At 72.4% G+C, this 56,549-nt stretch carries 49 protein-coding genes, 2 tRNA genes and 1 riboswitch (2 of these 52 running past the window's edge); of the genes, 18 read left to right on the top strand and 33 right to left on the bottom strand.

Features of this window, described 5'->3' with window-relative positions; translation table 11 throughout:
* From mctP to E0F75_RS11640, 4 genes are all read left to right on the top strand, one after another.
* On the top strand, window positions 1-1,478 hold the 3' portion of the coding sequence (mctP, locus tag E0F75_RS11655; protein ID WP_187622437.1) for a monocarboxylate uptake permease MctP. The gene continues 145 nt to the left of window position 1, outside the view; 1,478 of the gene's 1,623 nt are visible here — the last part of the coding sequence; its start codon lies off the left edge, out of view; its stop codon occupies window positions 1,476-1,478.
* Window positions 1,479-1,594: 116 nt separating this feature from the next.
* Window positions 1,595-2,095 (top strand): GNAT family N-acetyltransferase, encoded by a 501-nt coding sequence (locus tag E0F75_RS11650; RefSeq protein ID WP_187622436.1) that lies wholly within the window; start codon window positions 1,595-1,597, stop codon window positions 2,093-2,095.
* 41 nt (window positions 2,096-2,136) lie between these two features.
* A riboswitch (cobalamin riboswitch) is annotated at window positions 2,137-2,283 on the top strand.
* Between the two features lie 132 nt (window positions 2,284-2,415).
* Window positions 2,416-4,800, top strand: coding sequence for a ribonucleoside-diphosphate reductase subunit alpha (locus E0F75_RS11645; RefSeq protein ID WP_187622435.1), 2,385 nt, complete (start codon window positions 2,416-2,418; stop codon window positions 4,798-4,800).
* Window positions 4,800-5,816 (top strand): ribonucleotide-diphosphate reductase subunit beta, encoded by a 1,017-nt coding sequence (locus tag E0F75_RS11640; RefSeq protein WP_187622434.1) that lies wholly within the window; start codon window positions 4,800-4,802, stop codon window positions 5,814-5,816. The genes E0F75_RS11645 and E0F75_RS11640 overlap by 1 nt, the downstream gene beginning before the upstream one ends.
* A 69-nt stretch (window positions 5,817-5,885) precedes the next feature.
* Here E0F75_RS11640 and def read toward each other — a convergent pair whose 3' ends face one another.
* The 8 genes from def to E0F75_RS11600 all read right to left on the bottom strand — a co-directional run bounded on the left by def (window position 5,886) and on the right by E0F75_RS11600 (window position 13,270).
* Window positions 5,886-6,521, bottom strand: coding sequence for a peptide deformylase (gene def / locus E0F75_RS11635; RefSeq protein ID WP_187622433.1), 636 nt, complete (start codon window positions 6,519-6,521; stop codon window positions 5,886-5,888).
* A gap of 127 nt (window positions 6,522-6,648) precedes the next feature.
* The gene (locus E0F75_RS11630) at window positions 6,649-7,629 is read right to left on the bottom strand and encodes a hypothetical protein (RefSeq protein WP_187622432.1); all 981 of its coding nucleotides are present in this window, start codon (window positions 7,627-7,629) and stop codon (window positions 6,649-6,651) included.
* 79 nt (window positions 7,630-7,708) lie between these two features.
* Window positions 7,709-9,001: an HD-GYP domain-containing protein gene (locus tag E0F75_RS11625; RefSeq protein ID WP_187622431.1), complete on the bottom strand. Its 1,293-nt coding sequence runs from the start codon at window positions 8,999-9,001 to the stop codon at window positions 7,709-7,711.
* Window positions 8,998-10,404: an HD-GYP domain-containing protein gene (locus E0F75_RS11620; protein ID WP_229312643.1), complete on the bottom strand. Its 1,407-nt coding sequence runs from the start codon at window positions 10,402-10,404 to the stop codon at window positions 8,998-9,000. Before E0F75_RS11620 ends, E0F75_RS11625 begins: the two co-directional genes overlap by 4 nt.
* Window positions 10,405-10,553: 149 nt before the next feature.
* The gene (gene rsrA / locus E0F75_RS11615; protein ID WP_030320825.1) at window positions 10,554-10,871 is read right to left on the bottom strand and encodes a mycothiol system anti-sigma-R factor; all 318 of its coding nucleotides are present in this window, start codon (window positions 10,869-10,871) and stop codon (window positions 10,554-10,556) included.
* A complete protein-coding gene (locus tag E0F75_RS11610) occupies window positions 10,868-11,524 on the bottom strand; it encodes a sigma-70 family RNA polymerase sigma factor (protein WP_030207302.1) in 657 nt (218 codons plus the stop codon). The genes rsrA and E0F75_RS11610 overlap by 4 nt, the downstream gene beginning before the upstream one ends.
* A gap of 242 nt (window positions 11,525-11,766) precedes the next feature.
* Window positions 11,767-12,408 (bottom strand): alpha/beta family hydrolase, encoded by a 642-nt coding sequence (locus tag E0F75_RS11605; RefSeq protein WP_374115396.1) that lies wholly within the window; start codon window positions 12,406-12,408, stop codon window positions 11,767-11,769.
* Between the two features lie 46 nt (window positions 12,409-12,454).
* A complete protein-coding gene (locus E0F75_RS11600) occupies window positions 12,455-13,270 on the bottom strand; it encodes an SOS response-associated peptidase (RefSeq protein WP_187622429.1) in 816 nt (271 codons plus the stop codon).
* 49 nt (window positions 13,271-13,319) lie between these two features.
* Between E0F75_RS11600 and E0F75_RS11595 the strand changes: the two genes are divergently transcribed.
* The 4 genes from E0F75_RS11595 to E0F75_RS11580 all read left to right on the top strand — a co-directional run bounded on the left by E0F75_RS11595 (window position 13,320) and on the right by E0F75_RS11580 (window position 16,896).
* Entirely contained in the window at window positions 13,320-14,009 is a 690-nt protein-coding gene (locus E0F75_RS11595; protein WP_187622428.1) for a M50 family metallopeptidase, read from the top strand.
* Window positions 14,010-14,029: 20 nt separating this feature from the next.
* Window positions 14,030-15,361 carry a 3-phosphoshikimate 1-carboxyvinyltransferase gene (gene aroA / locus E0F75_RS11590; RefSeq protein ID WP_187622427.1) on the top strand — a complete coding sequence of 444 codons (1,332 nt, stop codon included), beginning with the start codon at window positions 14,030-14,032 and terminating at the stop codon, window positions 15,359-15,361.
* 3 nt (window positions 15,362-15,364) lie between these two features.
* Window positions 15,365-16,378 carry a ribosome small subunit-dependent GTPase A gene (gene rsgA, locus E0F75_RS11585; RefSeq protein WP_187622426.1) on the top strand — a complete coding sequence of 338 codons (1,014 nt, stop codon included), beginning with the start codon at window positions 15,365-15,367 and terminating at the stop codon, window positions 16,376-16,378.
* A 194-nt stretch (window positions 16,379-16,572) separates the two neighbouring features.
* Complete coding sequence (locus tag E0F75_RS11580) at window positions 16,573-16,896, top strand: multidrug efflux SMR transporter (RefSeq protein WP_187622425.1); 324 nt, start codon at window positions 16,573-16,575, stop codon at window positions 16,894-16,896.
* Here the strand turns inward: E0F75_RS11580 and E0F75_RS11575 are convergent.
* Window positions 16,788-17,441, bottom strand: a complete 654-nt coding sequence (locus E0F75_RS11575) for a TetR/AcrR family transcriptional regulator (RefSeq protein ID WP_187622424.1) — start codon at window positions 17,439-17,441, stop codon at window positions 16,788-16,790. The genes E0F75_RS11580 and E0F75_RS11575 overlap by 109 nt on opposite strands.
* Window positions 17,442-17,562: 121 nt before the next feature.
* Between E0F75_RS11575 and hisN the strand changes: the two genes are divergently transcribed.
* Complete coding sequence (gene hisN, locus E0F75_RS11570; RefSeq protein ID WP_187622423.1) at window positions 17,563-18,372, top strand: histidinol-phosphatase; 810 nt, start codon at window positions 17,563-17,565, stop codon at window positions 18,370-18,372.
* Between the two features lie 183 nt (window positions 18,373-18,555).
* The gene (locus E0F75_RS11565; RefSeq protein ID WP_187622422.1) at window positions 18,556-18,942 is read left to right on the top strand and encodes a cyclic nucleotide-binding/CBS domain-containing protein; all 387 of its coding nucleotides are present in this window, start codon (window positions 18,556-18,558) and stop codon (window positions 18,940-18,942) included.
* A gap of 61 nt (window positions 18,943-19,003) precedes the next feature.
* Here E0F75_RS11565 and E0F75_RS11560 read toward each other — a convergent pair whose 3' ends face one another.
* On the bottom strand, window positions 19,004-20,455 hold the full coding sequence (locus E0F75_RS11560) for a catalase (RefSeq protein WP_187622421.1): 1,452 nt from the start codon (window positions 20,453-20,455) through the stop codon (window positions 19,004-19,006).
* A gap of 131 nt (window positions 20,456-20,586) precedes the next feature.
* Between E0F75_RS11560 and E0F75_RS11555 the strand changes: the two genes are divergently transcribed.
* Window positions 20,587-21,006 carry a Fur family transcriptional regulator gene (locus E0F75_RS11555; RefSeq protein WP_187622420.1) on the top strand — a complete coding sequence of 140 codons (420 nt, stop codon included), beginning with the start codon at window positions 20,587-20,589 and terminating at the stop codon, window positions 21,004-21,006.
* A 136-nt stretch (window positions 21,007-21,142) separates the two neighbouring features.
* Here the strand turns inward: E0F75_RS11555 and E0F75_RS11550 are convergent.
* The 4 genes from E0F75_RS11550 to E0F75_RS11535 all read right to left on the bottom strand — a co-directional run bounded on the left by E0F75_RS11550 (window position 21,143) and on the right by E0F75_RS11535 (window position 26,501).
* Window positions 21,143-21,216 (bottom strand) — tRNA-Met (locus E0F75_RS11550).
* 72 nt (window positions 21,217-21,288) lie between these two features.
* A complete protein-coding gene (locus tag E0F75_RS11545) occupies window positions 21,289-23,274 on the bottom strand; it encodes a tetratricopeptide repeat protein (RefSeq protein ID WP_187622419.1) in 1,986 nt (661 codons plus the stop codon).
* Between the two features lie 204 nt (window positions 23,275-23,478).
* Window positions 23,479-23,552: transfer RNA gene (locus E0F75_RS11540), tRNA-Met, on the bottom strand.
* A 45-nt stretch (window positions 23,553-23,597) separates the two neighbouring features.
* Window positions 23,598-26,501: a UPF0182 family protein gene (locus tag E0F75_RS11535; protein WP_187622418.1), complete on the bottom strand. Its 2,904-nt coding sequence runs from the start codon at window positions 26,499-26,501 to the stop codon at window positions 23,598-23,600.
* A gap of 135 nt (window positions 26,502-26,636) precedes the next feature.
* Here E0F75_RS11535 and E0F75_RS11530 point away from each other — a divergent pair, with 135 nt between their 5' ends.
* On the top strand, window positions 26,637-27,188 hold the full coding sequence (locus E0F75_RS11530; protein ID WP_187622417.1) for a PPA1309 family protein: 552 nt from the start codon (window positions 26,637-26,639) through the stop codon (window positions 27,186-27,188).
* A gap of 69 nt (window positions 27,189-27,257) precedes the next feature.
* Here the strand turns inward: E0F75_RS11530 and E0F75_RS11525 are convergent, their stop codons facing one another.
* The 4 genes from E0F75_RS11525 to E0F75_RS11510 form a co-directional block, all read right to left on the bottom strand.
* The gene (locus E0F75_RS11525; protein ID WP_187622416.1) at window positions 27,258-28,346 is read right to left on the bottom strand and encodes a PDZ domain-containing protein; all 1,089 of its coding nucleotides are present in this window, start codon (window positions 28,344-28,346) and stop codon (window positions 27,258-27,260) included.
* Window positions 28,347-28,412: 66 nt separating this feature from the next.
* On the bottom strand, window positions 28,413-28,547 hold the full coding sequence (locus E0F75_RS40710) for a hypothetical protein (RefSeq protein ID WP_374115399.1): 135 nt from the start codon (window positions 28,545-28,547) through the stop codon (window positions 28,413-28,415).
* Between the two features lie 315 nt (window positions 28,548-28,862).
* Window positions 28,863-29,327 carry a molybdenum cofactor biosynthesis protein MoaE gene (locus E0F75_RS11515; RefSeq protein ID WP_187622415.1) on the bottom strand — a complete coding sequence of 155 codons (465 nt, stop codon included), beginning with the start codon at window positions 29,325-29,327 and terminating at the stop codon, window positions 28,863-28,865.
* A gap of 104 nt (window positions 29,328-29,431) precedes the next feature.
* The gene (locus tag E0F75_RS11510) at window positions 29,432-30,541 is read right to left on the bottom strand and encodes an SDR family oxidoreductase (RefSeq protein ID WP_187622414.1); all 1,110 of its coding nucleotides are present in this window, start codon (window positions 30,539-30,541) and stop codon (window positions 29,432-29,434) included.
* A 214-nt stretch (window positions 30,542-30,755) separates the two neighbouring features.
* On the opposite strand from E0F75_RS11510, the gene E0F75_RS11505 reads away from it, so the two are divergent.
* Entirely contained in the window at window positions 30,756-32,198 is a 1,443-nt protein-coding gene (locus E0F75_RS11505; protein WP_187622413.1) for a zinc-dependent metalloprotease, read from the top strand.
* Window positions 32,195-32,719 carry an NUDIX hydrolase gene (locus E0F75_RS11500; RefSeq protein ID WP_187622412.1) on the top strand — a complete coding sequence of 175 codons (525 nt, stop codon included), beginning with the start codon at window positions 32,195-32,197 and terminating at the stop codon, window positions 32,717-32,719. The genes E0F75_RS11505 and E0F75_RS11500 overlap by 4 nt, the downstream gene beginning before the upstream one ends.
* 58 nt (window positions 32,720-32,777) lie before the next feature.
* Here E0F75_RS11500 and E0F75_RS11495 read toward each other — a convergent pair whose 3' ends face one another.
* From E0F75_RS11495 to E0F75_RS11480, 4 genes are all read right to left on the bottom strand, one after another.
* Complete coding sequence (locus E0F75_RS11495; protein ID WP_187622411.1) at window positions 32,778-33,533, bottom strand: AIM24 family protein; 756 nt, start codon at window positions 33,531-33,533, stop codon at window positions 32,778-32,780.
* Between the two features lie 19 nt (window positions 33,534-33,552).
* Complete coding sequence (locus tag E0F75_RS11490; RefSeq protein ID WP_187622410.1) at window positions 33,553-34,233, bottom strand: AIM24 family protein; 681 nt, start codon at window positions 34,231-34,233, stop codon at window positions 33,553-33,555.
* A gap of 14 nt (window positions 34,234-34,247) precedes the next feature.
* Window positions 34,248-35,912 carry a TerD family protein gene (locus E0F75_RS11485; RefSeq protein ID WP_187622409.1) on the bottom strand — a complete coding sequence of 555 codons (1,665 nt, stop codon included), beginning with the start codon at window positions 35,910-35,912 and terminating at the stop codon, window positions 34,248-34,250.
* A 176-nt stretch (window positions 35,913-36,088) separates the two neighbouring features.
* Window positions 36,089-36,664 (bottom strand): M48 family metallopeptidase, encoded by a 576-nt coding sequence (locus E0F75_RS11480; protein ID WP_187622408.1) that lies wholly within the window; start codon window positions 36,662-36,664, stop codon window positions 36,089-36,091.
* A gap of 212 nt (window positions 36,665-36,876) precedes the next feature.
* On the opposite strand from E0F75_RS11480, the gene E0F75_RS11475 reads away from it, so the two are divergent.
* Together E0F75_RS11475 and E0F75_RS11470 are read left to right on the top strand one after the other, a co-directional pair.
* Window positions 36,877-38,016 carry a TOMM precursor leader peptide-binding protein gene (locus tag E0F75_RS11475; RefSeq protein WP_187622407.1) on the top strand — a complete coding sequence of 380 codons (1,140 nt, stop codon included), beginning with the start codon at window positions 36,877-36,879 and terminating at the stop codon, window positions 38,014-38,016.
* A 68-nt stretch (window positions 38,017-38,084) separates the two neighbouring features.
* Entirely contained in the window at window positions 38,085-39,434 is a 1,350-nt protein-coding gene (locus E0F75_RS11470) for an AarF/ABC1/UbiB kinase family protein (protein WP_187622406.1), read from the top strand.
* Window positions 39,435-39,439: 5 nt separating this feature from the next.
* Here E0F75_RS11470 and E0F75_RS11465 read toward each other — a convergent pair whose 3' ends face one another.
* The 5 genes from E0F75_RS11465 to E0F75_RS11445 all read right to left on the bottom strand — a co-directional run bounded on the left by E0F75_RS11465 (window position 39,440) and on the right by E0F75_RS11445 (window position 43,315).
* On the bottom strand, window positions 39,440-39,622 hold the full coding sequence (locus tag E0F75_RS11465) for a hypothetical protein (RefSeq protein WP_055600984.1): 183 nt from the start codon (window positions 39,620-39,622) through the stop codon (window positions 39,440-39,442).
* A gap of 123 nt (window positions 39,623-39,745) precedes the next feature.
* Entirely contained in the window at window positions 39,746-40,069 is a 324-nt protein-coding gene (locus E0F75_RS11460) for a hypothetical protein (RefSeq protein ID WP_187622405.1), read from the bottom strand.
* The gene (locus E0F75_RS11455; protein WP_030320770.1) at window positions 40,066-40,437 is read right to left on the bottom strand and encodes a WhiB family transcriptional regulator; all 372 of its coding nucleotides are present in this window, start codon (window positions 40,435-40,437) and stop codon (window positions 40,066-40,068) included. Before E0F75_RS11455 ends, E0F75_RS11460 begins: the two co-directional genes overlap by 4 nt.
* 173 nt (window positions 40,438-40,610) lie before the next feature.
* Complete coding sequence (locus E0F75_RS11450) at window positions 40,611-40,964, bottom strand: hypothetical protein (protein ID WP_374115390.1); 354 nt, start codon at window positions 40,962-40,964, stop codon at window positions 40,611-40,613.
* A gap of 173 nt (window positions 40,965-41,137) precedes the next feature.
* On the bottom strand, window positions 41,138-43,315 hold the full coding sequence (locus E0F75_RS11445; RefSeq protein WP_187622404.1) for an ATP-dependent DNA helicase UvrD2: 2,178 nt from the start codon (window positions 43,313-43,315) through the stop codon (window positions 41,138-41,140).
* Between the two features lie 147 nt (window positions 43,316-43,462).
* On the opposite strand from E0F75_RS11445, the gene E0F75_RS11440 reads away from it, so the two are divergent.
* Entirely contained in the window at window positions 43,463-43,705 is a 243-nt protein-coding gene (locus E0F75_RS11440) for a mycoredoxin (RefSeq protein ID WP_187622403.1), read from the top strand.
* Between the two features lie 88 nt (window positions 43,706-43,793).
* On the opposite strand, the gene nudC is transcribed toward E0F75_RS11440, so the two are convergent.
* The 6 genes from nudC to E0F75_RS11410 form a co-directional block, all read right to left on the bottom strand.
* Window positions 43,794-44,741: an NAD(+) diphosphatase gene (gene nudC / locus E0F75_RS11435; protein ID WP_187622402.1), complete on the bottom strand. Its 948-nt coding sequence runs from the start codon at window positions 44,739-44,741 to the stop codon at window positions 43,794-43,796.
* A 35-nt stretch (window positions 44,742-44,776) separates the two neighbouring features.
* A complete protein-coding gene (locus tag E0F75_RS11430) occupies window positions 44,777-46,195 on the bottom strand; it encodes a dipeptidase (protein ID WP_187622401.1) in 1,419 nt (472 codons plus the stop codon).
* Between the two features lie 10 nt (window positions 46,196-46,205).
* Complete coding sequence (locus tag E0F75_RS11425; RefSeq protein ID WP_187622400.1) at window positions 46,206-49,673, bottom strand: UvrD-helicase domain-containing protein; 3,468 nt, start codon at window positions 49,671-49,673, stop codon at window positions 46,206-46,208.
* Window positions 49,674-49,742: 69 nt separating this feature from the next.
* Window positions 49,743-50,552 carry a hypothetical protein gene (locus E0F75_RS11420; protein ID WP_187622399.1) on the bottom strand — a complete coding sequence of 270 codons (810 nt, stop codon included), beginning with the start codon at window positions 50,550-50,552 and terminating at the stop codon, window positions 49,743-49,745.
* 88 nt (window positions 50,553-50,640) lie between these two features.
* Complete coding sequence (locus E0F75_RS11415) at window positions 50,641-54,264, bottom strand: ATP-dependent DNA helicase (RefSeq protein WP_187622398.1); 3,624 nt, start codon at window positions 54,262-54,264, stop codon at window positions 50,641-50,643.
* Between the two features lie 224 nt (window positions 54,265-54,488).
* Complete coding sequence (locus E0F75_RS11410) at window positions 54,489-54,845, bottom strand: MGMT family protein (RefSeq protein WP_374115389.1); 357 nt, start codon at window positions 54,843-54,845, stop codon at window positions 54,489-54,491.
* A 201-nt stretch (window positions 54,846-55,046) separates the two neighbouring features.
* On the opposite strand from E0F75_RS11410, the gene E0F75_RS11405 reads away from it, so the two are divergent.
* Window positions 55,047-56,549: the 5' portion of a lysylphosphatidylglycerol synthase transmembrane domain-containing protein gene (locus E0F75_RS11405; protein ID WP_187622396.1), read on the top strand. Its footprint extends 1,149 nt past the window's final position; the window shows 1,503 of its 2,652 coding nt (coding positions 1-1,503); it begins with the start codon at window positions 55,047-55,049; its stop codon lies beyond the right edge, outside the window.

Here is a 56,549-nt window from a genome sequence, read left to right as displayed (position 1 = left end):
TCGGCACCTGGGTGACCTGGTTCCTGCTCGGCGGCGACCTCTACACCGCGTACACCTTCGTCGCCGTACCGGCGGCCATCTACGCGGCGGGCGCGGCGGGCTTCTTCGCCGTCCCGTACACGATCCTGGTCTACCCGCTGATCTTCACCTTCCTGCCGCGGCTGTGGTCGGTCTCGCACAAGCACGGGTACGTCACCACCTCGGACTTCGTGCGCGGCCGCTGGGACTCCAAGGGGCTCTCCCTCGCGGTGGCGGTCACCGGCATCCTCGCCACCATGCCGTACATCGCGCTCCAGCTCGTCGGCATCCAGGCCGTCCTGGACGTGATGGGCGTCGGCGGCGGCGAGACCACCCACTGGTTCATCAAGGACCTGCCGCTGCTCATCGCCTTCGGTGTCCTCGCGGCGTACACCTACTCCTCGGGTCTGCGCGCCCCCGCGCTCATCGCCTTCGTCAAGGACACCCTGATCTACATCGTCATCGCGGTGGCGATCATCTACATCCCGATCAAGCTGGGCGGCTTCGACGAGATCTTCGCCAAGGCGGGCGAGGCGTACGCGCAGACCAACCCGGCGACCGGCAAGCCGCGCGGCTCGCTCGTCCCCGGTGAGGCCGGCCAGTGGACGTACGCCACGCTGGCACTCGGCTCGGCGCTCGCGCTCTTCATGTACCCGCACTCCATCACGGCGACGCTGTCGTCCCGGAGCCGTGAGGTCATCCGCCGCAACACCACGATCCTGCCGCTGTACTCGCTGATGCTGGGCCTGCTCGCGCTGCTCGGCTTCATGGCGATCGCCGCCGGGATCCAGGTGAAGAACGGCCAGCTCGCCATCCCGCAGCTGTTCGAGACGATGTTCCCGGACTGGTTCGCGGGCGTCGCGTTCGCCGCGATCGGCATCGGCGCGCTCGTGCCGGCCGCGATCATGTCGATCGCCGCGGCCAACCTCTTCACCCGCAACATCTACAAGGACTTCATCAAGCCGGACGCCACCCCGGCCCAGGAGACCAAGGTCTCCAAGCTGGTCTCGCTGCTCGTGAAGGTCGGTGCGCTCGCCTTCGTCCTCACCATGGACAAGACGGTCGCGATCAACTTCCAGCTGCTCGGTGGCATCTGGATCCTGCAGACCTTCCCGGCCCTCGTCGGCGGTCTCTTCACCCGCTGGTTCCACCGCTGGGCGCTGCTCGCCGGCTGGGCCGTCGGCATGATCTACGGCACGGTCGCCGCGTACGGGGTGGCCAGCCCGACCCAGAAGCACTTCGGCGGCTCCTCCGCGGAGATCCCGGGCATCGGCGAGATCGGCTACATCGGTCTCACCGCCTTCCTCCTCAACGTCCTCGTCACGGTCGTCCTGACCTTCGTCCTCAAGGCCGTCAAGGCCCCCGAGGGCGTCGACGAGACCTCCCCGGAGGACTACACGGCCGACGCCGGCGACGCCGGGGTCAAGAAGCTCCCGAAGGTCGGCGCCGAGACCCACTGATCCAGCGCAGGACCTGACGAAGGCCGCCCTGCCTCCCACCGGAGGCACGGCGGCCTTCGCCGTCCCCGGCCGAAACCCGGTGGGGGCGTCCGGGCGGCCGGAGGCACACTGCCCTCATGGACTTCACGATCAGGGCGGTACGGCCCGAGGACTACGAGGCGCTCGGTGAGCTCACCGCGGGGACCTATCTGAACGACGGGCTGCTGAAGTACGGGGCGGAGGACTCGTATCTGGATGTGCTCCGGGACACGGCCCGGCGGGCGCGCGAGAGCGAGGTGCTCGTCGCCGAGGACGGCGACGGACGGCTGCTCGGCGGGGTGACCTTCGCCACCGGTGCCACCCCGTGGGCGGACATCGCGATCGAGGGCGAGGCCGAGTTCCGGATGCTCGTGGTCTCCCGGGAGGCCCGCGGCCGGGGCGTCGGAGAGGCCCTCGTACGGGCCTGTATCGAGCGCGCACAGGCCCTCCCCGGGTGCCGCCGCATCGTGCTCTCCACGGACGCCACGATGGTCTCCGCGCACCGGATCTACGAGCGTCTGGGCTTCGTCCGCACCCCGGACCGGGACTGGGAGCCGATCCCCGACCACCGCCTGCGTACCTACTCCTTGGAGTTCTGAGCCGGGGGGCGACACAACATGTGGGGGGTGCAGCACGGGGCGCCCCCCACATGTATGCTCGTCCTCGCTGTCGACGCAGGGGAATCCGGCGCGAATCCGGAACTGTCCCGCAACGGTGTGCTTCGTATGGATACGGCCGTATTCGGGCGAGGTGAGTCCGAGGACCTGCCGGCAGCGCATCCGGTCCGTCCGTTCCGGGTGCCAATGACGTCCGGGCCTCGCGGAGTGGGCCGGTGGAAGCGTCGCGTCCGACGTTACGGATGCCCGTCTGCCCGCCTTCCCCCGCCGCGGCCCCGCGCCGAGCGAGGGAGAGCCCCCACGTGACCATCGCGCCCGCCGATCCGGCTTCCGCCGAGGCTTCCGCGGTCGAGAGCGACGGCCCCGGGACCGTGCTGCTGCGGACCCTGACCGACCTCACCGCCGATCTCCCCGACACCGACCCCGGCAAGATCGCCGCCGCCGCGCTCCGCGGCCGCAGCGCCGTGGCGGACGAGGCGGAACTGCGCGAGCTGGCCACCGAGTCGGCCGCCGGTCTGATCGCCGAGGACCCGGCGTACTCCCGGCTCGCCGCCCGGCTCCTGACGATCACGATCGCCGACGAGGCGGCCGGCCAGGGCTCGTTCTCCTTCTCGGCCTCCGTCGCCGTCGGTCACCGCGAGGGTCTGATCGCCGACCGCACCGCCGAGTTCGTGGCGCTGCACGCGGACCGGCTCGACGCGACGATCGACGCGGCCGCGGACGACCGCTTCGGCTACTTCGGTCTGCGCACCCTCTACTCGCGCTACCTGCTGCGCCACCCGATCACCCGCAAGGTGATCGAGACCCCGCAGCACTTCATGCTCCGCGTGGCCTGCGGCCTCGCCGAGGACGACAGCGTCCGCGCGCTCGACGAGGTCGCCGCCCTCTACCGCCTGATGAGCCGGCTCGACTACCTGCCGTCCTCCCCCACGCTCTTCAACTCCGGCACCCGCCACCCGCAGATGTCCTCCTGCTACCTCCTGGACTCCCCGCAGGACGAGCTGGACTCCATCTACGACCGCTACCACCAGGTCGCGCGCCTCTCGAAGCACGCGGGCGGCATCGGCCTCTCCTACTCCCGCATCCGCGCCCGCGGTTCGCTGATCCGCGGCACCAACGGACACTCCAACGGCATCGTGCCGTTCCTGAAGACCCTCGACGCCTCCGTCGCCGCCGTGAACCAGGGCGGCCGCCGCAAGGGCGCCGCCGCCGTCTACCTGGAGACCTGGCACGCGGACATCGAGGAGTTCCTGGAGCTCCGCGACAACACGGGCGAGGACCAGCGCCGTACCCACAACCTGAACCTGGCGCACTGGATCCCGGACGAGTTCATGCGCCGCGTCAACGCCGACGCCGACTGGTCGCTGTTCTCCCCGGCGGACGTGCCCGAGCTGGTCGACCTGTGGGGCGAGGAGTTCGACGCCGCCTACCGCAAGGCCGAGGCGGCGGGCCTGGCCCGCAAGACGATGCCGGCCCGCGACCTGTACGGCCGCATGATGCGGACCCTGGCCCAGACCGGCAACGGCTGGATGACGTTCAAGGACGCCTCGAACCGGACGGCCAACCAGACCGCCGAGCCCGGCCACACCGTCCACTCCTCCAACCTCTGCACGGAGATCCTGGAGGTCACCGACGACGGCGAGACCGCGGTCTGCAACCTGGGCTCGGTCAACCTCGGCGCCTTCGTCGTCGACGGCGGCATCGACTGGGAGCGCCTCGACTCCACCGTCCGTACGGCCGTCACCTTCCTCGACCGGGTCGTCGACATCAACTTCTACCCGACCGAGCAGGCGGGCCGCTCCAACGCCCGCTGGCGGCCGGTCGGCCTGGGCGCGATGGGCCTCCAGGACGTCTTCTTCCAGCTGAAGCTGCCGTTCGACTCCGCCGAGGCGCGCGCGCTGTCCACCCGTATCGCCGAGCGCATCATGCTGGCCGCGTACGAGGCCTCCGCCGACCTCGCCGAGCGCAGCGGTCCGGTCCCCGCCTGGGACAAGACCCGTACCGCCCGCGGTGTTCTGCACCCGGATCACTACAGCGACACCGTCGAGCTGAACTGGCCGGAGCGCTGGGCCGCGCTGCGCGAGCGGATCGCCGCCGTCGGCATGCGCAACAGCCTCCTCCTCGCCATCGCGCCGACCGCGACGATCGCCTCGATCGCCGGTGTGTACGAGTGCATCGAGCCGCAGGTCTCCAACCTGTTCAAGCGCGAGACGCTCTCCGGCGAGTTCCTCCAGGTCAACTCGTACCTGGTCGACGAGCTGAAGAAGCTCGGCGTGTGGGACGCGCAGACCCGTGAGGCGCTGCGCGACGCCAACGGCTCGGTGGCGGGCTTCACCTGGGTCCCGGCCGAGGTGCGCGAGCTGTACCGCACGGCGTGGGAGATCCCGCAGCGCGGTCTGATCGACATGGCCGCCGCCCGGACCCCGTTCCTGGACCAGTCGCAGTCGCTGAACCTGTTCCTGGAGACGCCGACGATCGGCAAGCTGTCGTCGATGTACGCGTACGCCTGGAAGCAGGGTCTGAAGACGACCTACTACCTGCGCTCCCGTCCGGCGACCCGGATCGCCCGCGCCGCCCAGGCCGCGACGCCCACCGCCGCCACCATCCCCGTCCAGCAGGCGGCTCCCGACGCGGACGCCCTCGCCTGCTCCCTGGAAAACCCCGAGTCCTGCGAGGCCTGCCAGTAATGAGCTCCACCGAACAGAAGAACCTCCTCGACCCGGGCTTCGAGCTGACCCTCCGTCCGATGCGCTACCCGGACTTCTACGAGCGCTACCGGGACGCGATCAAGAACACCTGGACCGTCGAGGAGGTCGACCTCCACTCGGACGTCGCCGACCTCGCCAAGCTCACCCCCGGTGAGCAGCACATGATCGGCCGGCTGGTCGCGTTCTTCGCGACCGGCGACTCGATCGTGTCGAACAACCTGGTGCTGACGCTCTACAAGCACATCAACTCCCCCGAGGCGCGCCTCTACCTGTCGCGCCAGCTGTTCGAGGAGGCCGTGCACGTCCAGTTCTATCTGACGCTGCTCGACACCTACCTGCCCGACCCGGACGACCGCGCCGCCGCGTTCGACGCGGTCGAGGAGATCCCCTCCATCCGCGAGAAGGCGCAGTTCTGCTTCCGCTGGATGGACTCGGTCGAGAAGATCGACCGCCTGGAGACCCAGGCCGACCGGCGCCGCTTCCTGCTGAACCTGATCTGCTTCGCCGCGTGCATCGAGGGCCTGTTCTTCTACGGCGCCTTCGCGTACGTGTACTGGTTCCGGTCCCGCGGTCTGCTGCACGGCCTCGCCACCGGCACCAACTGGGTGTTCCGTGACGAGACGATGCACATGAACTTCGCCTTCGAGGTCGTGGACACCGTCCGCAAGGAGGAGCCGGAGCTCTTCGACGACGCGCTCCAGCAGCAGGTCACGGACATGCTGAGGGAGGCCGTCGAGGCGGAGCTGCAGTTCGGCCGCGACCTGTGCGGCGACGGCCTGCCGGGCATGAACACCGAGTCGATGCGCGAGTACCTCCAGTGCGTCGCCGACCAGCGCCTCCAGCGCCTCGGCTTCGCCCCGGTGTACGGCTCCGAGAACCCGTTCTCGTTCATGGAGCTCCAGGGCGTCCAGGAGCTCACGAACTTCTTCGAGCGCCGTCCGTCCGCCTACCAGGTGGCGGTCGAGGGCTCGGTGGACCTGGACGAGGACTTCTAGGACTCCGCCGTACGAGAAGGGCCCCGCACTCGGTCGAGTGCGGGGCCCTTCTCGTACGCGTACCGGCGATCAGGCGTTCGGCACCGTCTCGTAGCGCGGGGTGCCCTCTTCCATCTGGCGCAGGGCGTCCTTGCGGTCCCGCTTGGAGAGGCGGTCGATGTACAGGTAGCCGTACAGGTGGTCCGTCTCGTGCTGGAGGCAGCGGGCGAAGTAGCCGGTGCCGCGCACCTTGATCGGGTTGCCCTGGGCGTCCCGGCCGTGGACCTCCGCGTAGTCGGGGCGGGCCAGCTCGGCGTAGGCGGTCGGCACCGAGAGGCAGCCCTCGTTGGACTCGTCGAGGACGCGCAGCTCGGCGGGGAGCTCCTGGAGGACCGGGTTGATCACGACACCGGTGTGCCGGACGCCCTCGTCGTCGGGGCAGTCGTAGACGAAGACCTTGAGGTCCACACCGATCTGGTTCGCGGCGAGGCCCACGCCCTCGGCGGCCTTCTGGCTCGCGAACATGTCGTCGATGAGCGCCGCGAGCGAGTCGTCGAACTCGGTGACGTCCTTGCACTCCGTGTGGAGCACCGGGTTGCCGACCACCGTGATCGGGCGGGCCGTGCCGCGCTCACGGTGGGCGAGCTCGCGTGCCTCGCAGTCCTCCGTGTCCACGACGAACCCGTCGTTGATCTGCGTCTGCTCGTCCGTCTCCTGCTGCGCCATGTCCGGCCGCGCCTTCCTGAAAACCCGATTCCGTCGAGAGACAGCCTACGGGCCCGGCAGGAGGGGTGGCTCCTGGATCAGGCCGGATCAGCCGCGAGCCCGGCCTGATCCAGGAGTCGCCCCCGGCTCAGCAGACCTCTTCGAGATCGCGCCACTCACGGCTGTCGGGGCTGTCCGCCACCCAGCCGTCGAGGAGCCCGCGCACCAGGCCCGCCGGGGCCGCGAGGCCGCACTCCCGCTCCGGGACCCACAGCTCGCCCGGCGAGCGGTGCCCGAGCGGCCCCGGGTGGCCCGGCTCGCTGTGGTCGTGCGGGTCCGAGTGCTCGCCCTCGCCCTCGGCGCTCGGCATGGTCGACTCGGAGCAGGCCCGGCAGAGCAGCCGCACGGAGGACGACCAGTCCTCGGCGGCGAAACCCGCTTCCGCGGCGAGCTGCTCCAGGGCGTCCCGGTCGGCCTCGGTGGCCGCCTCAAGGAGGACCACCCAGGTGGGGACGGGCGAAGGGGCCCACAGCTCGATCTCGTCGAAGACCGGGTAGGAGGGGCCGGCCGTGGTGGTGCGCTCGCCGTTCGGCACGCCGTCGTGGAGGACGACCTCGCCCCAGCGGCGCCCGGAGGACGGCAGCGGGATGGAGAGGACCTCGATCCGGGCGGGGTCGAGCCGGCGGCCCCACACGACCTCGGCCTCGCCCTCGGGCGACAGCCGGACGGCGGCGCTGCCCAGCTCCATCCCGGCGGGCTCACCGGTGCCCGCGGCGGCGCCGGGGACCTTCAGTCCGTAGGCCTGCCAGGCGCGGCGGGCCAGCGGCCAGTCCTGGAGCGCGGTCGCGGCGATGCCCACGTTCCACCAGTCGGGGGCGCCGCTCTCCCTGTCGAGCAGGGCGACGGCGCGGAGCCCGGCGGCGCGCGCCTGCTCCCAGTCGTGCCGGAACTTGTGCAGCAGCGCCAGGTTGAACCAGGACTCCGAGAGCCAGGGCTCCAGATCCGCCGCGCGCGTCAGGAGTGCGCCCGCGTCCTCGTACCGGCCGTCGCCGATCAGCGTGAACGCGCGGTCGGTGGCCTGCCGCCATGAGGCGGAGGGCCGATGCCGTACCTTCCCGAAGATCTTCACGATTCCCGCCTGCCGGTCGCTTCACCCTCTTGTTCGCATCCAACCATGCCCGGTCGGACGCGCGCTCATTACCCATGGGTTACCCAGTCGCGACGGAGGTCACCCCAGCCGCTCCGCCCCGCGCCAGGACCCTGGCCAGGCATTCGACGACATCCGGGTGATGGTCGCGGGCGGTGCCGAGCCTGAGCCGCTCCAGGGCGTCGAGGGCGGCGCCCGCGCCCTCGCCGCCCGCGAGGTCGTCGTAGGCGTTCACGGTCCGGACGATCCGGGCGGGCAGCGGCTGCTCGCGGTACGGGTCGGCCTGGCGCTCCACGACGACGGCGACGGCCTCGGGGACACCGGTCATGCGGACGACCTCGCCGCCGAGGAGGGCGATCCGGCGCTGCTCCTCGGTGGGGAGCAGGGCGGTGGCGCCGCCGGCGACGGGGTCGACGAGGGAGAGCTGCCCGATGTCGTGCATGAGCGCCGCGTGCTCCAGGACGGCCAGCTCGGCGCCGGAGAGGCCCAGCTCCCGTCCGACGGCGGCGCTGAGGACGGCGACCCGGCGGGCGTGGCCGGGCGGGGTGCAGCCGGCGATCTCGGTGGCGCGGGCGAGGGAGGCGATGGTCTGCCGGTTGACCGTGCGCACGGCGGCGTACCGCCGGAAGGAGACCTGGGTGAGCAGCAGCGGCACGGCGAGCACGGGCAGCGCCCAGAGCCCGGCGGCGGCCACGCCGAGCGCCATGACGGTGCCGGTGGCGCCGACGGCGGAGCCGATGCCGAGGAGGGCGCGCAGTTCGTCACGCAGGAGGGGGCCGTACGGGAATCCCGTGCGGGCGCGGAGCACGAGGGCGGCGAGGACCGCGTCGCAGAGGGCGGTCAGGACGAGCAGCAGGACGAGGAAGAGGGCGTACGCCGGGCCCTGGCCGAGGTGCTCGACGACGGCTCCGGAGTTGTAGAGGGGCTGGAAGCAGAGCGCGGCGAAGCCGACGGTGAGGACGCGGCGGGCGAGGTGGTCGAGGCCGGGCCCGCGGCCCCGGGCGATGTGGGGGACGATCCCGGCGAGTTCGGCGGCGACGACGACGGCGACGATCTGGAGGACGCCGTGGGTGGTGGCGGTCCCGGCGCTCGCCCCGAGCAGGGCGTAGGCGAGGGCTCCGGCGGCGGCCAGCGGCGCGGGTTCCCTCCCCCCCGGCGCTTCGCGCACGGGAGGTGCCCCCACGCCGGGTGCGGCGCCCCAGCGGGCGAGCTCGCCGAGGACGATGAGGGTGCCGAAGGCGAGGGCGTTGCCGGGTTCGTCGACGCCGTACCAGAGGGTGGAGGCGAATCCGCCGAGGCTCAGCAGGAGCGCGGCCCCGTACACGGCGCCGACGGTGGCGGTGCCGGGCCTCATGCGCGCTCCTTGGGCCTGGTTCCGGGTGCTTCCGGTCGGGGTGCGGCCTCGGCCTCGCGCGGCGGCGGCACGTTCCCGGCGGCCGGGCCCGCCGGTGCGGTCTCGTCGGCGGTGACGGCGGGCTGCCAGCCGTGCCGGTCCAGGGCGCGGACGAGGGCGGCGACCATCCGGGCGTCGAACTGGCTGCCGGCGCACCGCTCCAGTTCGGCGACGGCGGTCGGCACCGGGCGGGCCCGGCTGTAGGAGCGGGTGGAGGTCATGGCGTCGAAGGCGTCGGCGACGGCCACCACCCGGGCGAACTCGGGGATCTCGTCGCCGTGCAGCCCGTACGGGTAGCCGCTGCCGTCCATGCGTTCGTGGTGGTGGAGGATCGCGGCCCGCGCCTCGCCGAGGAAGCCGATGCCGCGGACCATCTCGTGTCCGTACTCCGGGTGCAGTTCGATGACCCGGCGCTCCTCGGGGGTGAGGGGGCCGTCCTTGCGGAGGACCCGGGTGGGCACGCCCAGTTTGCCGACGTCGTGGAGGATGCCGGCGAACCGTACGACGTCGAGCCGCTCCTCGGCCATGCCCAGCTCGCGGGCGATCAGGACGGAGGCGTGGCCGACGCGTTCGCTGTGGCCCCGGGTGTAGCGGTCCTTGATGTCGACGGCCTGGACGAGGGCGCGGATGGTGGCCTGGTGGGCGGCGCGCTCGCGGTGGTACTGGGCGAAGACCCAGCAGGAGATGTACATCGGGAGGAGCACGAAGAGGGCCGACACGGGCCCGTACGTGCTGCGCCAGAGGACGGCCATCATCAGTCCGGCGAGTCCGTGCACGGCGTGCGGGGCGACGGCCCGGCCGAGGAGGCCTCGCCAGGCGGCCCGCGGGGGCAGTCCGTCGGCCGTCGCCCGGATGCCGCCGTCGAGGGCGGTCAGGACCAGGCAGAAGGTGAGCGCGGCGGCGCCCGCGGGCAGCAGCGCGTACGGGAAGTCGGGGGCGTCGTGACCGTGTCCGAGGGCGTTGACGCAGCTGAGGACCTCGGCCACCTGGGCGGCGGCCCAGGTGGCGAGGGCGGTGGCGGCGGCCCGCCAGGCGCGGCGGGGGGCGGCCGGTGGTTCGTCGACGCGGGCGAGGAGGCTGCCGGGCAGGGCGGTGAGCGCGGCGGCGGCGGGCGGCAGGAGGAGGGCGGCGGCGAGGAGGACGGGGAAGAAGGAGCCGGTTCCCATGGGGACGGATCCGCCGATCGCGCGGCCGAGGAGGCGGCAGCGGGCGGGCAGTTCGCAGAGCGCGTACAGGGCGGCGAGGAGCGCGACCGTGGCCCAGGGGGTGGCCGCGCCGGGGCGCAGGGCGGGCAGGACGGAGGCCCCGGCGCCCAGCAGGGCGCAGCCGATGTACACGCGGGCCGCGCACGGAATGACCTTCACGCCCATCATCCCCGTCACGCTAGCGAGTTGGGCGGCCCGTGACGGCACGGTGGAGCGGATTCGCACCATCGGGTGATACAAGCTGATATACGAAGGAGGCCGCCGCGATCGCGTCGCGACGGCCTCCTTCTCCCGCTACGGAAGGGGAGTCACTCCTGGGGCGCCGGCGTCGTCGGCACGATCGGCGCGATCTCCTGCTCGGGCACCAGGTGCCCGGAACGGATCAGGTCGATCCGGCCCATGACCTTGGACCGCAGGTCGGTGGGGACGTCGTCACTGCCGCAGCAGCGCTTGACGAGCTTCTTCACCGCCTGCTCCAGGCCGTACTTCTCCAGGCACGGGGAGCACTCCTCGAAGTGCACCTCGAACTTGGTGCAGTCACTGTCGGGCATCTCGTTGTCGAGGAACTCGTACAGGTGATCCAGGACTTCCGAGCAATCCGTCTCGTGCGGCTCTCCGCAGCTCATGAGCCCGAGCCTTTCAGATCGTTCGACGACTCTCCGGCGCCCGCGGGTACCAGCCCGCGGTCGCGAGCGTAGTCCTCGAGCATGCCGCGCAGCTGGCGGCGACCCCGGTGCAGCCGGGACATCACCGTACCGATGGGTGTCCCCATGATGTCCGCGATCTCCTTGTACGCAAAGCCCTCGACATCCGCGAGATAGACGGCGATGCGGAACTCCTCGGGAATCGCCTGGAGCGCTTCCTTCACGTCGGAGTCCGGGAGGTGGTCGAGCGCCTGCGACTCGGCGGAGCGCAGACCGGTCGACATGTGCGACTCGGCGCGCGCGAGCTGCCAGTCCTCGATCTCCTCGGCAGCGCTGCGCTGGGGCTCACGCTGCTTCTTGCGGTACGAGTTGATGAAGGTGTTCGTGAGGATGCGGTACAGCCAGGCCTTGAGGTTCGTACCCTCGCGGAACTGGTGGAAGGATCCGTACGCCTTGGCGTAGGTCTCCTGCACCAGGTCCTCCGCGTCCGCCGGGTTGCGCGTCATGCGCAGCGCGGCCGAGTACATCTGGTCGAGGTAGCCGAGGGCGTCCCGCTCGAAGCGCGCGTTGCGCTCCTCGGTCGTCTCCTCGGGGCCGTCGTCGGTCCCTGTGTCGGTCCCAGTGACCGGACCCACCTCCTCCAGCGCGACGGCGAGCCCGAGGGCGGACCCGCTCGTTTCGGAGGATAGACGAGGAACCGCTCCGCCCGCCGCCCGAATCTGGGCTCCCTTGGGGGCGGGCAGCACTGTCCAGTCGAGGTCAGCGGCCTGCGCGCGCTCCGGGCAGATGGTCGAACCCATGCGACGGACTCCCTCTTCCTTGCTCTCACACCGACGCACGGAACAACAGTGGTCCCCCACTCAACATTCCCGGTCCGTCAGCGGAGGGCGAGCGTCCATTCGGCGACCCCGTCCACCAGGAGCGCCATCGCCTCGTCCGGCCCGAGCGGCGCCCGTTTGGGCAGGGCGAAGCCGTGGTCCCCGTACGGGATCTCGACGAGGCGGTACGCGCCTTCGGGGAACTCCGCGGGCCGTCCGAAGGGGTCGTTGCCGCCCTGGACGACGAGCGTCGGCAGGCCGCTGCCGAGGAGCTCGTCGGCGCGGGACTTCTCCGGCCTGCCCGGCGGGTGCAGCGGGAAGCTCAGCGCGAGGACGGCGAGCGCGCCCAGCTCCCGCCCGGTGCGGCAGGCGACCCGGGCGCCGGCGCTGCGGCCGCCCGCGATCACCGGGAGCCCGGGCCGGGCGAGGGCCGGCCAGAGGCCGCGCCAGCCGGTGTCCAGGGTCTTGGGGGCGGGCGCGACCTTCTTGCCCGCCACCCGCCAGGGCTGCTCGACGAGGGCGACGGTCACGCCCCGGGCGGGCAGCGCGGCGGCCAGGGCCTGGAGGTCACGGGCCTCGATGCCGCCGCCGGCGCCGTGGCCGAGGGCGAGGACGGCCCACGGCCTCGTCCCCGCGGGCCCCTCGTACCAGGCGACGCGGGCATCCCCGGCGTCGGTGGAAACGGTCTCGTACTGTGTCACGTCGGTCACGCTCCCATCCTGCCGTCCGGAAGCGCGCGAGACGGTCTCAGAAGAGCGTGCCGACCTCCGGGCCCTCCAGCTCCGTCAGGAGCTCGGGCCCGTTGTTGCGGACGTTGCTGACCGCGGTCGCCACCGGATAGGCCCGCATCAGGCCCTCGGGCGGCGGGGCGAGCAGCCCGCGCAGCTCCTCCGGCCGGGTGGTCGCCGGGTCGAGCCAGGCGTCCCAGCGGTCCTCGGTGAGCATCAGCGGCATCCGGGGGTGGATGTCGGCGAGCGAGTGCGGGCCCTCGGCCGGGGCCACGCCCAGCGGCCCGGCCTCCGCCTCGGTGGTGATCACCGAGCAGGTCACCCACCACGCCAGGGGGTCGCCGTCGGGCAGGGTCCGGTCGCGCCAGAACTCGTAGAGCCCCGCCATCGCGAAGACCGAGCCGTCCGCCGGGGTCACGAAGTACGGCTGCTTCCGGGGCCGCTTCTTCTTCCCCTCGACCTCCAGGTCCCGCTCCCCCGCGCCGGTCACCCACTCGTAGTAGCCGTCGGCGGGCAGGATGCACCGGCGGGCCGAGAAGGCCCGCTTGAAGGAGGGCTTCTCGTCCAGGGTCTCCGCGCGCGCGTTGATCATCCGGGCGGCGCCCTCCGGGGACTTCGACCAGGACGGCACCAGGCCCCATCTCAGCGCGCGCAGCTGGCGAACCGGACGCGGGGATTCTGCGTCTTTCAGAGGACGTTCCAGAACGGCCCAGACCTCCTTGGTGGGGGCCACGTTCCAGTCCGGGGCCAGAGTCTCCTCCGGCTCCCTCTTCTCGATCCCGAAAAGGCCGACGAGGTCCTCGGGCCGCCGGCTCGCTGCATACCTTCCGCACATACGTGCCACACTGCCACGATCCCCGACCACCCGAGGAGCGGCCCGAAAGATGGACCTCGACCTCTTCAGCGCGCAGGCCGCTCCCGCCGAGTGGCTGGTGATCGCCACCGGCGTCGCCGCCCTCGCCGCCACCGTGCCCCGCCGCATATGGCTGCTCGCCCGCAACGCGATCACCATCGCCCACGAGGGCGGCCACGGACTGATCGCCCTCGCCACCGGCCGGCGCCTCGAAGCGATCCGGCTGCACTCGGACACCAGCGGACTGACCGTGAGCCGAGGCCGCCCGACCGGCCTCGGCGTGGTCCTCACCCTGGCCGCCGGCTACCCCGCGGCCCCGCTGCTCGGCCTGGGCGGCGCCGCACTGCTCGGCACCCATCGGGTGACCCTGCTGCTGTGGGTGGCGACGGCCCTGTTGCTCGCGATGCTCGTGATGGTCCGCAACGCGTACGGGATCCTCACCGTCCTCCTCACCGGCGCCGCCTTCCTCCTCGTCTCCTGGCTGACCTCCCCCGAGGTCCAGTCGGTCTTCGCGTACGCCGTGGTCTGGTTCCTGCTCCTCGGCGGCGTCCGCCCGGCCTTCGAGCTGCAGGCGAAACGGCGCCACGGCGGCGCCCCCGACTCGGACGCGGACCAGCTCGCGCGGCTCACCCATGTGCCCGCCGGAGTGTGGCTGTTCTTCTTCCACGCCGTCGCGATCTCCGCCCTGATCGGCGGCGGGCGCTGGCTCCTGGGCTTCTGACTCCCCCGTACAGTGATTCCATGACCGCAGCCACCTCCGCGCACATCGGCCCGCCCACCGACCTCTGGCCCGCCCCGTATGCCCGCGGCGCCGTCGACGCGACCGTCACCGTGCCCGGATCGAAGTCGGTCACCAACCGCGCCCTGGTCCTCGCAGCCCTCGCGTCCGAGCCGGGCTGGCTGCGCCGCCCGCTGCGCTCCCGCGACACCCTCCTGATGGCCGAGGCGCTCCGTGTTCTCGGAGTGAAGATCGAGGAGGGCGTGGGCCCCGACGGCTCCGGCGAGGCCTGGCGGATCATCCCCTCCCCGCTGCGCGGCCCCGCGACCGTCGACGTCGGCAACGCCGGCACGGTCATGCGCTTCCTGCCTCCGGTCGCGGCGCTCGCCGACGGCCCGGTGCGCTTCGACGGCGACCCCCGCTCCCACGAGCGCCCGCTGCACGGAGTGATCGACGCGCTGCGCGCGCTCGGCGCCCGCATCGACGACGAGGGCCGCGGCGCCCTCCCCATGACGGTGCACGGCGCCGGTGGCCTGGACGGCGGCACCGTCGAGATCGACGCCTCCTCGTCCTCCCAGTTCGTGAGCGCCCTGCTGCTCTCCGCGCCCCGCTTCAACCAGGGCGTCGAGGTGCGGCACGTGGGGTCGCGGCTGCCCTCGCTGCCGCACATCCGGATGACGGTCGACATGCTGCGCGCGGTCGGCGCCCAGGTGGACGAGCCGGAGCACGGCGGCGCCCCGAACGTGTGGCGGGTGGCCCCCTCCGCGCTGCGCGGCCGGGACCTGGTCGTCGAGCCCGACCTGTCGAACGCGCAGCCGTTCCTGGCGGCGGCCCTGATCACCGGCGGCCGTGTGACGGTCCCGGACTGGCCGGCGCGAACCACCCAGCCCGGTGACGCGCTGCGGGAGATCTTCACCGAGATGGGTGGCTCCTGCGAGCTGACCGAGGCGGGCCTGACCTTCACGGGTACGGGCCGGATCCACGGCATCGACGTGGACCTCGGCGAGGTCGGCGAGCTGACGCCCGGCATCGCGGCGGTCGCGGCCCTCGCGGACTCCCCGTCGACCCTGCGCGGGGTCGCCCATCTCCGGCTGCACGAGACGGACCGGCTGGCGGCGCTCACCAAGGAGATCAACGAGCTGGGCGGCGACGTGACCGAGACCGAGGACGGTCTCCACATCCGCCCGCGCCCGCTGCACGGCGGCGTCTTCCACACGTACCACGACCACCGCATGGCGACGGCGGGCGCGATCATCGGCCTCGCGGTCGAGGGCGTGGAGATCGAGGACGTGGCCACGACGGCGAAGACCTTGCCCGACTTCCCGAGGATGTGGACCGAAATGCTCGGGGCCTGAACCATGCGGCGTTACGGCAAGCACACCGACGAGGACGACATCCGCCAGCGGCCCAACCGCAAGGGCACCCGTCCCCGCACCACGATCCGCCCGAAGCACGAGGACGCCGTCGAGGGCATGGTCCTCACCGTCGACCGCGGCCGGCTGACCGTCCTGGTCGACGACCGGGCCGTGACCGCGATGAAGGCGCGCGAGCTGGGCCGCAAGGCCGCCGTGGTCGGCGACCGCGTCTCGCTCGTCGGCGACCTGACCGGCGAGAAGGACACCCTCGCCCGGATCGTGCGGATCGGAGAGCGCAGCTCGGTGCTGCGCCGCACGGCCGACGACGACGACCCGTACGAGCGGGTGGTCGTCGCCAACGCCGACCAGCTGGCGATCGTCACCGCCCTCGCCGACCCCGAGCCGCGGCCGCGTCTGATCGACCGATGTCTGGTCGCCGCGTACGACGGCGGCCTCACCCCGCTGCTCGTCCTCACCAAGTCGGACCTGGCTCCGCCGGACGACCTCCTCGGCATGTACGGCGCGCTCGGTGTGCCGTACGTGGTGACCACGCGCGACGAGTTCGTGGACGGGGTCGCCGCCGAGCGGGTCCACGAGCACCTCAAGGGCCGGACCACCGCGTTCGTCGGGCACTCCGGCGTCGGCAAGACGACCCTGGTCAACGCCCTGGTCCCGCCGGAGCGACGCCGCACCACCGGTGTCGTCAACGCGGTCACGGGCCGCGGCCGGCACACCACCACCTCCGCGCTCGCCCTGCCGCTCAACGACAAGGAGGGCGGCTGGGTCATCGACACCCCGGGCGTCCGTTCCTTCGGCCTGCACCACGTCGACCCGTCCCGGGTCATCCTCGCCTTCCCCGACCTCGTACCGGGTACGGAGAACTGCCCGCGCGCGTGCAGCCACGACGAGCCCGACTGCGCGCTCGAAGCGTGGGTGGCGGAGGGGCACGCCGATCCGGCGCGGCTCGTCTCGCTGCGCCGGCTGCTCGCGACCCGGGAGCGGCGCGAGGGCGACTGAGCCCCCGACCCGCCCTCCCGAGTCACGCGTCCCGCAGTCACGCGTCCCGCAGTCACCCGTCCTGAGCACCCCGCCGAGCCGCCCGCGTTTGCGGGCTGCCGCGCCGTACACGTTTACGGACGACCACGGCCGGTAAGTGCATAATCGCACCAAGTGCGACGAAGCAGTCACCGACGGCGTGGGAGGCACTGACGATGGCGTGGCTGCTGGTGGTGGTGGCGGGCTTTCTGGAGACGGGGTTCGCGGTCTGCCTGAAGCTCTCGCACGGGTTCACCCGGCTGTGGCCGACGGTCGCGTTCGCGGCCTTCGCCCTCGGCAGCTTCGGCCTCCTGACGCTCGCCCTGCGGAAGCTCGACGTGGGCCCCGCGTACGCGGTGTGGACCGGCATCGGGGCGGCCGGGACGGCGATCTACGGAATGATCTTCCTCGGTGACGTGGTCTCCACGCTCAAGCTCATCTCGATCAGCCTGGTCGTCGTCGGCGTGATCGGGCTCCAGCTGTCCGGCTCGGCGCACTGACCGTCCGCCCGCCACCCCTCCAGGGAGGGGATCGTGGGCGCCACGACATGGCTGAGGGCCAGCCGGACGGCGAGTTCGCAGCCCACCGCCCACCGCTCCCCCGCGCAGGCCACGGTCGCCGCCACCAGTTCGCCGGGCGCGGGCGGCCCCTCGTCGGCGCGGCGCTGTGCGGGGACGGCCGCGGGGCGCGCACCGGGCCTGGCCGGCCGGGGTGCGGGCAGCCGCTCGTCCCAGGCACCGGTGAGCAGGGCCCGCAGCACGGGTCGGGAGGCGGCCCGGGTGACGATCCACTCGGCGACGAGGACCAGGTTCCGCTCGGGCGGGGCCGGGGCGTCGAGCAGCCGCCGGACGCCCTGGAGATAGGCGTCGGCCTCCCGGCGCACGAGGGCACGGGCGAGGCCCTCCTTGCTGCCGAACTCGTTGTAGAGGGTCTGCCGGGACACCCGGGCGGCCACGGCGAGGTCGGCCATGCGGACGGCGGACCACGACCGGTACGCGAGCGCGGCGAGCGCGGCGTCGAGCAGGGCCTCGCGGGCAGTCGGCATCGGCGTCTCCGGGACCGGGGAATCGTTTCCGTGCTCAGCGTCGGCAGGCGTCCCAGCACTGTCAAGGGGCGCCGGTGGACGGTTCTCCGCGCGGGGATCACACGGAGATAGAGTGCCGACCATGGCCGATTACCACGATGATCTGCGTCTCGCCCATGTCCTCGCGGATGCCGCCGACGCGGCCACCATGGACCGGTTCCAGGCGCTCGACCTCAAGGTCGAGACGAAGCCGGACATGACTCCGGTGAGCGAGGCCGACAAGGCCGCGGAGGAACTGATCCGGGGGCAGCTCAAGCGCGCCAGGCCGCGCGACGCGATCCTGGGCGAGGAGTACGGCGTGGAGGGCTCGGGCCCGCGCCGCTGGGTGATCGACCCGATCGACGGCACGAAGAACTACGTGCGCGGGGTGCCCGTCTGGGCGACCCTGATCGCGCTGATGGAGGCCGGGGAGACCGGCTTCCAGCCGGTGGTGGGCGTGGTGTCGGCCCCGGCGCTCGGCCGGCGCTGGTGGGCGGCGAAGGGCCTCGGGGCGTACACCGGGCGCAGCCTCGCCTCGGCGAGCCGGATCGGGGTCTCCAAGGTCGCCTCCCTGGAGGACGCCTCGTTCGCGTACTCCTCGCTGAGCGGCTGGGAGGAGCAGGGCCGCCTCGACGGTTTCCTCGACCTCACGCGCGCGTGCTGGCGGACCCGGGCGTACGGCGACTTCTGGCCGTACATGATGGTCGCCGAGGGCTCGGTGGACATCTGCGCGGAGCCGGAGCTGTCGCTGTGGGACATGGCCGCGGTGGCGGTCGTGGTCCAGGAGGCCGGCGGTACGTACACGGGACTGGACGGCCGGCACGGTCCGCACAGCGGAAACGCGGCGGCGTCGAACGGTCTGCTCCACGGCGAGCTGCTGAGCTACCTCAACCAGGAGAACGCGGAGGGCTGACCGCCCCGCCGCACCAGGTCGAACATCCGCGTTCGAGCGCCCTCGGCACTCCCCGGGGGCGCCTCGCGCGCCCCCTTGTCGGGCCCCTCCCCCGGTGCCACTCTGAGAGTCCCCCCACTTGTGAACTTGTGAATCGGTTCTCGTTGAAAGCGGGAACGTTTCACCAAGGAGGTGGCTCCGCCCATGCTCGTCCGTGACGCCATGAGCACCGTGGTCCTCACCATCGGCCCCGCACACACCCTCCGACAGGCCGCCCGGCTGATGGCGGCGCGCCACGTCGGCGCGGCCGTCGTCCTGGACGGGGACGCCGGGCTCGGCATCCTCACCGAGCGGGACATCCTCAAATCGCTGGCCCGCGACCAGAACCCCGACACCGAGACCGCCGACGCCCACACCACCCACGACGTCGTCTTCGCCGCCCCCACCTGGACCCTGGAGGAGGCGGCCGGGGCCATGACACACGGCGGGTTCCGCCACCTCGTGGTCCTCGACGACCACGGTCCCGTCGGCATCGTCTCGGTCCGGGACATCATCCGCTGCTGGATCCCGCTGCACAGCGTCGCGGGATGACGCGGGAACGGGCCGGAATCCGTACGGAAATCCGGCCCGCTCCCTCTTTCGGCAGGCGCCCTCAGCCGCGCAGGGCCTGGATCGCGGCCTCCAGCCGCTTGCCGAAGTCTTCGTCCGCCCGGCGGAAGTTGCCGATCGCCCGCTCGGCGATGTCGTCGCGCGAGACCTTGGCGATGAAGCCGGCCAGGTTGTCGACCAGGCGGCCCTTCTCGCCCTCCGACATCAGTCGGTAGAGGTCGCCCGCCTGCCTGAAGTCGTCGTCCTCGGCGTGGACCGCGGCGGCGTGGTTGCCGGTGCCGCCGGTGACCGGGGCGGACTGCCACAGCGGCCGGTCCGTCTGGGACGGGCCGCCGAAGGAGTTCGGCTCGTAGTTCTTCGCGCCCTTGTGGCGGCCGTCGTAGAGGAAGCCGTCACGGGAGTGGGTGCGCGCCTCGGTGGCGTGCGGGCGGTTCACCGGCAGGTGGCCGGCGTTGATGCCGACGCGGTAGCGGTGGGCGTCGCCGTAGGCGAAGAGGCGGCCCTGGAGCATCTTGTCCGGGGACGGACCGATGCCGGGCACGAAGTGCGCCGGGCTGAAGATGGACTGCTCGACCTCGGCGAAGATGTTCTCCGGGTTGCGGTTGAGCTCCAGCCTGCCGATCTCGATCGGCGGGTAGTCCTCGTGCGGCCACACCTTCGTGAGGTCGAAGGGGTTGAAGCGGTAGTGGGCGGCGTCGGCCGCGGGCATGATCTGGACCTGCACGGTCCAGGTCGGGAAGTCGCCGCGCTCGATGGCCTCGCGCAGGTCGCGCTGGTGCGAGTCCGGGTCCTCGCCGGCGAGCCGGTTGGCCTCGTCCTGGGTGAGGTTCTTGATGCCCTGGTCGGTCTTGAAGTGGTACTTGACCCAGAAGACCTCGCCCGCCTCGTTGTTCCACTGGAACGTGTGCGAGCCGTAGCCGTTCATGTGGCGGTACGAGGCGGGGATGCCGCGGTCGCCGAAGAGCCAGGTGACCTGGTGGGTCGACTCCGGGGAGAGGCCCCAGAAGTCCCAGACGTTGTCCGCCTCCTGCGAGCCCGAGTACGGGTCGCGCTTCTGGGTGTGGATGAAGTCGGGGAACTTGATGGCGTCCTTGATGAAGAACACCGGGGTGTTGTTGCCGACGAGGTCGTAGTTGCCCTCCTCGGTGTAGAACTTCAGCGCCCAGCCGCGCGGGTCGCGCACCGCGTCGGCCGCACCGAGGTTGCCCGCGACCGTGGAGAAGCGCAGGAACGTCTCGGTCTGCTTGCCGACCTCGGAGAGGAACGCGGCGCGCGTCCACCGCGAGACGTCACGGGTGAGCGTGAAGGTGCCGTAGGCACCCGCACCGCGCGCGTGGACCACGCGCTCCGGGATGCGCTCGCGGTTGAAGTGGGCGAGCTTCTCGAGCAGGAGCTGGTCCTGGACGAGGACCGGACCGCCGACGCCCGCCGTCTCGCTGTTCTGGTTGTCGGCGACCGGCGCGCCGGCCTCCGTGGTGAGCGGTCCCTGCGTCACGTGCGCCTCCTGCGTCCTGTCCTGCCCTGTCTGCCGTACTGGATCCTACAATGGACATTGTCTAAGTCAAGTGAACATCCAAAGTCACACCTGTTCGGGAACCCGAAGCCGCGACTGTTACCCTGGCCCCCATGAGTGACCTGTTGGAACGACTGCGCGGACGCGGCTGGCGGATGACCGCGCAGCGACGCGTCGTGGCCGAGGTCCTCGACGGGGATCATGTGCACCTGACCGCCGACGAGGTTCACGCGCGCGCCGTGGCGCGACTTCCCGAGATCTCGCGCGCGACCGTCTACAACACGCTGGGCGAGATGGTCACCCTCGGCGAGATCCTCGAGGTCGCGACCGACGGACGCGCCAAGCGCTACGACCCCAACGCCCACCGGCCGCACCAGCACCTGGTCTGCGGCCGCTGCGGCGCGATCCGGGACGTCCACCCGGCCGGCGACCCGCTGGCGGACCTGCCGGACACCGAGCGCTTCGGCTTCACGATCTCGAACGTCGAGGTCACGTACCGCGGCATCTGCCCGAGCTGCGCCACCACCGCCTGACACGGCTCCACGAAGAAGGCCCCCGCTTCGGCGGGGGCCTTCTTCATACCCATGACTGCACGACGAAAGACCCATGGATGCACGACGAAGGCCCGGATCCGATCGAAATCGAATCCGGGCCTTCGTTGCTACTGAGTAGCGGGGACAGGATTTGAACCTGCGACCTCTGGGTTATGAGCCCAGCGAGCTACCGAGCTGCTCCACCCCGCGTCGGTAAACCCGACTCTACGGGACGGCGCGCGACCAGCGCAAATCCATTGAAGGGCAGCCCTCACGCCACCGTCACGCGGTCAGCTCCTGATGCAGCGCCTCGCTCAGCCGCGCCGCCCGCTCCGCGACCTCCGCAGGACCCAGCTCCACCGCGCGGGCGCACCAGCGGCGCCCCTCGGTCAGCTCCCCGCGGCGCGCCGCGAGCAGCGCGAGCCGGAGCGCGGCGCGCCCGTGGCCGGCCCGGGCGGCCCGGGTCCACCAGAGGGCGGCCTCGCGCTCGCTGCCCTCACGGGCGAGCAGCAGCCCGAGGTTGAAGGCGCCGTTGCGGCTGCCGGCCTCGGCCGCCTCGCGGTACCAGCGGTCGGCCTCAGCCAGGTCGCCGCGCCCGGCGGCGAGCATGCCGACCCGCACCTGGGCACGCCGGTGGCCCTGCTGGGCCGCCCGCTCGTACCACTCCTCGCACTCGGTCTTCTCCTCCCGGGGCGCGCCGAGGACGGCCGGGCCCGGGTCGGGGCGACGCGCGTCGAGCACCGAGGCGAGCCGGAAGGCGGCCTCGGCGCTGCCGCCGCCGGCCGCGCAGCGCAGGTGCCGCTCGGCGGTGCGCTCGTCGCCGTCCCGGAGGGCGGCGATGCCGACCTGGAGGGCGGCCTCGGTGTGCCCGGCGGCCGCGGCCCGCTCGTACCAGACGAGGGCCGTACGGTCGTCGTCGCGGCCCGCGTGGAGGATGCCGAGGTTGAACGCGGCGTCGACGCTGCCGGCCTCGGCCGCCTTGGAGAACCAGGGCTCGGCGCCGTTGGCGTCGCCGGCCTGGAGGAGCAGCACGGCGAGCGCGTTGGCGGCCTCGCGGTGGCCCGCGTAGGCGGCCCGGCGGTACCACTGCTCGGCCTGCGGGATGCGGTCCTGGGCGGCGCAGAGCAGCCCGAGGTTGTAGGCGCCGTTCACATCGCCGGCGTCCATGGCGGCCCGGTACCAGCGCTCGGCGGTCTGCTGCTCGCCCCTGGCCGCGTGCAGCGCCCCGAGGGCGTTGGCGGCGTTGCCGTCGCCGTCCTGGGCGGCGCGCAGCCACCACACGGCGGCGCTCTCCTCGTCGCCCGCGTCGCGGAGCAGGAAGCCGAGCGCGCAGGCGGCCTTGGCCTCGCCCTCCTTGGCGGAGCTGAGGTACCAGCGGCCGGCCTCCTTGAGCTCGCCGCGGTGCTCCAGGATCGCGCCGAGGTGGAGTGCGGCGCGCCGGTGGCCGCGCGCGGCGGCCTGCCGGAACCACTGCTCGGCCTCGGTGGGCTCGCCCCCGGGCTCGCCGACGGCCCGCCCGGACTCGGTGTCGGTGCCCGTGGCGGCCGGGGCGGTGGCGGGCGCGCCGGTGGGCACGAGCGCGCCGGTGCCGGGCACCCGCAGCCGGGTGCCGGTGTCGTGCGGGCCGCGGGTGGTCTCGGTGGCACGGCGCTCCAGGGCGAGGGCGAGCCGGTACGCGGCCTCGCGGTGGCCCTGTTCGGCGGCGGCGCGCAGCCAGCGCTCGGCGCCGACGTCGCTGCGGTGCTCCAGGAGGTCGGCGAGGGCGTACGCGCCGAGGGCGTGGCCCTGCTCGGCGGCCTGGCGCAGCCAGTACTCGGCGGCGGGCTCGTCGCCGCGCTCGCGGTGGTGGCGGCCGAGGGCGTGGGCGGCGGGTGCGGAGCCGGCGACGGCGGCGACCCGCCACCAGCCGGCGGCCTCTTCGGCGTAGCCGCGCTGGTGCAGCAGGACCCCGAGGTTGTTGGCGGCGGCCCGGTCGCCCTCGGCGGTGGCACCGCGCAGATAGGGCTCGGCGCCGTCGAGGTCGCCGCGGCGCAGCAGCAGCGCGCCGAGCGCGCTCATCGAGGCGAGGTCGCCGCGCTCGGCGGCACGCCGGTGGCGGGCCTCGGTCTCGGTCTCGTTCTCGGTGTCGGCATCGGTCTCGGCGGTGGTGTCGACGGCCGCATCGACGGCCCCTACTGCCTCGATGATCTCGTCCGCGGCGTTCCTGGCATGCCGCTGCACAAACCGCCCTGTCTCCAACAGAGTTGCCCTGTCCCCCATAAATACCATCGTCGCACCACCCGCAACCCGAGCACACCTGGTATACCGCAGCCAGTGAGGTCACTCAGCGTTTTGTCGACATGCCCACAGAGAGACAAGTCAAACACGACTCACGCCAACTCGCCCCTTCCCTACCGCTCTTCGGGCCCCCCGCGCACGCCGACACACGACGAGGGCCCGGATCCTTATGGATCCGGGCCCTCGTCCTCTGAGTAGCGGGGACAGGATTTGAACCTGCGACCTCTGGGTTATGAGCCCAGCGAGCTACCGAGCTGCTCCACCCCGCGTCGGTAAACCAACCGTACCACGGTCGCGGGGTGGAAAACCTCAGGTCAGCCGCCTGATCCCGTCGTCTTGAGCTTCGCCCCGGCCTCGGCGGCCTTCTGGAGAGCCGCCTGGAGGTCCTCCTGGGCCTTGCCGTACGCCGCCCAGTCGCCCTTCGCCAGAGCCGCCTCGCCCGCGTCGTACGCCTTCTGGGCGTCCGAGATCGCCTGCTTGAGCGCGGCGTCGTTGGACGCCGGCGGCGGGTTGGTGGTGCCCGGCGGGGTCGTCGGCGAGGTGGGCGGCGGCGTGGTCGGCGCCTCCACCCCGAAGACCGCGTTGAGCGCCTTGGTGAGGTTGTCCTCGAACACCGTGGTGTCCTTGGTCGTGTCACCCTCCGGCTGGTCCGCGTCCACGTACGACACCGCGACCTTCTTCAGGAGCGGGTAGAGCGCGTTGCGTCCCTGGGCGTACACCGGCTCCACGTACAGGAACCCGCCGTCGAGCGGGACGGTCAGCAGGTTGCCGTACTGGATGTCGGAGTCGGCGCCCTTCATGTCCCGGACGAAGGTGGCGACGGAGGGCAGACCGTTGAGCTTGCTCTGCACCTGCGCCGGACCCGGTACGTCCTCGGTGACCCGCAGCAGTCTCAGCCGGCCGTACTCCTTGCTGGTGGCGTCGGCGTCGACCGCCATGAAGCCGCCCAGGTTGGGCCGGCCGCTCGGCGTGAACGTCGTCGTCAGCGAGAAGCGCTGCGCCGTGTCCCCGGGCATCTTCATGCTCAGGTAGTACGGCGGGACCGCGTTGCCGTCCTTGTTGGTCGGGTCGTCCGGCACCTGCCAGGCGTCCGAGCCGCTGTAGAACTGCGCGGGGTCGGTGACGTGGTAGCGGGTCAGCAGCTCCCGCTGGACCTTGAACATGTCCTGCGGGTACCGCAGGTGCTGCATCAGGTCGCCGTCGATCTCGGACTTGGCCTTGACCGTGCCCGGGAACGCCTTCATCCAGGTCTTCAGGACCGGGTCCTGCGTGTCCCACTGGTAGAGGTTCACCGTGCCGTCGTAGGCGTCGACGGTGGCCTTCACCGAGTTGCGGATGTAGTTGACCTGGTTCTGCTGGGCGACGACAGCGCGCTGCTGGTTGCCGACGGTCAGCGAGTCGGCGGTGGTGTCGCCGAGCGTGGTGCGCGAGGCGTACGGGTAGCCGTTGGTCGTCGTGTAGGCGTCGATGACCCACTGGATCCGGCCGTCGACGACCACCGGGTAGGCGTCGCCGTCGATGGTCAGCCAGGGCGCGACGGCCTCGACGCGCTCCTTGGGCGTGCGGTTGTAGAGGATCCGCGAGCCCTCGCCGATGGCCCCCGAGTAGAGGATCTGCGGCTCGCTGAACGCGACCGCGTAGGCGGCGCGGTTGAAGGTGCTGGAGAGGTTGACCCCGCTCTTGCCCTCGTAGCTGGTGGTCTTCTCGCCGTTCTCCTCGTAGTCCAGCTCCTTCTGCGGGCCGCCGACGATCGAGTACTGATCGGTCTTCTCGCCGTAGTAGATCCGCTGCTGGTACGTGCCGAGCATCCCCGTGGTCGGCAGGCCGGCCTCGGTGAAGACCGGGGAGCCGTTGGCGTCCGTCTGCGTGCCCGCGGCCATGATCGCGCCGTAGCCGTGGGTGTAGGTGAAGTGGTCGTTGATCCAGTTCCGCTTCGGGATGCCCTTGATGTTGAGCTCACGGAGACCGACGACGGTGTCCTTGCCCGCGTACCGGTCCACGTCCAGGGTGGTCGGGAACTGGTAGTACTTCCGCTTCTGCTCCAGCTGCTGGAACGTCGGCGACACGATGTTCGGGTCGAGGACGCGGTAGCTGGCCGCCGAGTCGGCGTTGCTGCGCAGCTGGTCCTTGGCCTTCACCGTCGACTTGCCCGAGTAGTTCTCGAGCTTCGTCTCGTCGATCGCGTACGCCTTGCGGGTCGCGTCGATGTTCTTCTGGATGTACTGCGCTTCCTTGGCCTGCTCGTTCGGCTGGACCTGGAACTTCTGCACGATGGCCGGGTACAGGCCGCCGATCAGGATCGCGGAGAGCACCATCAGGCCGAAGCCGATCACCGGCAGCTGCCAGGTGCGGCGCCAGAGCGTGGCGAAGAACAGCACGGCGCAGATCGCGGCGATGCAGAACAGGATGGTCTTCGCCGGCAGGTAGGCGTTGGCGTCGACGTACCGCAGGCCCGTCCAGTTGCCGGTGGCCTTGAAGTCGCTGGACTTCACGGCCAGGCCGTACCGGTCGAGCCAGTACGCCACGGCCTTCAGCGCCACGAAGACACCGAGCAGCACCGAGAGGTGGCCGGTGGCCGCGGCGGTGGCCCGCGCGCCCGGGCTGGTGATCCGCAGCCCGCCGTACAGGTAGTGCGTGAGCGCGGCGGCGATCAGCGACAGGACGACGGCGGCGAAGCCGAAGGCGAGCAGGAAGCGGTACCAGGGCAGGTCGAACGCGTAGAACGACACGTCGAGCCCGAACTGCGGGTCCTTCTCGCCGAACTTCACGCCGTTGACCCACATCAGCCAGGTGCGCCACTGGCCCGAGGCGGAGGCGCCGGCGATCAGCGCCACCAGGGCGGTGACCGCGAGCAGCACCCACTTCTTGAACGGGGCGAGTCCCATCCGGTACCGGTCGAGGCTCTGCTGCTCCAGCGACATCGCGCTGAGCGGCGGCCGCAGCCGGTACGCCAGCCAGATGTTCAGGCCGACGGCGAGCCCCATCAGCAGACCGAAGACGGCGAAGAGGCCGATCTTGGTCCACAGCGTGGTCGTGAACACGGACGAGTACTTGACCGAGCGGTACCAGAGCCAGTCCGTCCAGAACCCGGCGAACATCACGAACGCCATGGCCAGAACGGCCAGCACCCCGAGTGTCATGAGCAGGGTACGGGCCCGCCGGGACGGCCGGCCGACTCTCATCCTTGGCCCGGACGGGCTACCGCCGCGGTCCGGCATCTGGAAAGCCAACGTGCGCCCCTCGATGTTGATGCGTCTGAAAGCAGGCCCAGCGATCGTAGAGCCCAATGGTGCAACTTACTGAGGCTTTACCTAGTTCCCGTGTTCAGGGGAAGAGGAGGCAGGATGTTGGTCATGTCCAACGTTTCCCCCTCCGGCCCGGCAATGGCCGCGAGCCCCCTCACCCGCGCGGTACTCGAGATCGACGAGTACGCGGCGGGCCTCGGCTGGGACCAGCCGGCCCGTCTGTTCGCCCTGGTCGACACCGCACGGCTGCGCGCCAAGGAACCTGCGCTCGCCTCCCAGCTGGGCCTGGGTGACGATGCCACCGCCTACACCCCGATCGAGCAGGACAAGCTGCCGCGCGGGAAGCCCCTCGACGAATTCCTCGGCACGGTTGCCTGGCCGGCGGGCGTGGCCGGCTGCGCCATGACGGTGGAGCGGCTCATGCTGCCTCCGTCGGCGGAGGCCCAGGTCCCGCAGGGCCTGAACGAGAAGCAGCTCGCCAAGTGGGTGGCCGCCCACCCGGACCGCCAGGAGGTACGGATGACCGTGGCCGTGTTGCGCGGCGGTGCCCGCGAGGCGGCGATCCGGCTCCGCGAGAAGGACACCGCGACCGAGGTCCTGACCGGCCCCGACCTGGTGCCGGGCCTCGCCGAGGCGCTGGCGGCGACCTTCGAGAGCTGACCTCCGCACGACAGCGGAAGGGGCGCCCGGTCGGTGACCGGGCGCCCCTTCTCACGTACGGAGGCGGACTCAGCCCTTCGAGCAGCTCGGCAGGGACTTCGTGTCGCCCGCGCGGAGCTTCTCCAGGGACTTCGTGGCGTCGTCGATGGTGTCCACCTTGACGAGGGTGAGCCCGTCGGGCGTGTCCCTCGCGGCGTTCTCGCAGTTGTCGGCCGGGGTGAGGAAGTACTGGGCACCGGCGTTGCGCGCGCCGACCAGCTTCATCTCGATACCGCCGATCGGGCCGACCTTGCCCTCGTCGTCGATGGTGCCGGTGCCCGCGACGAAGCGGCCGCCGGTGAGGCTCTCGGGGGTGAGCTTGTCGACGATGCCGAGCGCGAACATCAGCCCGGCGCTGGGGCCGCCGACGTCGGCCAGGTTGATGTCGATCGTGAACGGGAAGACGTGGTCGGTGCCGGCCTGGATGCCGACGACGGCCCGGTCGCCCTCCTCGGACGTGGTGGTCGTGATGACCACCTTCCGGGTGACGGTGGGCTCCTTGCGGGCCTTCTCGGCGGCGGCCGCCTCCTTGGCGGGGACGATCGTGAACTCGACGTCCTGGCCGGGCTTCCGCTTCACGACCTGCTTGGCGACATCGGCCTGCGCGGTGATCGCCACCCCGTCGACGGCCTTGATCACGTCACCGGCGTGCAGCTTGCCCTCGGAGGGCGAGCCCTTGATCACGGTGCCGACGACGACACGGGAGACGACCGGGATGTTCAGCTCCTTGAGGGCGGCCACCTTGGCGCTCTCCTGGGACTGGCTGAACTCCTCGGCGTTCTCCTGGCTCGACTCCTCCTCGGTCTTGCCGTCCGGGTAGAGGGTGTCGTGGGGCACCACCACGTTGTCGTGGGCCAGCCAGCCGTACACGGCCTCGACGGCGTTCATCTTGTAGTCCGCGCTCGTGACGCGGACCGTCGTCATGTTGAGGTGCCCGTCGGTCGGGTAGGTCTTGCGTCCCTCGATGTGCAGGACGGGCTCTCCCCTGGCCTCGCCGAGGGTGTTGACCGTGGGGCCCGGGCTCATCTCCGCGTACGGCACCGGGATCAGGACGCCCGCGATGAGCAGGCAGATCAGGACCAGGGTGGAGGCGAGCATCGTCGCGGTGCGGCGTGGCATGGAACGACAGTACGGGACTCGCCTGTGGGTGCACCCCTGGGGCGGTCCGTACGAGGCGGGCCGGCGTCAGCTCGACGGCGAGGTGGCGGCACCGCCCGCGGCGGCGGCCGGCTCGCGCTCGGCACGAGCGGAATCGGGGGTCGTGGTGTGGGCGCGTTCCATCGCGTCCCGGAAGCGTGCGTAGCCGGCGAGTTCGGCCACGTCACCTATCGTCTTGTTCCTCGAAGCCCAGCTTCCCCATATCGCCGCGCCGACGACTGCGAAAAGCGGAATCAGCAACCAGGCCAGCGCTGCCATCCCGACCTCCCATCCCCAGTGAGTTGATCAGCAGACTCTGTCATCTGTGAGGTCAACGCTCGCGCCTGGGGGGCGGTTACGCAAATCGGGCGTTCGGCTACGCCCTGTCGGCGCGTCGGCTTGCCGCCGCGACACGCACGGGTGGCGGGTTTCAGCAGGCCCCCACCCTCCCCCAGCCTTCGGCCGGGGGGGGACCCCCAAGCCAGGGGGTGGCGGGCTTCAGCAGGCCCCCACCCACTCCTCTGTGCCGTCCGAGAAGGTCTGGTGCTTCCAGATGGGGACCTCGTGCTTGAGGTCGTCGATGAGCTTGCGGCAGGCCTCGAAGGCCTCACCGCGGTGCGGGCAGGAGACGGCCACGATCACCGCGATGTCGCCCACGGCCAGGTCGCCCACCCGGTGCACGGCGGCCAGCGCGCGGACCGGGTGGTTGGCGACGACCTTCTCCGCGACCCGGCGCAGCTCCGCCTCGGCCGTGGGGTGGCAGGAGTAGCCCAGACCGTCGACGTCGGCGCCGCCGTCGTGGTTGCGCACGGTGCCCACGAAAAGCGTCGTGCCGCCGGAGGCGTCGTCCCCGACCGCTCGGAAGACCTCGTCGAGGGAGAGCGGGGTCTCCCGGATCGCGAGGAGCTTGATCGGATCGGCGGCGGCCTGCTCGCCGGGGTGGTCAAACGACGTCGGTGCCATGCGTCCATCGTGCCGTACGCGCGCGAGATCCCGGAATAGCGGTTTCGACCGGTGGTCGGCGGCCTCCGTAGGAGGGTCCTACAGGCTGACGCGCCCCTCCCCGGTCAGATCCCGCGCCGCTTCCGCATCTGCCGGACGAGCGCCGCCGTACCGAGCAGGGCCACCGTCGCACCGGCCGCGCCCGCCGCCGTGGCGTCCTTGCGGCCCAGCCGACGGCCGGCGACCGTGTGACGGCCCTCGACCTCCTCCAGGAGCGCCGCGAGGACCTCCTCGTTCGTCCACTTCGGCCGCCAGCCGGCGTCGTGCAGGCGTCCGACACTGACCACCCACGGGTGCATCGTGTAGGCGAGGTCGCCCGCCGGGGACGGGGTGAGCCCGATCCGGTGGAGCCGCGCCGCGGCGCCGAGGGCGACGGCCGAGGGCAGCTCCATGCGCCGGATCCCGGAGAGCTCCTCGACCTCCTCCTGCTCCAGCCAGCCCTCGCAGCCGACCGCGAACTCCCCTTCGACCTTCTCGAGGGCCGCGTACTCCAGGGCGCTGACCAGGTCCTCCACGTGGCAGAACTGCCACGTGGGCCGGGAGCCGGCGACGACGAGCAGCCGGGGCGACTCGAAGTAGCGGGTCAGCGCCGTGTCCGTACCGCCGATGAGGACGGCCGGGCGGACCACGGTGACGTTGAGGCCGGGGTGCGCGCGCGGGGCCCGGCGGCCGAGGCGCTCGATCTCCAGCATGTCGCCCACGCCGGTGGCCTCCGCCGTGGCCCTGAGCTCGGCGTCCTCGGAGAGCGGGATGTCGTTGTCGGGCAGCGCGCCGTAGACCATCGCGGAGGTGCACAGCACCACCCGGTGGACCCCGGCGGCGGCCGCGGCGGTCAGCACGGTCTGCGTGCCGCGCACGTTGTAGGCCGTCCGGGCGGCGGGGTCGGTCTCCAGGTCGAGATCGACGGCGAGGTGCACGACGACGTCCGCGCCGCGCAGCTTCTCGGCGATGGCCGGGTCGCGCACGTCGAGGATGTGCCACTGCGCCTCGGCGACCTCGCCCCGGCGCTCGTCGATGGCGACGACCTTCTTGATCTCGTCGGACGCGGCGAGGCGCCTGGTCAGCAGGTCACCGACACCGGAAGCGGCACCGGTGACCGCGACGACGGGGCCGCGCGCGGCGGACCGGGTTGAGAGGTTTCGCGCTCCGCGAACCTGTGGATCTGGGGAACTCACCGGGCGTCTCCAGCGGTTGTCTTCAGTACGTACACGGATGACGCGTACGGACCAGGTGGCGTCCATCCTGCCGCAGGGCACGGCCCGGCGGAGCACCGAGCCCATTTCCGGCCCGGATGTCTACGCTGGTGGTGTGCGGGGCCTGTCTGGACAGGCCCTGGTCGGGCAGTCGCCGTCGGCAGGAGGCCGGCGGCCCTACGAGCCGAGGAAACCTGTGAGTGACACCCCATTCGGATTCGGCCTTCCGCCGGAGGAGCCGGAGAACGGCGACGAGGGCAAGAAGAAGGACCCCGCCGGAGGTGGCCAGGGGTCCGGGGGCCAGGGCGGCGGCAATCCGTTCGGGGCGAACCCGTTCGGCTTCGGCGGGCTGCCCGGCATGGGCGGGCTGGGCGGTCAGAGCGGAGCGGACAATCCGTTCGCGGCGATGTTCGGCTCGCTGAACCCCAACGATCTCGGTGCGGCCTTCCAGCAGCTCGGCCAGATGCTGAGCTACGAGGGCGGTCCCGTCAACTGGGACATGGCCAAGCAGATCGCGCGCCAGGTGGTGGCCCAGGGCACCGCGGACGGCACCAAGGACGCCAGCGTGGGCCCGGCGGAGAAGGCAGCGGTCGAGGAGGCCGTGCGCCTCGCCGACCTGTGGCTGGACGGCGTGACCTCGCTGCCCTCGGGCGCGAGCACGGCCGTGGCGTGGAGCCGCGCGGAGTGGGTCGAGGCGACGCTGCCGGCGTGGCAGCAGCTCGTGGACCCGGTCGCCGAGCGGGTCGGCTCGGCGATGGGCGACGTCCTGCCGGAGGAGATGCAGGCCATGGCGGGCCCGCTGATCGGCATGATGCGCTCCATGGGCGGCGCCATGTTCGGCCAGCAGATCGGGCAGGCCGTCGGCGCGCTCGCCGGTGAGGTCGTCGGCTCGACCGATGTCGGTCTGCCGCTCGGGCCCGCGGGCCGGGCCGCGCTGCTGCCGCTGAACATCGAGGCCTTCGGCAAGGACCTGGGCGTGCCCTCCGACGAGGTGCGGCTCTACCTGGCGCTGCGCGAGGCCGCGCACCAGCGTCTCTTCGCCCACGTGCCGTGGCTGCGCGCGCATCTGTTCGGCGCGGTCGAGGGGTACGCGCGGGGGATCAAGGTCGACACCTCGAAGCTGGAGGAGGCGGTGGGCCAGCTCGACCCGACGCACCCGGAGCAGCTTCAGGAGGCCCTCCAGCAGGGCATGTTCCAGCCGGAGGACACCCCGGAGCAGAAGGCGGCCCTGGCCCGTCTGGAGACGGCGCTCGCCCTGGTCGAGGGCTGGGTGGACGCGGTGGTCCACGAGGCCGCCAAGTCGCGCCTCACGTCGGCGGACGCGCTGCGCGAGACGCTGCGCCGGCGCCGGGCCTCGGGCGGTCCCGCCGAGCAGACCTTCGCCACGCTGATCGGTCTCGAGCTGCGGCCGAGGCGGCTGCGGGACGCGGCGCGTCTGTGGGCGTCGCTGACCGACGCGCGCGGGGTCGACGGCCGTGACGGCCTGTGGGAGCACCCGGACATGCTGCCGACGGCGACCGACCTGGACGACCCGGACGGCTTCGTGCACCGCGAGCACCTCGACTTCTCCGAGATCGACAAGATGCTCGGCGAGGCTGCCAAGGGCGATGCCCCGGAAGACGGGGACGGCAAGGAGTGACTCTGCACGACGACGCGGTCCTCGTCCTCAAGGGGTACGAGGACCAGCCGGAGCTCCGCGACCTGTATCTGGCACACCTGGACGCGCATCCGGACGGCATGTACAAGCCCTGTGGGGCCGGGCATCTGACCTCCAGCGCGCTGGTGGTCGACCCGGCGCGCGGGCGGGTGCTGCTGACCCTGCACAAGAAGCTGGGCATGTGGCTGCAGATGGGCGGTCACTGCGAGGCGGGTGACGCGACGGTCGAGGCGGCCGCGCTGCGGGAGGCCACCGAGGAGTCGGGGATCACGGGGCTGACCCTGCTGCCGGGCGGCCCGGTGCGGCTCGACCGGCATCCGATCCCGGCGCCCTGCCACTGGCACCTGGACGTGCAGTACGCGGCGCTGGCCCCGGCCGGTGCGGTGGAGCAGATCAGCGAGGAGTCGCTGGACCTGCGCTGGTTCACGTACGAGGAGGTGGCGGGCGTGGCGGACACGTCGGTGGTCCGTCTCCTGGAGGGCACGCTGGCGCGGCTCTCGTAGGGCACGCACGCGTGAGGGGCGGTCGGCATGCCGACCGCCCCTCACGTCCGTCCGGTGCCTAGTTCCAGGCGTTGTTCTGGTTCTGGGCGTGGGAGCCGTGCTGTCCGGCGCCGAACTGGGCGGCGATGCCCTGGCCGATGGCCGCGTTCTGCGGGGGCATGACCTCGCTGGGCTGGACGAGCGCGAAACCCTGGCCGAGGAAGCTGAGTTCCCAGCCCTCGCCGGTGCTGCCGCGGCGGGTGCGGACGCTGGAGCTGTGCGTCTGCGCCTGCATCTGGACGCGCAGCCCGGTGGACCAGGCGACGATGGCGTCCGCGTCGACGCTCACGTACTTCTCGGGCGTGACCTGCATCATCAGCGGCTGCCCCGAGGTCATCAGGGCGACCCGGCCGCGGCCGGAGATGTTGAGCTGGTACTTGCCGGTGCCGGAGACGCCGTACTGGCTGTCGACGGCGATGACCTCGGTGTGAAGGGTCGAGTCGAGCGCCAGGACGTAGGCGCTGTCGACGGTCAGGCCCTCCTGCTCGACGTCCACGACGTGGACGTACTGGGCGAGGTTGGCGAGGTAGACCGTGCCCTGGCCGGAGCAGCGCATCAGGTCGAGGCCCTCACCGGTGCGGGCCTGGGCCCGGCGCTGGCCGGGGGTCTTGTACTCGCCGTCGAAGTCGACGAGTCCCTGGTACGCGACCATGGCGCCCTTGCGGGCCAGGACGTCGTCCTGCCCGGTGAGGCTGACCCGCAGGAGCTGCGGGTTCTGGATGACGTACCGCTCCTGGCTCTGCTGTTCGGCGTGGTTGAAAAGCGGGCTCTGCATGGTGTGTTCTCGCTCCCCCTCAGCCCCGGACCCGGAGGCGGTCGGTGCTGTCCTCGCTCGGCTGTACGACGACGATGCCCTGGCCCGAGAAGGCCATCTGGAATGCCTCGCCGCTGCCCCGCCCGATGAGGGAGGACGCCTTGAAGCTGCGCTTGCCCTTGACCTTGAGCGACGGCGACCAGGCGACGAGCGCGTCGGGGTCGACGTACGTCTCGTCGTCGCCGCGGCCGCAGTCGACGACGATCGGGGTGCCGCGCGAGGTCAGGGCGACCCAGCCGGTGCCGGCGATCTCGACGTTGAACAGGCCCTGACCGGCGAACTTGGCGAGTCCCTTGACCCGCTCGACGCCCCACTGGAGGTGCGCGTCGAAGGCGAGCAGGTTGGTGCCGTTGACCGAGAGCGAGTCGTTCTGCAGGTTGATCACGACGACGTCGGCGCCGTAGTCGGCGAGGTACAGCAGTCCGTCGCCGGAGCACTTCATGATGGGCGCGCCCTCGCCGGTGACCCACTGCTGGGCGACCTGGCGGGCGGCGGGCGGGTTGGGCTCGTAGGTGATGTAGCCCTCGTAGGAGACCATCGAGCCGGTCCGGGCGTAGAGGTCCTGGCCGGAGGCCATGGCCACCTGGAGCATGGCGCGGCCGTGGTTCTCCATCCGGGCCGCGACGGGGGTCGGGGCGTAGCCCGCGAATTGCTGGTTCATGACTTCGGGCTCCCTCAGACCTCGTAGGGCTGGACGACGATGAAGTTGCCGGGGGCTCCCCGGAACTGGAGGTTCACGGTCTCTCCGCTGTGGCCGGGGTAGGCGTTGCGGCGGAGCCGCACCTGGCTGGAGAGGATGACCTGGGACGCGGACGACCACGCCACGACGGCGTTGCAGTCGGCGAAGGTGGTCGGCGTGACGGGCAGCACCACGGGCACGCCGTGGGTCTTCACGACGACGGTGCCGGTGCCCTGGAACTGCATGGTGAACAGGGCGCCGCCGGGGATGCCGTGGCCTTCGATGCGCCGCACCTCGTACTGCAGGGACTCGTCGAACGCGAGGACGTTCTCCGCGGAGACGCAGATGCCGTCGCCCTGGAGCTCGATCGGGTGCAGGTGGGCGCCCTCCTCGGCGAGGAAGAGCTGGCCGCGGCCGGTGCAGCGCATCAGCTGCATCTCCTGGCCGGTGGCGTTGCCGACGATCCGGCCGGTGAAGCCGGCGCCCTTGTGGGAGAAGTCGACCTTGCCCTGGTACATGACCATGGAGCCCTGCCGGGCGAGCACGGGCATGCCGCCCATGGCCAGGTCGACCCGCATGAGCTGCTGGTTCTGCGGGGTCCAGCGGGCGCCGGTGGGGGTCTCCTTGTACGGCGCGAGCGCGGCGGCGAGGCCCGCTCCGGTCGCCGGGACACCCTGCGGGACGCCGGGCTGCTGACCGTACGACGGCTGCTGACCGTACGGGGCGGGGGCGGCCTGGCCGTAGCCGGGCGCCGGCGGCTGCTGACCGGGGTACTGGCCGGGCGCCTGCGGCGGCACCTGGCCGGGGTACTGGCCCGGAGGCTGTCCCGGGACCTGGCCGTAGGCGGGAGGCTGCTGCCCGTACGGGGCGGGAGCCGGTGCGGGCGGCGGGACCGGGGCGGGCGCCATCGGCGCCACCATGGTCGGCGCCGTGTGCACCGGCTGAGCGGGCGGCACGGGCGCGGGTGGAGCCGGCGGAGCGCCGAACGCGGGGGCGGGAGCCGGTGCGGGCGCCGGGGGCGCGCCGAAGGCGGGCGCGGGCGCCGGGGCCGCGGGGGCGCCGAACGCCGGGGGCGCCGTCGCCTGCGGCGGCGGGGCGAAGCCGGGCGCGGCCTGCTGCTGGGCGGGCTCCTCCTCGGCGACCTCGCCGCCGAAGTTCCTCAGGAGCGCGTCGAGGCCACCGTCGAAGCCCTGGCCGACGGCGGCGAACCGCCACACGTCCTTGAGGTAGAAGTCGCCGAGCATCACCGCGCGCTCGGTGGTGAACTCCGCGCCGGTGAAGGCGTACCGGGCGACCTCCTCGCCGCCCGCCACGATCCGCAGGTGACCGGGGCCGACCTGCGACATCTGGCCGGCGCCGTCGATGGTCGCGGTGAACGACAGCTTGTGGATGTCGGCGGGGATACGGTCGAGAGTCACGCGGAAGGACTCGGTGTCACCGGACTGCGCCCCGAGCAGCTGGACGGACTCCTCGGGCGTCTTCGGCTGGTTGAAGAAGACGAAGTAGCGGTCGTCGGAGAGCCGCTCGTCCGCGTCGAGTCCGAAACAGCTGATGTCGAAGGTCAGTCCGGGGGCCGCGATCTGCACACCGATGTACAGATCGGTACCCGCGGTGAGATCACTGATCTTGGCCTTGTGGCCGCGTTGGAATTCCCTGCCCATGCGTAACGACCGTCCCCCATCCCGAATGGCGAATGCTCGCGCCAGGCTAGCCGCTGAGTGCGACATTGAGACAGCGCAGGTCGTTTTCGGTACGGAATCGGGAAACCCCGGTCACGCGCGCGTACCGCCGGGATCACTCCCCGCGAGCGGCCGGGGCCCCTCGCAAGCGGACGGAGTCACTCCTCGCGAGCGCCCGGGAGGTGCGGCAGGCGCTCGGCGGCGACCACGCCCTCCAGGTAGCCGCGGGCCCGCTCGGTGCGGGGATACGCCTCCAGGAGCCGCCAGAACCCGGGGCCGTGCCCGGGGACGAGCAGATGGGCCAGCTCGTGCAGGAGGACGTAGTCGACGACGTACTCGGGCATGCCCTGGAGCCGGTGGGAGAGGCGGATGCTGCCCTCGGAGGGGGTGCAGGAGCCCCAGCGGGTGTTCTGGTTGGTGACCCAGCGCACGGAGCTGGGGCGGGCCCGGCCGCCGAAGTACTGCTCGGACAGCCGCAGCGACCGCTCGGTCAGCTCGCGGTCCCCGAGGACGCTGCGGCTCTCCTGGGCGGCGAGTTTGTCCAGCATCACGCCGACCCAGCGGCGCTCCTCGGCCTCGGACATCCGGGCCGGGATGAGCACGACGGTCCGGTCGCCCTCGCGGTAGGCCGAGACGGTTCTGCTCCGTCGTGGGCTTCTGCGGACCTCGACCGCACTCGTCCCCGCACCGCGGTGCGGCTTGTCGGTCACGCTGCGCTGTGGGTCGGCGGGCACGGCCCCGACGTTACCCGCTGTCAGCGGGGGAAGTCCCGCCTCCGGGGTGGTTTCGGCAACGATCCGCTCACACCCCACACGATTCGAATGATTAATCCCCTCGCCTGTGGACAACTTTCGGCGACCGTCACGGCGGCGGGGCATTCTCGACTCGGCGGCGAAAGGCCGTTGTCGATCATGAAGCTGTCGATCATGAATGGGGGGCGGGGGAAATGCATCCGATGGTGAAACCGGCGCTGCGGCGCGCCTGGCGGAGTCTTCGCAGCGTGCAGTTCGGGGTCACCCCGGCGCACGCGGTGGTGCTCGACCCGGTCGACCAGGCGACGGGGACCCTGCTCGGGCTGCTCGACGGCACCCGCGGCGCCGAGCTGCTCCGGGCCGAGGCGAGGACCCTCGGCCTGCCGTCCGGACGTCTCGACGCGCTGCTCGGGCGGCTCGAGTCGGCGGGACTGCTCGCCGACGCCTCGACCGGGCGGCCGGGGAGGACCGGGCCTGTGGTCGGCGCGGTGGACACCGCCCTCGATCCGCTCCGCGCCGATCTCGCCTCCCTCTCCGTCGTCCACCCCGGGCCGGAGCGGGCGGTACGGACCCTGGCGGCCCGGCGGGCCGTGCGCGTCCAGGTCCGGGGCGCGGGGCGGGTGGGGTCGATGGTGGCGGTGCTGCTCGCGGCGGCGGGCGTGGGCGGGGTCGAGGTCGTCGACTCGGGCCGGGTCGAGCCCTGGGAGACGGCCCCGGGCGGACTGCCGGCCGAGGCGGTCGGCGAACGCCGGGCGACGGCGGCCCGCCGGCTGGTCGGCCGGTGGCGGAGGTCGCGCGGCCCGGGCGGACCGGGTGAGGGCTCCGGCGGCGTCGGGCTGTCACTCGTCGTGGTGACGCCGCGGGACGGTCTCGGCGCGTACGTCCCCGATCCGCTTCCGGCACAGCGGTGGGTCACCACGGGGACCCCGCACCTGTACGCCGGGGTCCTGGAGGCGACGGGAGTCGTCGGGCCGCTCGTCCTGCCGGGCGGCACGGCGTGCGCGCGGTGTCTTCAGGAGGAGCGGACGGACCGGGAGTCGGACTGGCCCCGGCTGCTGGCCCAGTGGCGCTCCGGCGCCCGCCATCCCCTGCCCGCCTGCGACCTGGGTCTCGCGACGGCGGTGGCGGGTCTCGCCGCCGCGCACGCGCTGGCCTTCCTCGACGGGGATCTCCCGGCGAGCACCGGTACCCGCTGGGAGACGTCGCTGCCGCTGTTGGAGTGGCGGGCGGAGCGGCTGAGACCCCATCCGGCCTGCCCCTGCGGGGCGGCGCGCGGCGGAGAGGGGGAGCGTGCCTCCGCAGCCGGAGGCGCGCAGGACACAATGGCGGGGTAACGGCCCTGCGCGGCACGGCAGGGGTAACCGCCCTGCGCGGCACGGCAGTCTGGGTTTTGGAGGGGCGTATGTCTGATCTTCCCCGGAAGGCGGTCACCCGGACCGCCAAGTTGGCGGCGTTGCCGCTCGGCTTCGCGGGCCGGGCCACCTGGGGCCTGGGCAAGCGGATCGGCGGGAGATCGGCGGAGCTCGTCGCCCGCGAGCTCCAGCAGCGCACGGCCGAGCAGCTGTTCAAGGTGCTCGGTGAGCTCAAGGGCGGGGCCATGAAGTTCGGGCAGGCGCTGTCCGTCTTCGAGTCGGCCCTTCCCGAGGAGGTGGCCGGGCCCTACCGGGCGGCCCTGACGAAGCTTCAGGACGCGGCGCCGCCGATGCCGACGCGCACCGTGCACGCCGTCCTCGAGGAGCGGCTGGGCACGGAGTGGCGGGAGCTGTTCCTGGAGTTCGAGGAGAAGCCGGCGGCGGCCGCGTCGATCGGGCAGGTGCACCGGGCCGTGTGGCACGACGGGCGCGAGGTCGCGGTGAAGGTGCAGTACCCGGGCGCCGGGGAGGCACTGCTCTCGGACCTGACGCAGCTGAGCCGGTTCGCCCGGCTGCTCGGCCCGCTGATCCCGGGGATGGACATCAAGCCGCTGATCACCGAGATGCGGGACCGGGTCTCGGAGGAGCTGGACTACGCCCTGGAGGCGGCGGCCCAGCAGAAGCACGCGGAGGAGTTCGCGGACGACCCCGACGTACTGGTGCCGGCGGTGGTGCACCGGGCGGATCAGGTCCTGGTGACCGAGTGGATGGACGGCATCCCGCTCGCGGAGGTGATCGCGGACGGTACGGCGGAGCAGCGGGACCGGGCGGGCCAGCTCCTGGCCCGCTTCCTCTTCTCGGGCCCCGCGCGCACCGGTCTGCTGCACGCCGATCCGCACCCGGGGAACTTCCGGCTGCTGCCGGGTGCCGGCGAGGACGAGGGACCGGAGGGCTGGCGGCTCGGGGTGCTCGACTTCGGCACGGTGGACCGGCTGCCGGGCGGGCTGCCGGAGACGATCGGCACCTGTCTGCGGATGACGCTGGAAGGTGAGGCCGAGACCGTCTACGAGCTGCTGCGGGCGGACGGCTTCGTCAAGAAGTCCGTGGCGCTCGACCCCGACGCGGTCCTGGAGTACCTGCTGCCGATCATCGAACCGGCGGAGGCGGAGTCCTTCCTCTTCACCCGCGGCTGGATGCGCACCCAGGCGGCCCGCATCGCCGACCCGCGCTCCCCCGCCCACCAGTTGGGCAAGCAGCTCAACCTGCCGCCCTCGTACCTGCTGATACACCGGGTGACGCTGAGCACCATCGGGGTGTTGTGCCAGCTGAACGCGACGGTGCGCCTGCGGGCCGAGCTGGAGGAGTGGCTGCCGGGCTTCGTGGCGGCCGCCTCGGACTGACGGGGTCACCACCAGGAGGAGTCGAGGCGGCCTTCGATCGCACGGATGTTGGCGCGGGCGCAGTCCTCGCAGAAGTAGCTGCGCCGGCCGTTCTCCACCGAACAGGTCCAGGTCAGCGGCAGGGTGTCGGCCGTCTTGCCGCAGCGCGCGCAGACGAGGGGCCCCTCGGGGGTACGGGCGTCGTTCACCCTCGTGACGATAACCCGACGAAGCGCCGGGGACCCGACAACGCACCGCGGGGGCCGGTCCGTTCGGACCGGCCCCCGCGGGGGCGCCCCTGGGGGCGCGGGTTGATCAGTGCATGGCGGTCGTCAGTTCATGACGGCCATGGCCAGCGCGCGGCGGGCGCGCAGCGAGACGCGCTCGGCGCGGCGCTGCATGCGTCGGGCGGCGACCAGGCGCACGGCCTGGCGTTCCGCGTCGGCCTCACGGTGACGCTCGTGCATATGGGCACGGGCGAGGGCTTCTGGGGCGAGTTGCATTTCACGGGTCCTGTTCTGACGCGCGGTGGGCGCGGCGGAGGGGAAGAAGACTGGGGTCGCGGAGCCGGCGGGCTCGCTGGTGGAAGAGGTCATCGGGGCCTGCTTCTGGGGATCGTGCGTGAGGGGGCGGTCGATGGTTCCGGTGGCGCTCATGCCGCGACCGGGTTCTTGCGCGGACGGCCACGGGGCCGCTTGCGGGCAACGACCACGCCCTGGACGAAGAGCTCGCCGCCCCAGACGCCCCACGGCTCGCGCCGCTCCTGGGCGCCGGCGAGGCAGGCGGCCACGAGCGGGCAGGTCCGGCAGAGGGACTTCGCGTACTCGACGTCGGCCGGGGACTCCGCGAAGAAGACCTCCGGGTCGTAGGCGCGACAGGGGACGGGGACGCCGAGGTTCTCGATGGCGTCGTCGAGCGCGGTGAGCGTGCTGAGGGGGGTCAAAGTGGGGTCCTCCGTGGGGCGGCCGGGCTGGGCGATCGATTCGGAAGGCGGTACGGACGGGGCGTGCGCTTCGAGTTGCACGGTGGTCTTTCCTCGTCTGGTCGTTCCGGCCTGTTGACCGGGGTTTCGGCTGGTACCGGGGTGCGTCTGTCCCGAGGCGTCCTCGTGTCGTCGTCCCCGTTCGGAGACAAACAAAAGGGCCGCGGATCCCGGGTGGGGTTCCGCGGCCCTGAAGGCGCCGGTCTGATCATGGATCAGACTGGATCACTCCAGGGTTCGAGCCCACGGAAGGCCCACATCTTGTGGTGGTGCGTCGTCGTCTGCTGCTGGGTGCCGGCACCGGTCGCCGCAAAGTCATAGGCCTTGGCCTTGCCTGCTGCTCCTGCTTCCAGTGCCTTGGTCGGTCGCTCATTGCGAAGCTCCACGGCAGGCAGCAGACCGGCACCGGCAAAGCCGGAGACGGGCAGACCGGTGCCAATGAACGCCGAGGCGGAGAGGCCGAGCGAGCAGGCGGAGACGACGGAGCGATCGGTCATTTTGACGGTGCTGACGAAGCCGGCACGGCTGATGAAGCTGGCGGTGCTGGTCTGAATGACGTTGCTGATCACGTGGAATCGCCTCCTCTCGGCGTCTCGGAGGGCTCGGGTGCGAGCCGGACCCTCATGTTTATTTGGACAAGTACAGCACAGAGACAGGGCTTCTTAGAAGCCGCTGTTCCCGTGGTTAAGAACCTATGGGGCTTGACGGGGCGTGCGCAAACTATTTTTCCCACGAGTTTTGCTCAGCTGTCGTCGAGGCCCGTCCCTCCGTCCCCACCTGCGCAGATGGCCAGGACCTCGGCGCCGAAGCGGTCGAGCTTGCGGGCGCCGACGCCGGAGATCGAGGAGAGCTCCCCGCCGGTGGCGGGGACCCGCTCGGCGATGGCCATCAGCGTCTTGTCGGTGAACACGCAATACGCCGGCTGGCCGAGCTCCCTGGCCTGATCGGCACGCCAGTCGCGGAGCCGCTCGTACAGCGCCTCGTCCATGTCCGAGGGGCAGTCCTCGCAGCGCATGAGCTTCATGGCGCCCGCCTCGGTGAGGGTCGCCCCGCAGACCCGGCAGAGAACGGGGCCGCGCGGCTTGCGGCGGCCGGCCGCGGCGCCCCGCTCGAAGGAGCCGGCCCCGCCCGAGGCGATCGTGCCGAGGGAGCCGGAGCCGGGCCGCAGGCCCTTGAGGAAGCGGCTGGGGCGCCGGGAGGCCCGGCCGCCCGGGGAACGGGAGAGCGCCCAGGACAGCGTGAGGTGGAGCCGGGCGCGGGTGACGCCGACGTACAGCAGGCGCCGCTCCTCCTCGATCTGCTCGTCGGTCTTGGCGTAGGTGATGGGCATCATGCCCTCGGTGAGGCCGACCAGGAAGACGGCGTCCCATTCGAGGCCCTTGGCGGAGTGCAGCGAGGCGAGGGTGACGCCCTGCACGGTCGGCGCGTGCTGCGCGGCGGCCCGCTCGTCGAGTTCGGCGACCAGGTCGGAGAGGGTGGCCCCGGACCGGGCGCGGGCGAAGTCCTCGGCGAGCCGGACGAGGGCGGCGAGGGACTCCCAGCGGTCCCGGACGGCCCCGGAGCCCGAGGGCGGCTGCGAGGTCCAGCCCTTGGTCGAGAGGACGGCCCTGACCTGCGCGGGCAGGTCCTCGGCGTCGTCGAGGAGGGAGTCGTTGCCCCCCGCACGGGCCGCGCCGCGCAGGGCGATGCCCGCCTCCCGTACCTCCTGGCGCTCGAAGAAGCGCTCGGCGCCGCGCAGCTGGTAGGGCACTCCGGCGTCGGCGAGGGCCTGCTCGTACACCTCGGACTGGGCGTTGATCCGGTAGAGGACGGCGATTTCGCCGGCCGGGACGCCGGCGGCGACGAGGTCCCGGATGCGGCGCGCGGTGCCCTCGGCCTCGGTCGGCTCGTCCGCGTACTCCGTGTAGACGGGATCGGGGCCGGGGTCGCGCTGGGAGATCAGCTCCAGGCGGTGCTCGGCGGCCCGGCCGCGGGCCTGGCTGAGCAGTCCGTTGGCGAGGTGGACGACCTGGGGGGTCGAGCGGTAGTCGCGGACCAGCTTGACCACCGTGGCCCCGGGGTGGCGGGTGCGGAAGTTCAGCAGGTGGTCGGGCGTGGCCCCGGTGAAGGAGTAGATGGTCTGGCTCGCGTCGCCGACGACGCAGAGGTTGTCGCGGTCGCCGAGCCACAGGTCGAGCAGCCGCTGCTGGAGCGGGGAGACGTCCTGGTACTCGTCCACCACGAAGTGCTGGTACTGGCTCCGGATCTGGTCGGCGATGTCGTGCCGGTCCTGGAGGATGCCGACGGTGAGCAGCAGCACGTCCTCGAAGTCGATCACCGAGCGGTCGCGCTTCAGCTGCTCGTACATCGCATAGATCTGGCTGATTTCCGCCGGATCGCGAGGGGCGTCCCGGTGGGCCTTGGCGACGATGGCCGGGTAGTCGGCGGGGACGGTCTGGGTGACCTTGGCCCACTCGATCTCGCCGGTGACGTCCCGCAGCTCGTTCCGGTCGAGCCGGACCCGGCAGCGGGCCGCGGCGTCGGCGACCAGCTGGATCTTCCGCTCCAGGAGCCGGGGCAGATCGCCACCGACTGCTTTCGGCCAGAAGAACTGGAGCTGACGGAGGGCCGCGGAGTGGAACGTGCGCGCCTGGACTCCGCCCGCGCCGAGCTGCCGGAGCCGGCCACGCATCTCGCCCGCGGCGCGGTTGGTGAACGTGACGGCCAGCACACTGGAGGGCTGGAGTCTGCCCGACCGCACCCCGTACGCGATGCGGTGGGTGATCGCCCGCGTCTTGCCCGTGCCGGCACCCGCCAGCACGCACACCGGGCCGGTCAGGGCCAGGGCGACCTCGCGCTGCTCCGGGTCGAGCCCGTCGAGCACCGCGTCGGCCGTCTCCGGGACCTGTGGGAAGAGAGTGGAGTGCGTTGCTGCTGTCACCCCCCAATGCTGCCAGGTCCGCCGAGCTTGCCGCGGAGGCTTGTCCACAGGCGGCGTCCGCGGTCATACGAATTCCGGGAATGGCCGGGACGGGGCGTACGTTCTTCCTCTCGGCACCCGTCAGCGAACCAAGAGGAGCGCCTCGCCATGCAGGGCACTGTGACGATGTACAGCACCACGTGGTGCGGCTACTGCCGTCGGCTGAAGAGCCAGATGGACCGCGAGGGCATCGCGTACACGGAGATCAACATCGAGCAGGACCCCGACTCGGCGGCCTTCGTCGAGAAGGCGAACGGCGGAAATCAGACCGTTCCGACCGTCCTCTTCCCGGACGGCTCGACCCTGACGAACCCGAGCCTCGCCCAGGTGAAGCAGGCGCTCACCGTCTGAGCCACCCGGCCCGCAGCACACGAGGAACCCCCGACCGGTACGGACCGGCCGGGGGTTCCTCGTGCATGGGCGGAACGTGTCGTACGTCTCAGATCACGTCGCCGGGCTTCGGCAGCGGCTTGCCGTACCAGCGCTCGATCAGCCGGGAGGCGATCGAGATGCCGTACGGCGGGATCACCTCGCCCGACTCGAAGGCGGCGGCCAGGTCCTCGCGGGAGAACCAGCGGGCCTCGTGTATCTCCTCGCCGTCCACGGTGATCTCCGAGGAGGTCGCGCGGGCGAAGAAGCCCAGCATCAGGCTGGACGGGAACGGCCAGGGCTGGCTGGCGATGTACTCGACCTCGCCGACCGTGACACCGGCCTCCTCGAAGACCTCGCGGACCACCGACGCCTCGATGGACTCGCCGGGCTCGACGAAACCGGCGAGGGTCGAGAAGCGGCCCTCGGGCCAGTGGACCTGGCGGCCGAGCAGCGCCCGGTCCTCCTCGTCCGTGACCAGCATGATCACCGCGGGGTCGGTCCGCGGGTAGTGCTCGGCGCCGCACGCCTGGCAGCGGCGGATGTGTCCGGCGGCGGCGATGACCGTGCGCTCGCCGCAGCGCGAGCAGAAGCGGTGGAGGCGCTGCCAGTTCTCCAGGGCCACCGCGTGCACCATGAGGGCCGCGTCCCGGTCCGACAGCAGCAGCCCGGCCTCCCTGAGCCCGGCGGGCCGCGCGGACTGGTCCATGCGGCCGGGCAGGGAGTCCTTCTGGAGCGCGAAGTAGGAGACGCCCTCGGCGTCCGTGCCCAGGAAGTAGCGGTGGGTCTCGGTGACCGGGGCCTCGAAGGCCGGGGTCATGACGAGTTCGGTCGTGCCGTCCGCCGTGTCGTCGATCAGCACCTGGCCCCCGGAGACCACGAAGACCCGCGTGGTGGGGTGGCTCCAGGCCGCCGCCAGCCACGCCTCGTCGAGGCGGTGGTGCGCGGCGCGGTCGATGCCGCTCGGAGCGGTGAGCGAGATCGGGCGATCCGCTGACGCGTTCTTCAAGGTGCTCACAGGTGCTTCCAACTCCCCCGGATCGGTGTGTGGGTTCAGCGCGCGGCGACGAGGAGGGCGGCGGGCAGGTCGCCCCACAGGTGCGCGGTCGTCTCGACGCCCTTCATGAGGAGATCGAGCTCGATCTTCTCGTTGGGGGCGTGCCAGCCGTCGGACGGGACGGAGATGCCGAGGAACAGGACGGGTGCCTCCAGGACGTCCTGGAGGTCGGCGGCAGGCCCCGAGCCGCCCTCGCGGGTGTAGCGGACCTTGGCGCCGTCGAAGGCCCGGCTCATGGCCCCGGCGACCGCCTTGAGGGCGGGGTGGTCGAGCGGGGTGAGGCAGGGGCGGGTCGGGGCGCCGAAGACGATCTCGTACCGGATGCCGGCGGGGACGAGACCGGCGAGCCAGTCCCGCACCGCGAGCTCGATCTTGGCCGGTTCCTGGCCGGCGACCAGCCGGAACGACAGCTTGAGCTGGGCGGAGGCGGGGACGATCGTCTTGCCGCCGGGGCCCTGGTAGCCGCCGCCGATGCCGTTGACCTCGGCGGTGGGGCGGGCCCAGACCCGCTCCAGGGTGGAGAAGCCGGCCTCGCCGAGGGTGCCGTGCGACTTCGCCGTACGCAGCCAGGCGGCCTCGTCGAAGGGCAGCTCGGCGACGAGGGCGCGCTCGGCGTCGCCGAGCTCGGTCACTCCCTCGTAGAAGCCGGGGATCGCCACGTGCTCGTCGGCGTCGTGGAGGGCGGCGACGATCCGGCCGGCGACGGTGGCCGGGTTCGGCACGGCGCCGCCGAAGGAGCCGGAGTGGATGTCCTGGTCGGGGCCGTACAGCTCGATCTCGCAGTCGGCGACCCCGCGCATGCCGGTGCACACGGTGGGAGTGGTCTCGGACCACATGCCGGTGTCGGAGACGATCACGGCGTCGGCGGCGAGGCGCTCGGCGTGCGTCTCGACGAGGGTCCGGAAGTGCGGGGACCCGGACTCCTCCTCGCCCTCGACGATCAGCTTGAGGTTGACCGCGGGCGCGCTGCGGCCGGTGACGGCGAGGTGCGCGCGGACGCCGAGGGTGTGGAAGAACACCTGCCCCTTGTCGTCGGCCGCCCCGCGCGCGTACATCCGTCCGTCGACCACGGTCGGTTCGAACGGGTCCGTGTGCCAGCCGTCCTCGCGGGCGGCGGGCTGCACGTCGTGGTGGCCGTAGACGAGGACCGTCGGCGCGGCCGGGTCGTCGGAGGGCCACTCGGCGAAGACGGCGGGAGCGCCGTCGGTCTCCCAGACCTCGACCGTGGTGAAACCCGTCTCGGTGAGCTTGGCGGCGAGCCACTCGGCACTGCGTCGTACGTCCCCGGCGCGGTCCGGCTGCGCCGACACGGAGGGGATGCGCAGCCACTCCGCGAGGTCGCCGAGGAAGGCGGCACGGTGCTGCTCGATGTACGTACGTACGGCGTGGACGGCGCTGTCCGGGGTCTCGCTCATGTCCCCGAGCCTATCCGGCGCCCGGGGGTGCCCCGCCCGGCAGGAGGGCCTGACCGGCGTCGGGTGCCGGCTCTCCGAGGAGGAGGGCCTCCAGCTCGGCCCGGCCGGGCAGGCGGGTGGGGCGGGCGACCTCGCCCGTCCGTACGTAGACGAAGGCGGCGGCCACGTCCTCGGGCGCGAGACCGTGCTGCTCGGCCCAGGCGAGCCGGTAGATCGCGAGCTGGAGTGGGTCCGCGGTGCGCAGCCGGCTCGTCTTCCAGTCGACGATCTCGTACGCGCCGGAGTCCGGGTCCCGGTAGACGGCGTCGATCCGGCCGCGGACGACCCGGCCGCCGAGCGAGAGGTGCACGGGGACCTCGACGCGGTACGGGGTGCGGTGGGCGTACTCGGTACGGGCGAAGGCCTCCTTCAGCTCGTCGAGGTCCCGCTCGTCGAGGATCTCCGGCTCCCCCGCGAAGTCCTCCCCGCCGGGCAGGTCCTCCGGACCGAGGAACGGCAGCGGCAGCTCCTCGAACCGGGACTCCACCCAGGCGTGGAACCGGGTGCCCCGGCGGGCCGCCGGCTGCGGGGCCTTCGGCATGGGCCGGGCCAGCTCCTGGGCGAAGCCGTCGGGGTCGGCGGCGAGGCGGAGGACCTGGGAGGCGGAGAGGTACGCGGGGAGGACGACGTCACGGGTGGTGGCGCGGGCACGGCGGAGTTCGGTGGTGAGTGCGGTGAGGTCGCGGTCCCAGGAGGCGATGGCCCGCGCGTCCTCGGGGGTGAGCTCGCTGTACCGCTCCGGCTCCGGCTCCGAGGGCAGTGCCTCGGGCTCCCGGGGTGCGGGGACCGCGTCCGCGTGGGTGTCTTCGGGGAGGGCCTCTTCGTCCTCGTCCCAGACGGGTTCCGCCTCTTCCGGCCAGAGGTCCTCCGGGTGCGGGTCCGGGAGGTCGGGCGCCGCGCCGGTGGGGTCGTGCCCGCCCGTTCCGCCCCGCGGAACGAGTGCCCACAACCGGGTGCGGACGAGCTCGGCCGCTTCCCGGCGGCGCCTGAACGACTCCCCGTCCAGCGGGAGCGGCCACGTCTCGTCGTCCTTCGCCTCCGTCAGCGTCGGGTTCTTCGCGTCCTTCTCCGGTTCTTCCGCCCATGCCTCGATCTCCCCGTGGCCCGTCTCGCAGTGGGCGTACAGGGTCTGGAGGAAGTCCGACGGGCCTCGGGGCTTCTTCTGGGACGGTCCCCACCAGTGGGCCGAGCCGAGGAGGAGGGTGCGGGGGCGGGTGAAGGTGACGTAGCCGAGGCGGAGTTCCTCGGTGTGCTGGTGGTCCCGCATCTCGTTCTTGAAGGCCGTGAGGGCCTTCGCGTTCCAGGTGTCGACGGCCGGCAGCGTGGCCGCGTCGCCGCGCAGGGCGTGCGGGAGGACCTGCGGCTGCGAGGTCCACGACTCGCGGGCCCGGGCGCTGGGGAACTGGCCGGTGACCAGGCCGGGGACGGCGACGACGTCCCACTCCAGGCCCTTGGACTTGTGGGCGGTGAGGACCTTGACGGTGTTCTCGCCGCCGGGCAGGGCGTTGTCGAGGCCCTTCTCGAACTGGACGGCCGTGCGCAGGTAGCCGAGGAACGCGAGGAGGCTCGCCTCGCCGTCCAGGGAGGCGAAGCCGGCGGCGATGTCGAGGAAGTGGCCGAGCGTCTCGCGGCGGCGGGCGGCGAGCGCGTGCGGGGAGGCGGAGAGTTCGACTTCGAGGCCGGTCGCGGAGAGCACCCGGTGCAGGACGTCCATGAGCGGGTCGGCGAGCGAGCCGCGCAGGGCGCGCAGCTCGGCGGCGAGGCGCGCGAAGCGGACCCGGGCGTCGGCGGAGAAGGGGAGGCCGTCGTCGGCCGCACCGCCGGAGTCGAGGAAGGTGTCGAGCGCGTCGGCGAGGGAGACGACCTCGGCCGGGTCGACGCCCTCGACGGCGGCGGCGAGCCGCTGCTCGGGGTCGGGTTCGTCGCCGCCGCGGTGGACGAGGTGACGGGCCCGCCTGCCGAGGAGGGCGAGGTCGCGGGGGCCGATGCGCCAGCGGGGGCCGGTGAGGAGGCGGACCAGGGCGGCGTTGGCCCCCGGGTCCTGGAGGACCTCGCAGACGGCGACCAGGTCGGCGATCTCGGGCAGGTGGAGGAGACCGGAGAGGCCGACGACCTCGACGGGTACGTCACGGGCGACGAGGGCCGCGTGGATGGCGGGGAAGTCGGTGGCCGTGCGGCACAGGACGGCGATCTCGCCGGGCTCCCGGCCGGTGCGGACGAGGTGGGCGAGGGAGTCGGCGAGCCAGTCGATCTCCTCGGCGTGGGTGGGGAGGAGGGCGATGCGGACGCTTCCGTCGGCCTCGGCGCCGGGCGCGGGGCGCAGCGCCTCCACGCCCGCGTGCATGGCGCGCAGGGGCGCGGCGAGTCCGTTGGCGAGGTCGAGGAGGCGGCCGCCGCTGCGCCGGTTCTCGGAGAGCGAGTAGCGGTCGGCGGGGCTGCCGTCCGCGTACGGGAAGTGCTCGGGGAAGTCGTCGAGGTTGGCGACGGAGGCGCCGCGCCAGCCGTAGATGGCCTGGCAGGGGTCGCCGACGGCGGTCACCGCGTGGCCGGTCGCCCGCTGCCCGGTGCCCTGGCCGAAGAGGCCGGAGAGCAGCAGGCGCTGGGCGACGGAGGTGTCCTGGTACTCGTCGAGGAGGACGACCCGGAACTCGTCGCGGAGGATCTCGCCGACCTCGGGCCGGGTGGTGGCCAGTTCGGCGGAGCGGGCGATCTGGTCGCCGAAGTCGAGCAGGTCGCGGGAGCGCTTGGCGGCCCGGTAGCGGACGACGAGGTCGAGGAGTTCGCGGCGGGCGGTGGCGGCCTCGGGGATCTTGCGCAGCTCGGCGTTGCTGAGCTTGGCCTCGGCGAGGGCGGTGAGCAGCGCGGAGTCGTACGAGAGAAGTCTTTCCGGCGGCACGAGGTGCTCGGCCATCTCGGCGTCGAGGGCGAGCAGGTCGGTGATCAGGGTCGTGAAGGAGCGGGTGAGCGCCGGGTACGGGCCGGGGGCCTCGCGCAGGACGCGGGCGGCGAGCTGGTAGCGGGTGGCGTCGGCGAGGAGCCGGGAGGTGGGTTCGAGCCCGATGCGGAGGCCGTGGTCGGTGAGGAGCTGACCGGCGAACGCGTGGTACGTGGAGATGCGGGGCTCGCCCGAGGGATCGTCCGGGTCGATGACGTCGGGGTCCGTCACTCCGGCGCGGACGAGAGCGGTGCGGACGCGTTCGGCGAGCTCACCGGCGGCCTTGTTGGTGAAGGTGAGACCGAGGACCTGCTCGGGGGCGACCTGGCCCGTGCCGACCAGCCAGACCACCCGGGCGGCCATCACCGTCGTCTTGCCGGAGCCGGCTCCGGCCACGACGACCTGCGGGGCGAGCGGCGCGGTGATGCAGGCCGTCTGCTCCGGGGTGAAGGGGATGCCGAGGAGCTCCTTGAGCTGCTCGGGGTCGGTGATTCGTGCGGTCACCTCAAAGAGGCTAACGCGGAGGACCGACAGTCCGGTCCGGTCCGCCTCCGATCCCGCGAGGGATCCTCGTCACGCGGGCGTGCCCCCGCCGAGCTTGGACAGGTCCACCGTCTCGTCGGCGGGCGGGACGACCACGCGGACGGGCTTGTCGTAGTCGGAGAGCACCATCGCGCCCGGTTCCTCGCCACCGGCCTTGACCATCTTCAGGATGTACGGCTTGCCCTCCTGGGACACGGACACGGTGGTGGTCTCGTCTTCGGCCTTCTTCTTGACCAGGGTCGCGACGGGGGTGCCGTCGACCTCGGCGTCGGGGCCCCTGGTCAGTCCGCGGCGCTCCGCCTTGTCCTCGTCGAGGTCGGCGAGGAGCGACTTCAGGTCGCAGACGCCGCTGAGGTCGGCGCTGCCGGCCTGCCCCGGGGCGATCTTCAGCCAGCGGCCCTTGACCAGCTCGACCGTGGGGTCGATCTGGGCGTCGGGCATGCCCTGGGAGGCCATGGAGACGCGCCAGAAGGCCTCGTCGCCCTTCATGTAGGTGATCCGGTCGATCTTGCGGAGCTCGGCGGTGCCGCCCTTGATCTTCATCACGCCGGTGCACTCGTCGCGGTCGTTCACGGCGAAGTCGATGTCGAGGGGCTGTCCCTCCGTGACGACCCGGCCGGTCATCCGGAGCGAGGTCGCCGACCGGGTCGCGGTGACCGCCTTGTCGCCGATCTCGTCGGCGGTGAGACCGGAGAACGGATCGGGCGACGGCGCCGACACCGAGGGTGCGGCGGCCGCGCTGCCGGTCGTCGCGGCCCAGGCCGCGACAGGTGCGGGACCGGTGACGACGGCGACGGCGCAGACGACGGCCGCGGCGCGGAGCTTTCGGTGGGACGGCATGCGAGCCTCCTCGCGGTTTCCCCGATCCCTGTCCACCAGGGTCTCCCCCCGCGCGCGTGCCCGCGACTCCGCGCCCCGGGCCGTCCCGTCAGTCGACGACCTGGCGGCCCTCCGGCTGGGCGCTGCACGAGGCGCGGAACGAACAGTTCGTGCAGTGCTGGCCGGTGGTGGGGGTGAAGCGCTCGTCGAGGACCCGGCCCGCGGCGTTGGCGAGCAGCTCGCCGACCCACTCCCCGGCGAGCGGTTCCTGTGCCTGGACCTTGGGGAGGGCGTCGCCGCCCTCCTTCTGCGGGGCGGCCTGCCGCAGCTGGACGAGTTCGGCGCCGCCCGGCTCCGGCCGCCGGCCGTCGAGGACCTCGTCGAGCGCGCCCTCCCGGACCGCGAGCTGGTAGACGGCGAGCTGCGGGTGCTGGGCCACCTCGTCCTTGGTGGGGGCCGACTTGCCGGTCTTGAAGTCGACGACGTACGCGCGGCCGTGCTCGTCGGTCTCGACGCGGTCCATGGAACCGCGGATGCGGACCTCGTACGCGCCCGCCTCCAGGGTCACGTCGAAGCCGTGCTCCGAGGCGGCCGGGGTGCGGCCGCCGCGGTCCATGACGTGCCAGCTCAGGAAGCGTTCGAGCGCCACGCGCGCGTTCTGCTTCTCCTGGGCCGACTTCCAGGGGGCGTCGAAGGCGAGGGCGTCCCACACGGAGTCCAGGCGGGCCATGAGGACGTCGAGGTCGGCGGGGGTACGGCCGGAGGCGACCTCGTCGGCGAGGACGTGGACGACGTTGCCGAAGCCCTGGGCTGCGGTGGCGGGGGCCGCGGCCTTGACCTCGCGGCCCAGGAACCACTGGAGGGAGCAGGTGCTCACCAGGTTGTCCAGGGAGCTCGGCGAGAGGGCGACGGGCCGGTCGCGGTCGCGCAGCGGCTCCGGGCTGCGGGTCGGCTCGAACAGGCCCCACCAGCGGTCCGGGTGCGCGGCCGGGACCAGCGGCTGACCGTCCTCGTCGGCGAGCGCGGCGAGCTCGGCGAGCCGGTGGGCGGCGGCGTCGCGGAGCGCGGGCGAGGCGTCCGGGTCGACGGTGGTGGCGCGCAGCTCGGCCACGAGGGCGGAGACGGCGAGGGGGCGGCGGGGGCGGCCGGGCACGTCCTTCGGCTCGGCGCCGAGCTCGGTGAGGAAACGGGAGGGCTGGTCGCCGTCCTCGGCCGCGGCCTTCACGGCGGTGACGACGAGCCGGTCACGCGCGCGCGTGGCGGCCACGTAGAAGAGGCGGCGCTCCTCGGCGAGGAGGGCGCCGGGGGTGAGGGGCTCGGCGAGGCCGTCGCGGCCGATGCGGTCGGCCTCCAGGAGGGAGCCGCGACGGCGCAGGTCGGGCCAGAGTCCCTCCTGGACCCCGGCGACGACGACGAGGCTCCACTCCAGGCCCTTGGAACGGTGGGCGGTCATGAGGCGGACGGCGTCGGGGCGGGTGTGGCGGCGGGTGAGGGTGTCGGCGGCGATGTCCTGCGCGTCGAGCTCCTCGAGGAAGTTGAGGACACCGCGGCCGCCGACGCGCTCCTCGGCGCGGGCGGCGGTCTCGAAGAGGGCGCAGACGGCGTCGAGGTCCCGGTCGGCGTTGCGGCCCGCGGGCCCGCCGCGGAGCGCGGCGCGCTCGAGCCGGCCGGGCCAGGGGGTGCCGCTCCAGAGCACCCAGAGGGCCTCCTCGGCGGTGCCGCCGCCGGCGAGGAGGGTGCGGGTGTCACGGAGCAGCTCGCCGAGCCGCTTCGCGCCGCGCGTGTAGGAGGGGTCGTGGGCGGCGAGGCGCTCGGGCTCGGCGAGGGCGCGGGCGAGCAGGACGTCGGAGGGGGGCGGGACCTTGTCGCCTGCGGCGCGCGCCTCGTCCCTCAGTGCACGGCCGAGGCGGCGGAGGTCGGCGGGGTCCACGCCGGCGAGGGGGGAGGCGAGGAGTTCGAGCGCGGTCTCGGTGGTCAGCCACGTGCGGGTGCCTTCCGGCTGCGCCGGCGCGGTCTCCGGGGACGGGGCCTCGACGTCGGGCGCGACCTCAGACGCGGGCTCCACGTCAGACGCGGGCTCCACCTCAGACGCGGGCTCCACGACAGACGCGGGCGCGACCTCAGACGCGGGCTCCACGACAGACGCGGGCTCCACCTCAGACGCGGGCTCCACGACAGACGCGGGCTCCACCTCAGACGCGGGCTCCACGACAGACGCGGGCGCGACCTCAGACGCGGGCTCCACGTCAGACGCGGGGGGTGCCCCCGCCGCGCCTGCGGAACGCCTGCCCACAACCGGGTCGGCGTGAGCCACCGCCCTCAGCGCCAGCAGCAGCGGGGCCACCGCCGGTTCGTGACGCAGCGGGGTGTCCGCCGCGTCCGTCTCCACCGGGACTCCCGCCGAGGTGAGGGCGCGGCGGAGGGACGGGAGGTTGGCGGCGGCCCGGGTGAGGACGGCCATGTGGTGCCAGGGGACGCCGTCCTCCAGGTGCGCGCGGCGCAGCAGGTCGGCGATGTTCTCGGCCTCCGCCGACGCCGTCGGGTACGTGTACGCCTCCGCCCCGCCCCCGTCCCGCGCCGCCGTGAGGTCCCGGTGGGCGCGGACCTTGTCGGCGGGGAGCCGGGGCATCGGCATCCGCTGGGCGAGCAGCCGGGTCGCGCCGAGCAGCTCGGCGCCCGAGCGGCGCGCGGTGCGCAGGACCCGGACGTCCGCGCCGCCGAAGGACGCGGGGAAGTCGAGGATGCCGTTCACGTCGGCGCCCCGGAAGGCGTAGATGGACTGGTCGGGGTCGCCGAAGGCGACGACCGTGCTCCCGCCCGTCGCCCGGCCGGCGCCCCTCACGGCCGCCCTTCGGGCGGCCCCCGTCGAACCGCCCGCGAGGGCGTGCAGCAGCCGGACCTGTGCCGGGTCGGTGTCCTGGTACTCGTCGACGTAGATCGCGTCGTACGCGGGCAGGCTGATGTCCCCGGCGAGGAGTACGGCCCGGTGGACGAGCTCCGTGTAGTCGAGGACGCCCTGGAGGTCGAGGACGTCGAGGTACTCGGCGAGGAAGCCGGCCGCGGCCTTCCAGTCGGGCCGGCCGACCCGCGCGGCGAAGTGGGCCAGCGCGTCCGGTCCGAGGCCGAGTTCGCGGGAGCGCGCGAGGACGGCCCGTACCTCGTCGGCGAAGCCGCGGGTGGTGAGGCAGGCGCGGAGTTCGTCGGGCCAGCGGATGCTTCCGAGCCCGGCCTTCTCCAGGTCGATGTGGCCGGCGAGCAGTTCCCGTACGGCGAGGTCCTGCTCGGGTCCGGAGAGCAGCCGCAGGGGTTCGGCGAAGAGTTCGGCGTCCTGGTGGGCGCGGATCAGGGCGTAGCAGTACGAGTGGAAGGTGGTGGCCTGCGGAGGGCGGCGGCCGCCGAGCCGGGCGGCCATGCGGTCGCGGAGTTCGACGGCTGCCTTGCGGCTGAAGGTGAGGACGAGGAGCCGTTCGGGGTCGGCGCCCTTCTCCATCCGGGCGGCGACGGCCTCGACCAGGGTCGTCGTCTTGCCGGTGCCGGGTCCGGCGAGGACGAGAAGAGGTCCGCCGTCGTGGTCAACCACTTCGCGTTGGGTTGCGTCCAGCTGAGGGGAATCCATCGGGGCCGGCGTGGTGCGCACCAGTCGGTACGCGCCCGGGTTCCGCGGCCGTCCCGAACCCGGGTACGGCTGTCCCTGGTACGGCGGCGTACGCCGGGTGGTCGAGGAGGTACTCACGTGGGTCGCCGGTCCTGGTGGGAGTGGTGGTGCGGGTGAGGCGGCCGTCCGCCGCGGCCGGCCGTCGGGCTCGTCGGTCCGCCGTCGCCTCGGGAGACGCGAACGTCGACGTTACGCGAAACGTCCCGCCGCCGAGCCGTACTCCACGCCCCGTTCCGTACCGCGTACGTCCCCTCCGGCACCGCTCACGCCCGGCCCCGCTCGGTCGTCCCCGGCCGGCGGGCTCAGATGTGAGTTCCGTCCCAGCGCGCCCGCCGCATGTCGATCTTCGGCAGGTGTCCCTCGGCCGCCGGGCCCCGCTCGCGCAGCGGCGTGCCCTCCTCGCGGTAGTGGTCGAGGGCCCTCAGCTCGTGCCCGGGGAGCAGCGTGCCGTCCGAGCGGACCACCCGCCACCAGGGCGCCGTCCCGCCGTACAGGGCCATGACCCGGCCGACCTGGCGGGGCCCTCCCTCGCCCAGCCATTCGGCGACGTCGCCGTAGGTCATCACCCGGCCGGGCGGGATTCCGTCGGCGACGTCGAGCACCCGTTCCGCGTACTCGGGCAGTTCTCCGGTCTCCCCCACGGGCACCTCCATGCTCATCCGCCCCATCCTGCCTCACCCCACCGACATGGCCCTGATGCCTCCGCGCGGCGGCTCTTCGTGCCACCATCGTGCGGGCGGTGACTGGTGATACGAGATCAAGAGCGACAAGTACAAGAACAAGAGCAAGAACAACAGCGAGAAATACAGCCGGAACAACAGCGAGAACGAGAACGACACAACGCGCATGCAGAGACGGACATGGTGATGGCCCCGGACACCCAGCCCCCCGAGGAGGGCCAGGCCGACGTGCCCGAGCGGGTCTCCGGCGACGAGCCGCTGCTCGCCGCCCGGGTCCACCGGCCCTCGGACCTGATGCGGCTGCTCGCGGGTCTGCTCGCCATCGGGCTCGTCATCGCCGTCGCCGCGTTCGCCCACGCGACGACCTCGGGCCTCGAGGAGGACATCAACAAGGGCGCCGTCGGCGCACCCGATGTCTTCGTCAAGATCGCCGGTCTCGTCTCCTCCATCGCCGTCCTGCTCGTTCCCGTCGCCTTCGCCATCGAACGCCTGATCAAACGTGACGGGCTGCGCATCGCGGACGGCGTCCTCGCCGCCGTGCTCGCGCACGGTCTCACCCTCGCCACCGACCTCTGGGTCGCCCAGGCCGCGCCCGGCACCATCCAGGACGCGCTGACCCAGCCGGCGTCCGGCGGCGGGCTCACCGACCCGGTGCACAACTACCTCGCGCCGGTGATCGCGTACATGACCGCCGTGGGCATGGCCCGCAGGCCACGCTGGCGGGTGTCGCTCTGGGTGGTGCTGCTGCTCGACGCGTTCACCATGCTGGTGGCCGGCTACACCACCGCGCTCTCGATCATCCTGACCGTCCTGATCGGCTGGACGGTGGCGTACGGCACGCTGTACGCGGTCGGCTCCCCCAACGTCCGGCCCACCGGGCAGACCCTCCTCGCCGGTCTGCGCCGGGTCGGCTTCCGGCCGGTCACGGCGCTGCGCGCCGAGGGCGTGCCCGACTCGTCGGACAGCGGCGACCGGGGCCGCCGGTACATCGTGACCCTGGAGGACGGGCCGCCACTCGACGTCACCGTCGTCGACCGCGAGCAGCAGGCGCACGGCTTCTTCTACCGCGCGTGGCGGCGGATCACCCTGCGGACGATCACCACCCGCCGGTCGATCGTCTCGCTGCGGCAGGCCCTGGAGCAGGAGGCGCTCCTCGCGTACGCGGCGATCGCCGCCGGGGCGAACGCGCCGAAGCTGATCGCCACCTCCGAGCTCGGCCCGGACGCCGTGATGCTCGTCTACGAGCACATCGGCGGCCGCAGCCTCGACTCGCTCGACGACGACGACATCACCGACGACCTGGTCCGCAGCGCCTGGCGGCAGGTACGGGCGCTCCAGTCGCGCCGCATCGCGCACCGCCGCCTCACGGGCGACGCGATTCTGGTGGATCGTTCCGGCAGGGTGATCCTCACCGATCTGCGCGGCGGCGAGATCGCGGCCGGCGATCTGATCCTGCGGATGGACATCGCCCAGCTGCTCACCACCCTCGGGCTGCGGGTCGGTGCCGAGCGCACGGTCGCCGCGGCCGTCGAGGTGCTCGGCCCGGACGCCGTCGCCGACTGTCTGCCGCTGCTCCAGCCGATCGCGCTGAGCCGCTCCACGCGCACGACGCTGCGGAGACTGGCCCGGGAGCGGTCGGCACGCGAGCGGGAGGCCGTGCTCGCGGCCTCGGAGGCGGCCAAG

Origin of the sequence: Streptomyces sp. CB02980 (genome assembly GCF_014451325.2) — a bacterium.
Taxonomy (GTDB): Bacteria; Actinomycetota; Actinomycetes; order Streptomycetales; family Streptomycetaceae; genus Streptomyces.
Note: the sequence above shows the minus strand (reverse complement) of the source record. Positions and strands in the feature narration are given on the sequence as shown.

Bases quoted from the DNA above. Each gene is read 5' to 3' on its own strand.
- E0F75_RS11475 (WP_187622407.1), top strand. From the start codon at position 36,877: ATGCATCCGATGGTGAAACCGGCGCTGCGGCGCGCCTGGCGGAGTCTT.
- aroA (WP_187622427.1), top strand. From the start codon at position 14,030: ATGACCGCAGCCACCTCCGCGCACATCGGCCCGCCCACCGACCTCTGG.
- E0F75_RS11600 (WP_187622429.1), bottom strand. From the start codon at position 13,270: ATGTGCGGAAGGTATGCAGCGAGCCGGCGGCCCGAGGACCTCGTCGGC.
- E0F75_RS11640 (WP_187622434.1), top strand. From the start codon at position 4,800: ATGAGCTCCACCGAACAGAAGAACCTCCTCGACCCGGGCTTCGAGCTG.
- E0F75_RS11420 (WP_187622399.1), bottom strand. From the start codon at position 50,552: ATGCCGTCCCACCGAAAGCTCCGCGCCGCGGCCGTCGTCTGCGCCGTC.
- E0F75_RS11555 (WP_187622420.1), top strand. From the start codon at position 20,587: ATGAGTGACCTGTTGGAACGACTGCGCGGACGCGGCTGGCGGATGACC.
- E0F75_RS11575 (WP_187622424.1), bottom strand. From the start codon at position 17,441: ATGCCGACTGCCCGCGAGGCCCTGCTCGACGCCGCGCTCGCCGCGCTC.
- E0F75_RS11440 (WP_187622403.1), top strand. From the start codon at position 43,463: ATGCAGGGCACTGTGACGATGTACAGCACCACGTGGTGCGGCTACTGC.
- E0F75_RS11530 (WP_187622417.1), top strand. From the start codon at position 26,637: ATGTCCAACGTTTCCCCCTCCGGCCCGGCAATGGCCGCGAGCCCCCTC.
- E0F75_RS11460 (WP_187622405.1), bottom strand. From the start codon at position 40,069: ATGAGCGCCACCGGAACCATCGACCGCCCCCTCACGCACGATCCCCAG.
- E0F75_RS11650 (WP_187622436.1), top strand. From the start codon at position 1,595: ATGGACTTCACGATCAGGGCGGTACGGCCCGAGGACTACGAGGCGCTC.
- E0F75_RS11595 (WP_187622428.1), top strand. From the start codon at position 13,320: ATGGACCTCGACCTCTTCAGCGCGCAGGCCGCTCCCGCCGAGTGGCTG.
- E0F75_RS11490 (WP_187622410.1), bottom strand. From the start codon at position 34,233: ATGAACCAGCAATTCGCGGGCTACGCCCCGACCCCCGTCGCGGCCCGG.
- E0F75_RS11515 (WP_187622415.1), bottom strand. From the start codon at position 29,327: ATGGCACCGACGTCGTTTGACCACCCCGGCGAGCAGGCCGCCGCCGAT.
- E0F75_RS11495 (WP_187622411.1), bottom strand. From the start codon at position 33,533: ATGCAGAGCCCGCTTTTCAACCACGCCGAACAGCAGAGCCAGGAGCGG.
- E0F75_RS11410 (WP_374115389.1), bottom strand. From the start codon at position 54,845: ATGAGCATGGAGGTGCCCGTGGGGGAGACCGGAGAACTGCCCGAGTAC.
- E0F75_RS11485 (WP_187622409.1), bottom strand. From the start codon at position 35,912: ATGGGCAGGGAATTCCAACGCGGCCACAAGGCCAAGATCAGTGATCTC.
- E0F75_RS11430 (WP_187622401.1), bottom strand. From the start codon at position 46,195: ATGAGCGAGACCCCGGACAGCGCCGTCCACGCCGTACGTACGTACATC.
- rsrA (WP_030320825.1), bottom strand. From the start codon at position 10,871: ATGAGCTGCGGAGAGCCGCACGAGACGGATTGCTCGGAAGTCCTGGAT.
- E0F75_RS11580 (WP_187622425.1), top strand. From the start codon at position 16,573: ATGGCGTGGCTGCTGGTGGTGGTGGCGGGCTTTCTGGAGACGGGGTTC.
- def (WP_187622433.1), bottom strand. From the start codon at position 6,521: ATGGCGCAGCAGGAGACGGACGAGCAGACGCAGATCAACGACGGGTTC.
- hisN (WP_187622423.1), top strand. From the start codon at position 17,563: ATGGCCGATTACCACGATGATCTGCGTCTCGCCCATGTCCTCGCGGAT.
- E0F75_RS11470 (WP_187622406.1), top strand. From the start codon at position 38,085: ATGTCTGATCTTCCCCGGAAGGCGGTCACCCGGACCGCCAAGTTGGCG.
- E0F75_RS11535 (WP_187622418.1), bottom strand. From the start codon at position 26,501: ATGCCGGACCGCGGCGGTAGCCCGTCCGGGCCAAGGATGAGAGTCGGC.
- E0F75_RS11565 (WP_187622422.1), top strand. From the start codon at position 18,556: ATGCTCGTCCGTGACGCCATGAGCACCGTGGTCCTCACCATCGGCCCC.
- E0F75_RS11625 (WP_187622431.1), bottom strand. From the start codon at position 9,001: ATGAGGCCCGGCACCGCCACCGTCGGCGCCGTGTACGGGGCCGCGCTC.
- E0F75_RS11545 (WP_187622419.1), bottom strand. From the start codon at position 23,274: ATGGTATTTATGGGGGACAGGGCAACTCTGTTGGAGACAGGGCGGTTT.
- E0F75_RS11525 (WP_187622416.1), bottom strand. From the start codon at position 28,346: ATGCCACGCCGCACCGCGACGATGCTCGCCTCCACCCTGGTCCTGATC.
- rsgA (WP_187622426.1), top strand. From the start codon at position 15,365: ATGCGGCGTTACGGCAAGCACACCGACGAGGACGACATCCGCCAGCGG.